Here is a 41777-nt window from a genome sequence, read left to right on the forward strand (position 1 = left end):
GTGAAGACGCTCTACGAACCCGACGATCTGCTCGCGGCCGCTCCGGCCGTCCTGACGAACATCCGGATCGGGTACGCCCGCGTCTCGACCAAGGGCCAGCTGCTCGACCGCCAGCTCGACAGTCTCACCGTCGCCGGGTGTCGCCGCATCTTCGCCGACAAGAAGTCGGGGAAGAACGCCGAGCGTCCCGAGCTCAAAGCCTGCCATGCCTTCCTGCAGGAAGGGGACACGCTCGTCGTGCCGTCACTCGACCGCTACGGCCGATCGCTGCAGGACCTGGTGAACATGGTCGCCGAGCTCCGCGCCCGGGGCATCGGATTCCAGAGCCTGCACGAGGCCCTCGACACCACGACGCCCGGCGGCCGCCTGATCTTCCACGTGTTTGCCGCGCTCGCCGAGTTCATCCGCGAGCTCATCGTGGCCGGCACCCACGAGGGCCTGGCCGCCGCGCGGGCCCGGGGCAAGACCGGAGGCCGCCCGACCGTGGTCAACGCCGAGCTGATCCGCGCCGCCCGCGACATGCTCCCCAACCCGGAGAACAGCGTCGCCAGCATCGCGCGCCTGCTCGGCGTCTCGGTCGGCACCCTCTACAACCACATCCCGGACCTGCAGGAGCTGCGGACCAGCCGCCTACCGCGCCAGATCGAACCCGCAGGCCGCTGACCTACTGCCGCAGTTCCTTGCGAGCCTGCAGCCCGTACTCCCACAACTCTGAGCCCTCCGGCCCGGTGCACTGCCAGCCGTCCGCGACGAACTGGCGGACCATCCGCTGCAGGAACTCCCCGCCGCGCGAGGTGCCGAGCGAGATGTGGAGCACGATGGTCGCGCTCGGCTCGTCGTAGCTGTCCCACCAGGCCGGGACCTCCCCGTCGCGCTCGGGGACCAGGTGGTGCTCGACGAACCGCACGACCAGCTGCTCGGGGCCGCGCAGGAGCACCGCCGACTCACGGTCGGCGACCCGCAGCGACGCGGCCATGACGCGCTCGCCCACCGCCGGCACCGCCGCGGCCCGGTAGCCCTCGGTCCGATCGACGGAGCCGAGGAAGCCCCGGGGAGGCTCACCGTCGATCACCTGCTCGTAGAACTCGACACGCACACCCAGATTGATCATGCGGCGATCCTGGCACAGCGGGCAGACCCGCAAGGGCAGTTGAGCAGTTCCCCCTCCTCGACCGCCCTCGGTCGAGGAGGACCTCGGCACCCCCGGGCCGAGGCGGCGAAGAGTGTCTTCGCCGATATCTTGCTCGGCTCGTCCGGGCTTGCGGGAAGCTCCCCTTCCCGCCCAACTTGCTCCCCCCGAGGTCGAGATCACGGCGAGTGCGAGACTTCGTCGGTGAGCACTTCCCGCCGCAGAACCCTGGGTACCGGACCCCGCCCCGCCGTCGACGAGCAGCCCCGTACGGACGGGCGCCGCACCGTCATTGAGCGCGCGGCCCCCGTCGAGGCCCCGGACAACCGTCTCCCCGGGGAGATTCCCGCCCCGGCACCCTCCGGCCGGCGCACGCTCGGCAGCGGCCCGAGCACCGCCAAGTCCTTCTAATTTCCGGCCCTCGGATGAGGGCCGATTTTTGAAACTCCACCAGGTCAGAGCCGGTAACAGTTGAGCGCCGTCGAGCCGACTGTTACCGCGCCGAGCGCTGCCGAGCTGGCCGTCGAGCGGCGGCCGCGGCCCGCCCGTGGGGGCGCCCAAGGTCCGTAAGCCTCCGTGGCCTGCAGCGTGCGCGGCCGCCCGTGCTTCGGGGTGTGAAAGGACGCAGCGGCGGAGGGAGGGGGGTTGGTGGCCGCCCGGTCGGCGGACGCCCCGGTCTCGTCGTGGCCCGGACCGTACCCCCGCCGTCACGGATGACGGGCGCGTGAGGCGAGCGCACCGCCGGCCGTGGCGGGCGGGGAGCAGCTGCTGCCGCGATGTGGACCGGCCGGTGTGGTCGCTCCGCGTCGGCCCGGGTCTCGTCGTGGCTGAGGAGCGTGTCGTCGGTGGTGGGCCGCGCTCTGTGGGGACCCACCGCCCAAGGCCGTCGAGTGGATCCGGTGGGACGCCCCGTCAGTCGATCACTCCCCCTCCAAACCATTCCATTTCATTGCGTCACAGGTAATGCATTGCATTGACATGATGCAATGCAATGCATTAGAATCGGGGTACCGAGATGGACGAGTCGAGGAGCACGCAATGGCCGCTCAGTCGCAGAACAGCAGCAGCGATGACTTCAACTTCTGGGAGGAAGTGATCGGCGACGACCTGGTGGTGGACGGGGTCGTCTACAGCAGCGAGACGTACGAGCCGGACGGCGAGGGTGGCGTCCAGAGGCGCGACCAGGGATGACACCCGGGGGCGGGGCCGGTTGAACGCCGGCCCCGCCCCCGGCCCAGTTCACCGACGACCACCCCCGTTGAGGAGACCGAGATGAGCAGCAGGACCCCGGCCACCCTGCCGCGCGGCCGCACGTACGTCACCGTGTGCCGCCCGTTCACCGCCAACGGGCGCACCGAGGCACGGCTCGCGTTCCCCGCCGCCCGAGGCTGGAGGGCGACCGAGCACAGGGCCTCGGCCGCCGAACTGGCCCGCTTGTTCGGCCTCGGGACCACGGCGCCGCGCCGACTGCTCGCTGACGGCACGCACACCGGGGCCGAGTCGACCCGACGCCTCGACGTCGCCGGCCCGGCACGGACGATGAGCCGCTACCTGGCCGCCCTGCCGCGGGTGATCGCAGGACTGGAGCACCTGGCCACCCGCGCCGCCAGGCGGTTCGGGGCGTGGCGCCGGTCCCTCATGACCGTGCTGTCTGGCGTTCTGGACGACCAGTCCCCCGCCGAGGTGAAGGCGAAGGCCCAGGTGTTCCGTTCGGCCGTCCTGGCCAGGCTGATCGGCTTCATGGCACAGGGCCCCAGCCCGGTCGCCGGTGATGACGCTCGGGCACCCCTCTGGGAGCGCGCGGACGCCGTGGCCGCTGAGGTCTGGGCACTGGCACCGGTCGATCCGTGGGACACCCCGGAGGTGGCACCGTCCGCCGCGCCCGTACAGTCCCAGGCCGCCGAGACCACCACCCCGCGCCCGGCGCCGGTCGCTACCGGCCGGACGGTAGCCCTCGTGGTCATCGACCAGCCGCCGCCGGCCGTGGCACTGGCAGCCTGATCCGGCGATTCGACGAACCGTCCACAACCGAAGGGACACCACCCGCATGAGCGAGCACCGGACCGTCTGGCACATCACCCGGGGCGAGGACCCGGGCGCGGTCGCCGCCGAGGACGAGGCCACCGCCCGCGCGTACGCCGAGGCCCGGTACCGGGAGGATGAGGACCCCGAGGACGAGCCCGCCGCCCTGCGCTGGAACGACGAGGGGGAGCTGCTCGACGAGACGCTCGACCCCAGTTACCCGTACACCGGCTGGACCGTTCGCGAGGAGCAGGTCCTCCGCGCCACCGACCTCCCCACCGCCCAGTAGGAGCACCGAAGATGACCGAGCAGCTGGCCGAGCAGGCCGTCGAGACCGACGCGGCGAAGGCGGCCGAGTGCGCGTACCCCGACTGCCACCGGCCGCCCGTCCCGAAGGACCCGACCGTCCGGGGCCAGGCGCCGAAGTACTGCGACGACCCCGACCACAACGCGATGTCCGCCTACCGGGCCAAGCGCCGGCCGAGCACCGCCGACCCCGCGGCCGCCCAGGCCGTCGAGGAGGCCACCGACCGCCCGGTGACCGGCGCCGCCGAGACCGCCGACATCGTGCGGAAGTCCGTGCTCACCGCCGTCAAGGCGCTGGAGGCCCAGCTCCCCCGGTACGTCGAACTCATGGAGCAGATCGCCGACCCGGAGGCCGCCGAGGCCCAGGTCGCCGCCGCCGAGACCCGCGCGGAGGCCCGGATCGCCGAGGCCGAGGAGAAGTTCGTCGCCGAGCGCGGCCGCCGCGAGACCGCCGAGAAGAAGGCCGCAGCCGCGAAGGACGAGAAGGACGCCGCCGAGGAGGCAGCGGACCAGGCGATCGGCGAACTGGAGGAGGCCAAGGCCCGGTTCGAGGCGGAGACCGCGCGGATCCGCGAAGAGGCGGACAAGGCCGTCGCCGCAGCCCAGAGCGAGGCCGAGGGCAAGGTCGCCCAGGCGGAGGCGCAGGCCGCCCGGTTCGTCGCGGCCGCCGAGGAGGCCGCGGGGAAGGCCCAGGCGGAGGCCCTGGCCAAGGTCGAGGCGATGGAGAAGACCGTCGAGGAGGAGAAGGCGAAGGCCGCGCAGGTCAAAGCCGACTCCGTCCAGGCCGTCGAGGACGCCAAGACCCAGGTACGGGAGGCCGAGGGCAAGGTCGAGAGCGCGCTGGCCGCCGCCCGCCAGGCCGCCGACGACGCCACGGCGAAGGTCGACGCCGCCGAGAAGCTGGCGACGGAACTGCAGCGAGCGCTCGACGCCGCACGGACCGAGGCCGGCGACCGCAGCGAGCGCGTCAAGGAGCTGGAGAAGAAGACGGACCAGCTGCAGGGGGAGCTCCGCACCACCGAGACCCGGGCGCGGGACGCCGAGGAGAAGGTCCGCGAGCTGCAGCGCGAGCAGCCCCGTCCGGCGAAGTAGATCCGGCCACCGCTTCGAAACCGGCCAAATCTGTCAACCCGGTTGACGTCCAATGTCGTTGGGCGTCAACCTGGTTGACATGACGACGTATGAGGCACCGCCCGTGACCGTTCGCGAGATCACCGAAGCCGACGTCCCCCCGATCCCCGACGTCCACGCCAACAAGGCGTGGATCGACAGCGAGGGCGCCGGCCCCCGCCCCGTGGGTGTCGACGCCGGGGGCTACCAGCACATCGTGCTCAACACCCGGACCGGCGAACTGTCCTTCCACTGCTCGGACTACCGCCTCGACAACAAGGAGAAGGGCTACTACCCCGGCGCGATGTTCTCCCCGAGGCACTGGCAGGTCGTCCCCGAGGTCCTGTACTGGACCATCGACAACGGGGTGGCCGAGCGCCAGTACCACGACGTCGCCGAGGGCAACGCGTTCGCCCACGAGGTCGCCCCGATCGCCCAGACCCTCCTCGACCACCTGGTCCCCGTCCCCGGCACCGAGGCCCTCGACTGGTCCGCCGTCGCCGGGTCCGCCGGCCTCGACATCGGCCGCGCGTGCCACCGCGACCGCAAGGGCCCCGAGGGCCGCCGCCCCTGGCTCGTCGAGCTCAGCGAGGCAGCCGGCCCCTTCCCCGAGCTGATCCGGCCCTCCCTGGCCACCGGCACCGACAAGGACCTCGACCGCACGGCGGAGGACCTGGCCCGCTGGGGCCTGCGACGTCAGGGCGGACACCAGGGCGACCTCTTCCCGGACCTGGCCGGGCACTTCCACATCAGCGACAAGGACGCCGCCCGCTACCACTCCGGGCTCATCGGCACCCGGGCCTACCTCTACCAGTACCGCCTCGACCAGAACGGCGGCCGCCCGCTGGTGACCATCGAGCAGTGGCTCACCGAGCACCCCGAGGCCGTCACGGCCGACACCACGAACGCCGAGCTCAACGAGGTCACCGGCACCGTCCGCGAGACCGTCGCCGCCGAAGGCGCCGTCCTGCTCGGCGACACGGCGCACCTCTCGCTCGTCACGTACGAGCACCGGACCGCCCTGCGCCAGGTGGTCCTCGACGAGCTGGCCTCCCTCGGCAAGGCCCGCGCCGACGCCGAGAAGACCGTCAAGGCCAGCCGCGCCGGGATCTACTCCCGCCTCTACAAGGCGTTCGCGTGGGAGGAAGGCCACCCCGAGATCACCGACGCCGAGCTGGGCAGGCTCGCCCAGATGTCCCGACAGGCCGTCAACAAGCTCCGCGACCCGCTCGACGAGACCACCACCGACGAGGAGACCACCAATGCGGCCTGACCCGATCACCGGCGAAGGATTCGACGCGCCGTCGCCCGAAGTCGCCTACATGGGCGCCCCCGACATGCTCCGGGAGTCCGGCGAGCTCATGCACATCTCCACCCGGCTCCAGGTCGAGGCCGCAGACGCCGCCGCCCACGGCCGATCGTACGAGCCCGACGAGAACCACGTCCGCCTCTACCTGCTCCGCCGCGCGGCCCTCTCCGACCGTCTCTCGCTCGCGCACCCCGAGGTCCCGGAGTTCCTCGACGACGCCGTCCAGCTCTCCCAGGAGCTCAAGAAGTTCGACCAGGAGCACAACACCCACATCGGACCGGTCGGCCCCGGCTCGATGGAGTGGGACCCCTCGGCCCGCCCGTACGTCCGCCAGGAATACGACCACTGGGGCTGGTGACCATGACGACCATCGACCCCACCGTGGAACAGCCGGCCACCCTCTTCGCGAGCGCGCTGCAGGAGCTGGCCGACACCTACCCCACCGACCCGCACGACACCGCTACCGTGACCGTCACGGTCACCGACCCGGTGACCGGCGAGCAGCACCAGGCGCACCTGCAGCCCGGCCAGCTCAGTTGGATGACCACACTGGTCATGGACGAGATGGCCACCTGCCGCAACGGGCACTCGGACGGCACCGGCCAGTGCGGGCACTGCGCCGGCACCGGCAAGTCCCCCGGCCGCTAGCCCGACGAACCCGACGACGAGGAGCTGGAGATGACGGAGCGGACGCCCGTGCCGTGGGCCGCCCTGGCCGCCGACCCCGCGACCGTCGAGCGCTACCGGGCCAAAGTCCACGACCGCGGCCCGGGTCAGTGCGCCTACTGGCTCGGCGCGATCAGCAGCTCCGGACACGGCAAGCTCCGCGCCGGGTCCCGGAAGGCGACGACCTCCCGTGTCGTCACCGTGCACGTCCTCGGCTACGTCATCGCCAACGGGGCGCAGGCCCTGGCCCCGGGTGCCGTGGTCCGCCACGTCTGCGACGAGTCGAGCTGTCAGCAGCCCGCCCACTGGGTGGCCGGCGAACGGCTCGACAACATCCGCGACTACTACGCCCGCAGCCACCGGGCCGGGCACGCCCTCGGCGACGTCCGTGGCCCGGACGGACGCGCCGTCGCCATCCGAGACGCCATCCTCACCGCCCAGGCGACCGGCGGTGACGTCGAGGCCGCCATCACCGCCGCGATAGCAGTGGGTAACCCCTCCGGCGCCTCCCAGGACGTCCTCTTCTGACCCCGCCCCGGTAACAGTTGACCCCGCCCCACACCGAGAAAAACCCATGCACATGGGCCAAGGAGACTCGTATGACCGACCCGAAGACGGACCCGGGCCGCGAGGGAACCCGGCTGATCGCCGTGCTGGAGAGGTGCTGGACCGCGATCCAGAAGCACCACCCGGACCTCCCCCCGGTGCTGTTCATCTCCGGAACCGGAGTCCCCCGGCGCCAGACGGAGAAGCCGAGCAAGTCGACCGACGCACCCAAGCGCCGGCACTTCGTCACCGCCGGGCACCACTGGGCCGACCGGTGGGCCGTGGCCGAGCAGGAGCAGCGCCTGGCGGAACTCTTCGTTGCGGGCGAGACCGTACGCGACGGAGGCGAGGAGGTCCTCACGACTCTGCTGCACGAGGCCGCCCATGCGCTGGGCCATGTTCGAAATATCCAGGACACCTCCAAGGGTGACCCCAGGTGGCACCGCAAGGAGTTCGCGCAGCTGGCCACGGAGATGGGACTGCAGCCGCCGAGGAAGTCCTCGAAACCGTTGGGTTTCTCCAATGCGGTGCTGACAGACGCGACCCGCAAGAAGTACGCGTCCGTCATCCGCCTGATCGACGGGGCCGCCCTACCGGGCCTCGGCGGAGCCGACCAGGAAGGCGCCGAGGAGGAGCCGCCGGCCCCGCCGGACAACCCCGGCTCGACCAACGGCAAGCGGGTCAAGGTGACGTGCGGGTGCCTCCCCGACCCCCGGGCGTTCCCGGTCACCCCGAAGGTCCTGGCGGAGGGTCCGATCATCTGCGGACTGTGTGAGCAGCCGTTCACCCTCCCCGGGGAGGAGGCCGCCGTCGAAGACGAGCCCGGCGCCGAAGCGGACCCCGACTCCCCCGGCGGGGAGCCCGCCGCCGTCCTCCCCGCACCCCGCCCCGCCGAGCCCGCCCAGGACGAGGAATCACCCATGCACATGGGTCCCTGACCCACCGTCCGGACCCCGCCGCGCCCGCCCGGCCCCGGGGTCCGCGGCCGGGCAATTCCTCCATGTGCATGTGGCACAGCCCACCGCCGGCGCCGCGAAGCGCGCCGCAGAATCCCCGCCGCCGAAAATCACTCGTGGTAACAGTCGAGGCCCGCCCCCAGCTTGGGGTCGGGCCTCTTGTTCGTCTGTGGCGAGCGTAGCGGCCCCCTGCCGCCCCGTCGAGCTCCCGTCCTTCATAGGCGCTCCGCGCCATCCTCCTCCGCGCTCCGCCCGGCCCCTTCACAGTGCCGACCTACCCCTACCGAACCTCAGAACCAACACCCACTTTCCACCGTCTCCAACCCTCCGCATCCATCCATCTCAACCTCACTACGAACCCCCTTTTCCTCCGCCAATCACCATGCTACAAACCTCACTACATAAACACACCTAGGCATTCTTAATTTGTCGGTGTCGCTGACGCTCGTGCTCGCGTAGAGTTGCCGTCGTGCTACGTATCACAGCGATCTCCGGAGGCGAGGCAGGGCTCAACTACCTGCTCTCCGGATCAGGCTGTGCCGGCGAGCACCAGGCCGACGCCGAGATGACCCTCGACGGTCCCGAGGGGTACTACGCCAAGGGCACGGAACACGGCACTCCGCTTGCCGTGTGGCTCGGCGAGGGCGTCTCCGAGTGGGGTGTCGAGGCAGGCGCGAACGCTACCGAGCGTGACATTCGCGCCGTCTTCGGGAAGCACGCCCACCCCGAGGAGTACCGGGCCGCGGTGTCCGAGGCGAAGCAGTTCATCGACGACAACGGCCTCACCGGAGACGTCGCCGAGAAGGTCATGGCAGACGCCGAGGCGTCCGCCCGCCGGGGCCGGAAGGCGTACGAGTTCCGCTCGATGGACGAGCGGGTCGAGGCCCGGCTGGAGAGCGAGCCGAACGCCGACCCGGAGCGCGTGGCGGAGATCCGGAGGGAAGAGCGGAACAAGGGCCAGCGCAACAGCGCCATGTACTTCGACCAGACGTACTCCGCGCAGAAGAGCGTCTCGACCTACCTCACCGGACTGGAGGCCGCCGGCCGTCACGAGGACGCCGCCAAGGTCCGCGCCGCTCACAACGAGGGCATCGCGGCCGCCATGAAGGTCTTCGAGGAGGAGGCCGGCTTCGGCCGGGTCGGCTACCACGGCAAGGCCAAGGGCGACCGCCCGTCGACCGGCCGGTACGTCGACAGCACCGGCTTCACCGCCGCGATCTTCACCCACGAGGTTTCCCGAGAGGGAGACCCCCAGCTCCACGCCCACGTGGCAGTTCTCAACAAAATCAAGGTCCTCGACGAGGAGGGCAACGAGCACTTCGTGACCCTCGACTCGAAGGCGATGCACAAGGCGCGCGAGGCCGCGGCCGCCGTCTACGAGCGGACCATGGAGCAGGCGATCGAGCGCGAGCTCCCGGTCGTGTTCGAAATGAGGCCGGACGGCAAGGCCCGCGAGATCAAGGGCTTCGAGCCGGAACTGCTCGAAGCCCTGTCAGAGCGGACGTTCCAGGTCGACCGGCGGTACGAGGAACTGCGCGAGCAGTACGTCCAGGACCACGGCCGTGAGCCGTCCGCGCTCGTGCGGACGCGGCTCCGCGAGGTCGCCACCCTCGACACCCGTGACCCGAAGCGGAATGAACACCAGAGCGCCGAGGCACGGATCGAGCGTGCTACCAGGATCGCCGAGGAGCAGGTCCCGGGCGGTCTCCTCGGCGCGCTGGAGCGTGCCGAGGAAGTGGGTTACCAGACGAAGATGGCGGAGGTCGACGCCCCCACGTTCGACCGCGAACAGGTCATCCGGGACTCGCTCGAAACCCTGCAGACCAAGCGCGCGACGTGGGACCGCAGCGAGCTGATCCAGCAGATCAACACCACGCTCGGTGACAGCCTCCCCCGCGACGTGCCGCTCGCGCCGCTCGCCAACTCGATGGCCACCGAGGCGCTCAAGTCTGGCCGCTACGGCGTAGTGCAGACCGCCGGCCTGACCATCATCGAGGAAGCGCCCTCCCGAATCCGGCAGAGCGACGGCCGGTCGGTGTTCTCCCCGAGCGCCCTGGCCAGCGAGAAGTTCTCGCTGGAGGAGCACCTCAGCGACGAGGGCCGCGTCGCCGCCCGCGCCCACCAGACCGGCGCCCCCGCCTTGTCCCCGCCCGTCCTCGACCAGGTCGTCAAGTCCTCCGGCGTCACCGCCGACCAGGCCGACGTCGTCCGCGGAGTCCTCGGCGACAGCAAGCGGATCAGCGTGGTCGAAGGCCCCGCCGGCGCCGGAAAGTCGTACGCGACCGGGGTCATCGCCGAGGCATGGCAGGAGCACACCGGAGGCCGCGTGATCGGCCTCGGCCCCAGCTCCGTCGCCGCCGAAGTCCTCGGCGAGGAGGGCATCGAGATCCGGGAGAACACCACCCGCTTCCTCGACGTGTACTCCAAGGGCCTCGGCAGCCGGGAGAACGTCGAGAAGTTCCGTCTGCGCGAGGGCGACCTGGTGGTCCTCGACGAGGCCGGCATGGCGTCCACCGACCACATCACCCGCGTCTCCGAGCTGTGCGAGGCCGCCGGGGCCAAGTTGGTGTTGATCGGTGACCAGCAGCAGCTGCAGTCCCCCGAAGCCGGTGGCCTCCTGCGCGCCATGGTGGAGGACGGCCCGCACTACAGCCTCAGCAACGTCCGCCGGTTCAAGGAGCCGGACGGCACGGTGCGCGAGTGGGAGGCGGAGGCGAGCCTGGCCGTACGCCGCGGCGACGTGCGCGCGCTGGAGGAGTACCGCCTGCAGGGCCGGTTCCAGGGCGGCACGCTGGAGGAGATGAAGACCGCCGTCATCCAGGCGTACGTCGCGGACGCCATCGCAGACCGCGAGTCCGTGGTCATGACCGCCACGAACGGCCGTGCCACCGAAGTCTCCCGGGAGATCCGCGCCGAACTCGTCCGGTACGGGCTCGTCGAGGAGACCGGTCTGCCGCTGGCCGACGACAACCGTGCGGGCGTCGGCGACCTGATCCAGACCAGGGAAAACGACTCCAAGCTCAAGGACTCCGAAGGCAGGCTCGTCCTGAACCGGCGGGTCTACCGGGTGACCGGCATCGGGGAGGACGGCCAGCTCACGGCCGCCCGCGTGGCTGGCCGCAACGAGGACGGCACCGAACGCCTGGCCGGAACCGTCACGATCCCCGGCTCGTACGTCGAGGAGCACGTATCGCTGGCCTACGCGGGCACGGTCAACGCCGTGCAGGGCCGCACGGTCGGATACGGCGGGTACCTGTTGGTCGAGGAGGGGATGTCCCGGCAGCAGGTGTATCCGGGCCTGACCCGCGCCCAGCGTTACAACCGGGCGTTCGCCGCGTGCCAGGTCCCCGGCAACGAGCACCGGCTCCAGGCTGTCGACCAGGACGCCATGTCGATGATCCAGGCCGCTGTCGAGCGTGATGGGGGTGAGCTGGCCGCGGTGCAGGAGCTCCGCGAGAGCCAGGACTGGGCCGAGTCGACCCCGGCGCTGGAGCCGCGCTGGAACGACTACGTCACCGAGCACAGCCGCAAGCAGTACGAGCCGATGCTCCAGCAGATGCTCAGCGAGGACCACTTCAAGAAGCTCAAGGCCGGCGACCCGAGCACGGTCTACCGCAAGCTGCGCGAGGCCGAGCTGGCCGGGCACGACGGCAAGCAGCTGCTGCGCGAGGCCATCCGCATGCGCCCGATGAGCTACCCCGTCCCCGAGAACGTTCCCGGACTGGTCAACTGGCGTGTCGATGTTGCCCTGACGGACCGCACGCCCGAGCGCGAGCCGGCTGGACCCAACTGGTCCGACCGGACCCCGGACATGCCCGGCCGGGAGGGTGAGGTCGCCCGCGAGCTGGCCGAGGCCATGGACGACCGCCGCGACGTGCTGGGCGAGCGCCTTACCGAGGCGCCCCCGGAGTGGGCCGTCCGCCACCTTGGCCCCGTCCCGGAGGAGATCCTCGACCGGGCCGAGTGGGCCCGCCGCGCGGGCACGGTCGAGGGCTACCGCGAGCTGTACGGCATCGACGCCCCGAACACGGCGATCGGCCGACTGCCGGCGAAGGGCGCCGTCGAGCAGCGCGCCGCGTGGGAAGCCGCCCACAGCGCACTGGGCCGCACGGAGAACGAGGAGAGCCTCGCGCGGACCAGCGACGCCGCCCTGCGCGAGATGGTCAACCGGTACGAGCGCGAGAAGTCTTGGGCCCCTACCTACATGGGCGAGGAGATGTCCGAGGCCCGTCTGGTGGTCCTGCACTACGGGGAGAGGGCGATCCTGGCCCAGGCCGACGCAGACCAGGCCACGGACGCCGCCGAGCGCGCCGAGCTGGAGGCACAGGCCCGCGGCTACGAGGACCTGGTGGCCAACCTGTCCGAGCGCGTCGAGACCATGGAGCAGATCGACAAGGCCCGCACCGCCTGGTACGAGGAGACAGCCCCGGCCCGCGAGGCCGCCGAGGCTGCCCGCGACGAGCTGGAGCGCCGGGGCGCCGACGACCAGGTCCACGTCGAGCAGTCCGCCGAGGAAGTCCTCGACGAGGACTTCGCCGCCGCGCCGGAGTACGACCTCGACCAGGTCGAGGAGATCGACTGGAGCGTGGAGGGCGAGACCCTCCACCAGGCGCCCGAGCAGGACGTCGAGGCCGAGCTCACGTACGCGGAACAGGAGGAGCTCGACCAGGCGGTGGCCGCGTTCGAGCGCCAGCACCGGGCCGCCGGCGCCGGAGACCCGGAGATCGACTGGAGCGTGGAGGGCGAGACCCTCGACCAGGCGCCCGAGGTCGCGTACGAGCAGGACGCCGTCGAGCCGCAGCTGGCCGAGGACGACGTCCAGCAGCGCGTCGAGGACGAGCTGGCCGCCCAGGCCGCCGTGGGCCGCGAGCCCTGGCAGGCCGAGGCCGAGCAGGCGCCCGAGGTGGACTGGGCCGTCGAGGGCGAGACCTGGCGGGTCGAGGCGCCGGAGCAGGACGCCGAGGCCGAACTGCAGCCGCAGGAAGCCGTCCAGGCCACCACGGCCAGGGAGGTCCCGGTCTTCACGTCCGGTCCGTGGCTGGACGCCGTGGTCGCCGACTTTGAACAGGAGCTGAGGGAGAGGACCCTGGCCGCCCGCGAGAGTGAGCCGGAGCACGACCTCGACCAGGCCCCGGAGCTCAACTGGGACGTCGAGGGCGAGACGTTCGAGGAGCGGGTGGAGGAGACGGTCCAGGCCGAGGCCGAACAGGACGTTGAGGTCGAGGTCGAGCAGACCGCCGAGGTCGAGGCCGAGCTGCAGCCGCAGGCCCCGGAGCAGGAGCAGGCGCCGGCAGTGTCGGCGCCCACCGTCGAGGACGAGTACCGCGCGATCTACGAGCAGCAGTCCGCGCAGCAGCTCACCGAAGGCGGTGAGGTCTCCCCCGAGGCCGGCACGCAGGCGACGCAGCCCGGGGCGGAGCAGCAAAACCAGCGCGAGGCTCAGCACCTGGTGTCCTCCGGGCACCAGCTCCCGGCCCAGCTGGCCGACCTGCAGGCTGACCTCGACAAGGCGTACGGCGCGCTCGCCGAGATCGCCTCCCGCCAGGCCGAACGCGACCAGTCGGCGCAGGCGGACGACGCGGCCCGTGCTGAGCAGGCCGAGGTCAGCCGCACCCGCGAGCCCGAGGTCGAGGTCGCGCCGCAGATCCAGCAGGATCAGGGCCCGATCATCAGCTACTGACAGGGCCCCGGGCCCCCTGTCCGGGTCCCAGCCCCGGACCGTACCCTCAACCGATCAGGAGGTGAGCCAGGTTGACCACACAGTGGACGCCGCCAGAGCTGCGCTCGCAGGACGAGCTCCAGGCGATGACCGCGTACGTGACCGAGCACGGATACGGCTCCACCAGTAAGACGTACGTCCGCGGCGTCATCACGGCGCTGAACTGGGTGACCGGGGAGACGGACGTTTCCCCCATCACCCGAAGGTCTCTCGGCCGACCGGTCACCGGGATGGATGCCAGCAGCGAGGGCGGCCGCGCGTACGACGCGCTGTACGCCACCAGCGACCCCGCCCTGTGGAAGGTCACGGTGGAAGAGGGCCAGGACTACACGCTCGCTGTCGAGCACACGCTTGCGTGGGCCAGGGGCGGCGACATGGGCCTGGCCGTGCCAGCGGATTGGCCCTGGCCCCAGTAGCACCGGCCGGCATGCCAGTAGAGACAGCACGAAGCCCCCAGCGCGTTCTCCGCGCTGGGGGCTTCCGTTGTGCTGCTACTTGGCCGCTACGGGCCCGGGAGCGGGCGGGGCCGCCCGGTTGGCGAGGTCCCAGCTGATGTACGCGGAGAGTCCCGCGTCGTCGTCGATCGCCTGCGGCCGTCCGGGCTGGGTCGCGTCGAGTTCCCAGGCGTCCGGCTGATGGCCCTTCTCGCACCGGGACAGCTCAGAGATCACGCGACGCTTGACGCCCGGTGCGTACCGGTCGTGCCAGTCCCCCGCGCGGTTCGGTTCGCCGTACGACGTCTCGTAGATCTTGATCCATTCCTGGCAGAGCCAGGACAGTTCCTTGACGGCGCCCCGGTGCCGGTACCAGCACGGCGGGATCCGCGAGGGCGTCATGGGGCCGCCGTTGCTCACGGAGCCGTAGCCGCCGCCGTTGTTGGTGGCGAACAGGTCCGCCGGCGGGCCGACCCAGCCGTACGCGTACTCCAGCTCGTTGCGGACCCAGTTGACCAGGATGTCCCAGGCGTCGGCAGCGTCCTTCTTGTCCATGCCGTTGAAGGACCAGTTCCAGACCTTGACGACCTCCTCGGCCGGTTTGGCCGCGATGGCCTCCAGGGCCTCGACGACCTCCTTCATCTTCTTGCCGAGGGCGTCCAGCTGGGTCTTCACCGGGCCGAGGCCCTGCAGCTCCGTCTGCAGGCCCGAGGTCCGCTCCTCCAGGTGGTCAATGGCCAGCTGGACGGGGCCGAGGTCGAGCCCGTCCAGTGCGGCCTGCATCGTGCCGTCGCGCTCGTCGAGCCGCTTCACGGCGTCCTCGACCCGGGCCAGGTCCTTGGCCAGGACGAACAGCTGTCCCCCGAGGCCGCTTTCCCCCGCGGCCATCAGCGGCGGCCCTTGACGAGGCGGTCGGAGTCGTCGTTGCGCGGGGCGGGCACCTTCGCGGCGCTGGCCGTGAGCTTCTTGACGTCGCGCCGCTTCCACAGCGGCTTGATGTGCGTGATGACGGGGCTGCAGCCCGCGAAGATGACCAAGCTCCGGCGCTTGCCGAGCTTGAAGATCTCCCCGGAGGTGATGACCTGCTTCTCCTCGGTGACCGTGCTCACCGAGGACTCCCCGTTGCGGGTGGTCGTCGTCTTGCGCTGCTTCTCGTAGGTGCCGCACATGTCGCTGATCTCCTTGCGGACCTGCGCGTCTCCGATGCCGCGCAGGAAGATCCGCACGTTGGCGTCGTCCCAGATCACCCTTCCGCGGCTTTCCCCCCAGACGTCGAACAGCTGGGAGCGGGACTGGATGACGATGACCAGGGTGATACCCCGGCCGCCCGAGTCCGGCATCCACTTGTCGACCGGCAGCGGGATGATGTTGGCGATCTCGTCGAGCGCCCACAGGCAGGGCGGGTCCATGCGGCCGCTGCCGTTCTTGTTGCCCAGGTCGATCGCCGTCTGCCGCAGGAAGTCGGCGAACATGACGAACAGCGGGGCCACGGCCGACCCGGGCTTGTCGGAGCCGATCATGTAGAGGGTCCCGCGGTTGAGCAGGAAGGTCTCCGCGTCGAAGTTCTCGCCGGGGCCGGGGAGCACGGTGGCCGCCACTTTCGGGTTCGACATCCAGGCCAGGGCGTTGGACAGGGTGGTGAAAATTCCGTCGCCGGTCCCCTGGACGACCTTCTGCCGCTGGACCAGGAGGTCCGCCCAGTCCCCGGCGCCGGCCGTGCTCAGGATGTTCACCGCCGTGTGGTCCTGGCGGTTCTGCGACCAGGTGTAGACGTCCATCATGGTCCGGCCGCCGAGGGCGGCCGCGTGCAGGAAACGGCTCAGCACCTCGTTGGCCGTGGACTTGAAGAACTCGTCCACCCCGCTGCCGGCCCCGCCGGAGCCGCGCGAGCCGTACAGCAGGTAGGCGGCACGCTGGATGGCGACCTCCCGCTGCTCGCAGCCCCGGATCGGGTCCCACCGGAACGTGTTGAGCTGCTTCTGGCCGCTCAGACCCAGCGGGTCCCAGACCCAGACGGGGCCCTGCATCTCGCGCAGGGACTTGGTCGCCAGGTGGTCGTGGACCTTGGAGGACGTGTGCACAACCGCGCCGTCCCACCGGTAGATCATGCTGTTGAGGATGATGGACTTGCCCTGCCGCGACGGGGCCAGGATCAGGTAGTTCTGCTCCGGGGTGCCCCAGATCCCGGACGGCCAGCCGCCTGAGCGCAGACTGCCCAGCGGCACCGCGTAGGCCGTCGTGGGCACCTTCTTGACCTTGCCGACGAGGCTGGGGCGGGTCTGCTCGACCATCGCCCTGGCGTTGCGGGCCGACATCTCCGCGCGGATCTCCCGCTTGCTCGCGAACCCGGGCTTGGGGGCGTACTGGCCCCACAGCCAGCCGCCACCGGCCACGAGCGCCGCGGCCGTGATGCCCGTGGCGATGCCGGCGGGCCCGGTCACGAACTCGTTGACGGTGTTGAGGAACGGGAGCGGCATGTCGTCGTTGGTCGGCAGGCCGGGGACCGGCGTGGCCGCCAGTTCCTGCGCCGTAATCTGCATGCGGGACATCATGGGATTTCTTCTCTCTCTGTCTCGAAGCCCCCGGGGATCAGCGCTGCCACGCCCCCCGGGGGCGTTGTCCGTCTGGGTCCGGTGACCAGTGCTGGGCACCGTACGCGCGGAGTAGGACAAGCCCCCGCTTGTTTTCTGCTGGGCGCCGCTCGGCAGGCGCGCGGTTCCCGGATTACGGCGACCAGGTGATCTCCGTGCTCATCACTCTGCAGGTCCGGGCCTGTGGATATTTTCCGCGCGCACCGACTGACGGAGGGTCAGACCGGCTGACGCTGGCCGTTGATCGAACGGGTCTGCGCGGCATCCTCGGCACGCTCGTGCCCGTCTGCTCGGTAGCTGTCCGACTCCTGCCGCGCGCTGCTCGGTTCCGCGTGGCGGCTTTCCGAGCGCTCGGTTTCGCCCTCCGCCTGCCGCGCACCGCCGTTGGCGACCATCGCGGCCCGGATCCGGCTGAACTCGATCAGCCAGTTGCGTGCGTTGCCCTCCGAGACGTCGTACGCCACCGACAGCTCCGTGGCGGTCGGGAGCTCCCGGCGCTCCCGCACGGCCGCGATGTACTCCTCCCAACCGGCCTGCTTCGCCCCGCTCCGGAAGGCCGGCGCACCGGCGAGGGCGACCGCCTCGGCCTCCCCGCCGAGCCGGTCGGCCAGCTGCGGCCGCAGCGTCTCCAGCAGGGCCTGCGCCTCGGCCGCCTCGGCCTGCGTGCGCCGGGCGGTCTCGTCCGCCAGGTGCTGCCTGTCCTCGGCCTGTCGCCGCAGCTCAGCCGCCTGATTCGCCGCCGCCGTGTGCTGCTCGGCGGCACGCTGGGCGTCACCCAGGACACCCCGCAGGCGCTCGACCTCCCCGGAGATCCGCTGGGCCTCACCGTTCAGGGAGCGGGTCGTGTCCTCCGCCGCCTTACGGTCGTTGAGGAGGCGCTGGAGCTCCGTCCGGAGCGACTCGACCTGACCGGCCGTCGCGTCCTTCGCGGACTGCTCGTCCACGATCAGCCGGCGCACCCGGTCGAGTTCCAGCGAGGCGTTGGAGAGCTTCTTCTGCTCCTCCTCGGCCCGCTCGATCAGCCGGTTCGCATTCTTCTCTTCTTCGGACATCTTGGATTCCGCGCGCTTCCGAGCGGCTTCCGAGCGTTCCCGTGCTTCTGCCGCGCGGTCCGCTTCGGCCTTGGCCTTCCGGGTCTCCTCGGCCGCCGCAGCCAGAGCCTCCCGGGCTTCCTCCCGCGCGGTTTCCGCAGCCGCCTTCTCCTCGACTGCCGCGCGCATGGCCTCTTCCGCGCGCTCCCGCGCATCCTCGGCAACCTGCCGAGCGGACTCGGCCGCGTCTGCCTTCGCTTCCAGTTCTGCCGCGCGCTCCGCCGCCTCGATCCTCCTCGCCGAGGGCAGGATCGCGACCTCCTCCATCAGCTGGGTGACTGCCTTGGTGTTGGAGGTGTCGACCATGGCGACGTCGTCGACGCGGGTCCAGCCGGCCAGCCCGCGGAGCACGGCGAGGGCCTGCGCGGAGTCGAGCGCGAAGTCGGCCCGCTCCATTGAGGCCGTGGCCTTGCGGCGCAGCGCGGTCAGCTCGTCCACGGCCTTGGCCAGGTCCCGGCGCCGGATCTCCCGCGTCTTCCCGTTCTCCAGCAGCTTCACGTGCTGCTCCAGCGCCTTGCGGAGCCGGAACAGGCGGGTCGCGGCCTTTTTGGCGAGGGTGGCACGGGCCACCTGCCCTGACGTCGAGTTCGGGTCCAGGCCCAGACCGGAGAACGCGGCCGCCCATCCCTTGGTCCACAGCAGCACCAGCAGCCGGAGCGGGCCGGCCTTGGACTCGTCCTCGACCTTCTCCGAGCCCATCATTCGGGCCCGCAGTTCGAGCTCGATGACCCAGGCCGCACCGATCGGCATGGCGCCCATGAAGGGGGCCGCCACCAGGTTGGGCGCGTGGATCACGTTGGCGGTCGCGCTCACCGCGACCAGCACCCAGGCCGTGGTGTGGATCGCGCGAAGCTGCGGAGTCCATCCGAGCTTGGGGTTGGCCCGCCGGTAGAGCTGGGAGAACAGCGCCAGCTCCATCACGTCGAACATCGCGACGAAGCCCACCGCGATGGGCTCAGGCAGCTGCGCGGTGAAGCGCGCGAACCCCCACAACCCGTAGATCGACACGGCCATGCCGCCGAGGGCGACGTACGCCTGGCGCCCCATGTTGCCCAGGCCGATGACTTCCGACTCGCGCCCCTCGGCCCTGGCCGTCACCAGGTCCGCCCGGCGCCGGTTGCGGGCCCGCTCGTTGGTCCGCCACACCGTACGGATCGCCAGGTAGGCCGTGCCGAGCAGAGCCAGGGCGACCGCGCCGGCGGTGACGCTCAGGGCCCAGGCCGGGGTGTCGGAGACAGCGCGGTCAAGGGTTGAGGACCAGTCAACAGCGAGCGTATTTCCGGCCGCTGACCAGGACGAATTGGATCCGGCCGTACTCTGGTTGAGACGCATTCAGACCTCCATATCTCTGCGTCGTGGCCTCGGCGGTGCCCAATTCACCGCTGGGGCCGTTTTTCGTTTTCAGGCGCTGTGTCGGTCGACGTACTCGTTGAGGGCCTTGTCGATCAGGTCCTGCATGCTGACGTCCTGCTCAGCACAGAAGACCCGCGCCTTCCTCCGCGTGGACTTGCGTACGCGAGCGGAGATGAGGACCAGGTCCTCAGGCGATGCGTCCTCTTTGGCCTGTTCATCCGGCACTTGGGTTCTCCCTGCAGGTGGATCCAGCGTTGTCTGGAGCACCATCTTTCCCTCCCTGTTGACATCGTGCCGCCCACCCTAATGTAAGCAAGCTGGAATGTCATCTCTCGGTACATGTTGACATGATGGCAGTGATGGGGCTTACTGGAATAGCGAGAGGGCCGGGGTTCCCGCCCCGACCCTCTCGGACCGGCCGGAGCTCGAACTCCAGCCAGTCACGGACACCCCTGCCGTTACCACCGAGAGGGATCTCCAGTGCGCAATCTTCCCAGGACGCCCCGCGTCCTGACCAGCCAGGTCAACACCGACACGACCCCCGCGCCCAACGGGCTCCGGGTGCTGGTCGTGGGCCGGGTCCTCCGCCCCGCCTGCAACAACTGCGACGGCTTCGAGTCCGTCAAGGTCGTCATCGGCGGCACGCTCCACACCATCGACCGCACCGCGTGCACCATCCCGGCCCCGACCGCCGGCCTCAACGACGTCATCGACGACATCGAGCGCGGGGACGAGCGCAAGGGCTACGAGACCGAGGACCTGTACGTCGCGGCCCAGGGGAGCGCCGCGTGAACGCCCAGGAGCAGGCCGCCGCCGACGCCCGCGAAGCGCAGGTCAAGGCCGCCGAGGAGCAGACCCGCAAGGCGCTGGAGGAGCTGCAGCGTCACGGCCAGGCCGCCGGAGCCGTCTCCCAGATCGGGGGCCGGGGATGAGCGCCCTCCCGATGCGCCCGACCGCCCACGAGCGCGATGGCCGCAGCGAGTTCTCCGTCCCCGCCGAGCTGGCCCGCGTGTCGCACGAGCTGCACGTCAGCGGCTACGGCGAGCAGGAGATCAGCCGCGCCCTGGCCGCCGACGAGCTCACCATCGAGCTGCTCCTGCCGCACCCGGGGGGCCCGCGATGAGGAACCCCCTACGTCCCCTGCTCGGTTGGTGGGGACAGGCCCTCGGCGCCACCGGAGTCGTCGAGGACGCGATCACCACCGTCCGCGACCGGCGCCTGGCGAAGGCCGCCAACGAGATGGTGGCCGCCTCCGAGCGGGTAGCCGCGCTCGCCACGGCCCGCAAGGGCTGCACCCACGCCCCGCAGTGCCCGCCGGCCTCCGCGCCGGACCGCACCGCGGCCGCCGAGGTCTGGTCGGACGACGCCTGCATCTACCTGTGCAACGGGCTCGTGCTGGCCGTCAAGGAGATCCAGGCCCCGGACTCCCCGTCCGGGCTCTACGCCACCGCCCCGGAGAGGGAGAGGACCCTGTGACCGACGTAGACCGCACCCAGACCGCCGCCCTGATCTCCCTGCTCGCGGCCCTCCTCGGCACGATCGCGGCCCTGCAGTACGGGCTCGACGCGCAGGGCGTCGCTCTGTCCGCCGGACTCGCCTACGGGGTCGCTCTGACCCTGGCGGCGCCGCTGCAGGCCCCGCTCGGCGCCGTCCTGGCCACCAGCATCAAGTTCACCGGGATCACCCTGGCGTTCGCCGTGTGGGTGGCCGTCACCGGAGTCCACGCCGGATGGCAGCTGCTGCGCGGCCACAGCCTCACCAGGGGGGTGTTCGCGTGACGACGCTCGCCGAACTCCTCGGAGAAGCCGAGGCCGGCCGCTGGAAGGAGAGCCGGGCCCGCGGACTGGTTCTGTGGCACCGCGTCGACCCGGGCGAGGCACTCGCCCTGGTCGAGGCAGCCGTCGCCGAACACGACCCGTCGATCCTGGCCGAGCTGGGCCAGGTCTGGACGCGCCGGCCCGAGGCCGCCGAGTCCGACCTCCCGCCCGTCCTGCACCTGACCCACTGGCTCGACCGCGACCACCTGGCCGTCGAGGACGGGGTGACCGGCACCGCCGTGATCCCCCTGGCCACCCTGCACGCGTACGAACTCGACTACTGGCACCGCCCGTGAGGCGGTACCGCCCCCGCCCGACCCCTCCACCCGCCGAGCAGATCCCCGGCCAGCTGCCGCTGTTCGACGAGGAGGAGAACGAGACCGGGCCCGCCACCACGGCGGGCCCGGCCCCGGGCGGACCGGCCACCCACTCCCCCGACACCCACACGCCCCGGACGGAGCCCTCCCCGTGACACCCCCCGACCCGCTCCCCGCCTGGTACAGCCAGCAACTGCCGCCCGCCCCGGCCCCGCAGGCCCAGCACACCGGGCTCAGTCTGCTGATCGCCTACTCCGGGCGCGTGGTCCCGATCATCACCACCTCGACGGCCCTGATCCTGGCCAGGCTCTGGCACGAGCAGGGCGCCGCCGAGAGCGCGGGCAACATGGCGCTGATGCTCGCACTCGCCGCCGGATCGTTCGCCGCCGCGTGCGTGTCCGCCTCCCACCGCAACGGGGACGCCGTCACCACCGCCGCCGCGTTCACCGCCAGCGGCGCGTTCGCCGTGATCGGCCCCGCCGCCTACACCGCCTCCCCGGCCCTGTCCCTGCTGCTCTGGCTCGTCGCCACCGTGCTCGTCTACGTCGTCTCCGCCCGGCACTGGCGTACGGCCAGACAGGACCGCGAGGCCCGCGACCACGAGCTCGTGCTCGCCCGCCTCGACAGCGCCACCACCGTGGCGACCGCCGTACTCGACAGGGACGCCAAGGCCCAGGCCCTGGCCTACGGGCTCACGCTCGCCCGCGCCGTCGAGCACCGCGCCCTGCTCGACCCCCTCACGTACGACCCGGCCGAGCTCACCAAGGCCGGTCTCCCCGAACTCCCCGGCAGCACCCGTGTCCGCGGGTGAGCCGCCGGCCCCGGTGACGTTCGGCCCGCACTGGACCGTCACCCCGAAGGCCGCCGCATCCCTGCTCGGTCTCACCGAGCGGCGGGTGCGGCACCTGATGGAGCACCACGACCTCGACGTCCACCACGAAGGGCAGTACCGGTTCATCGAGCTGGACAGCCTCTTCACGTACCGCCGCCGTCTGCCGCCCCGGCCCGCCAGTCCCAACAAGGAGAACCACCGTGACCGTTGACGACCCGTGGGCGTCCGACTGGACCCCGCCGCACGCCACCCCGGAACCGCCGCTCAGCGCCTACGAGCAGGCCCTGGCCGCCGCCGGATTCGGCCCCACCGACCGCGCCCGGTTCATCGCCGAGCACGGAACGAGCGCCGAGTACGCGGCGTGCGTGTGGGACGAGGAGCTCGTCCCCGCCGCCGAGGCCGCCGGCACCATTCCGCAGCGCACCGTCCCCGAGGCGGACATGGAGGAGACCGTCCGCCGCTGGTGCGGCCGCGCCGCCATCCGCCAGCTCGACGCCGACCGCCGCGCCCGCGGTGAGCGCGTCGGCCTGGCCGTCAACGCCGCCGAGGTGGACGAGATCCGGGCCAGGACCGAGCGACTCGTCCACTGGCACGCGGCCGCCCTGTCTGACCTGCTCCGCACCACCCCCCGGCCCCGGTGGGTCAAGGACAACCCGGCCGCCCAGGCCGCCGCCGCCGAGTACGAGCGCAAGGTGTTCGCGCTGCTCACCCGGGAGCCGCTCGTCGTCGTCCTGTGTGGCAGCACCAGGTTCATGGACGAGATGGCCGAGGCCAACTGGCAGGAGACCGCAGCCGGCCGCATCGTGCTCGCTCCCGGGTGCGACCTCAAGACGCCCCACCCCCTGTTGAACGGCCCGGCCGCCGTCGAGGCCCTCAAGCCCCTGCTCGACGAGCTCCACCGGGCCAAGATCCGCATGGCCGACGAGGTGCTCGTCGTCGGCGACTACATCGGCTCCAGCACCCGCGCGGAGATCGAATACTCCCACCAGCTGGGCAAGCCCATTCGCTACACCCACCCCGAGATCGAGGAGAACACCAAATGATGCTGCACGACACCGAGACGATCGCTCCCGTCACGATGGAGGGCCTCACGGGCCTGTCCGGCAGCGAAGTGGAGGCCGACGTCGAGCACTGGCACCGGACCATGCGGACCTGGCGCGAGGGCCACCCGAACGCGACCGAGGCCGAGTACCAGGAGGAAGGACTCCGGCTGCTCGCCCTGAACGACGTGCTGCGCCGCTACAACACCCTGCGGTACGGGCTCGTCGAGGAGCAGGTCGCGCGCCAGGCCCGCGACGAGGCCCTGCAGTTCGTCGAGAACCTCTGGCAGCGCCTCGGCGACCCGGACGCCGCCGGGAACTGGCTGCACCTCCACCAGGCGTACGTACGCGCCCTCGACGACGTCCGGATCACCGTCGACATGTGGCGCGAGCGGGCAGTGACCGCGCAGAAGGTCGTGTTCGTCACGGACGGCACCGGATACCGCGACCAGGCGTACCGGCAGATCCTCGCGGCCGGCCACCCGCCCGTCGAACCGCTCACCGGCAACCCGGCCACGGAGGCCGAGCAGCTGCTCGCCAACCACGACCAGGCCGCCGAGTACCGCGGCCAGCTGCTCGCCCAGACCCTCGATCTCGTCTCCCAGGCCGTCGCCCGCTGACAGCCGCGCACACACCGAAGCGCCCGTCCCGAACGTCAGGGACGGGCGCTTCGGCGTGCTGGAGGTCAGGATCCTTCGGGAGAAGGCGGCTTCATCGCCATCCGGATCCGGTGTTCGGTCCGGCTGAGGTACTGCAGGATCTCCCGCAGGGTCTCGTCCGCAGCCTCGAAATCGCCCTGCAAGGCCGTGGCGAGGAGGCCACCCCCTATCCCGTCGTACACGGCCTTCTGCTGCTGCAGGAAGCCGTGCAGGGCCGCCGTCGCCCGGGTCCCGTCCGTCTCGACGATCTCCGCGTCCACGATGCCGTCACCGCGCGCCGGCGCCGGGACCACCGGATCCGGAACGACGACGAACCCGCGGGCCTCGGCCGCAGCGTGGAGGGCCGCCGCCGTCCGCTTCTTCCCCGACTTCTCCACGTCGGATAGGACCAGCGCCGCCCGGGTCACTGCCCCGGGGTCATCACTGGCCGGCTCCATCAACGGAGCCAGCACCTTGGCCTGCGATGCGTTGAAGGGTTTGTCAGAAATTTCTGACAGTGGGGAGATCCGGAGCAGTCGCGCGGCGTCGTTGATCAGCTCGTACACGTAGCCGCGTGACCGGTGCAGACGGGCCTGCGCGTACTCCTCCAGGTTGTCGAACCCGGCTTCGAGGTAGAGGTCCTCCTCGACCAGGATGCGCAGGGCGACGCCGGTCTCGATGACGAACCGCATCTGCGACCGGGCCACGCTCAGGGACCGGGCCTCCTCGGACGCCATCAGCACGGACTCGATCGCCTGCAGCCGCGCGGCCCGGTCGACCGGCAGCGCGTCCGCGTCGATCGGCTCGGCGCCGAACGGACGGGGCTTGACCAGGTCCGTGACGAAGAAGTCGTCTTCATCCTCGGCGGGGTTGCTCAGTGCGGAGCCGACCTTCCTCACGCGGCCGCCTCCTGCCCGAACAGGACGCCGGCCAGCTGGTCGAAGTCCCGGGCCGCACTGTCCCTCGGAGAGAACAGCCGGACCGGCATCCTCTCGGCCACGGTCTCCTTCACCTTCACCGAGGGCCGCACGGGCGCCACGACAGCGTTGGGGAAGTCCTGCGCGAGCTGGAGGGCGGTGGCCCGCATCACGGCCGTCCGCGCCCACTCCGTAAGGACGATCGCCGTGACGTCGAGCTTCGGGTTGTACGAGTCCTGCACCGCGAGGATCGTGCGGTGAATGTCGCTGACCCCGAGCGTCTCCATCTCCCCCGCCTCGGTGGGGATGATGACCCCGTGCGCGGCCGCGAGCGCGGCCACCGTGATGGTGCCGAGCGTGGGGCCGCAGTCCAGCAGGTTCAGGTCGTAGGCGGGACCGTTCTGGATGCCCCGGGCGATCGTCAGCTCCCGGCCCACCAGATCCGAATCCTTCTCCACGCTCCCCAGCTTTGACCCGCTGGGGACGACGTACAGCCCCTTGAACCGGGTCGGGTAGGTGGCCTCTTCGAGCGTGCACGCCTTGTAGAACACGTGGGTCAGCGTCCGCCGGCGCTTCGGGTCGAGGCCCTCGGGATAGACCGGCTCGATCCAGGCCGACAGCCCGGCCTTCTGGGGGTCCACGCCGATCAGCCGGGTCCGCTTGCCCCTGGCCGCGGCTGCCGCCCCCAGCTCGACCGTGGTCGTCGTCTTGCCGACGCCGCCCTTCTGGTTCGCCACGGCGTAGACCCGGGAGGAGTCCATCGGCTGGAACGACGCCGGGACGCGCAGCTGCGCCCGCCACTTGGCCCACGGAGTGGACTCCTCCCAGCCGGTCACCAGCGGGTGGTGCCAGGAGTAGCCCGGGAGCGGGGGGATGCGTACCGACTGCGCGTCTGTGTCCATATCCCCGCACGGTAGCGGCTCGACGCAGCAGTGCGGCCCGCCTCCCCCGGAGACGGGCCGCATGGCGACTGTCATATCGTCAATCTGGACGAGGTAGCCCCCGCCGAGGACCACCCCGCCGCGCCGGAGCACCCGACCCACGCCCCTCTTCACGAGGAGGCCGGTCCGCCCGCTCGACGCGCACGGTCGGCGCCCCCGCGGGCTGCACGTCCAGGACGACGCGGAGCCCGCCCCCTCGGTGCGAGAGCCGGGTCGGCTCACCGGCCTGCAGCGCCGTGCACGCCCGCAGCAGCGGGAGCAGCACCTCCAGGACGTCCTCCCCCAGTTCGCGATCGTCCGTCATCAGCCGTAGCTGGACCATCAGCCCGCCTCCCCTTCTCCCGTGCCGGCCCCGGCGGACGCCAGGGCGTACTCCGACTCGTAGTCACGTCCCATCGACCGGAGCCGGTCGAGGACCGCATGGCAGTCCCCGGCCGCCCGATGCCCGCCATTCAGGGGCTGCCACCGGTTGTTGCCGTGGTACTCCGACCAGTCGCCCACCCAGTCCGAGTACGGGATCATCACGTCCTCGAACGTCATGACGCCCAGCCAGGCCGCAGCCTGTTCCCGGCCCCAGGCCAGGGCCCCCTCCTCCCCGCCATCCAGGGACTCCCGCAGCGCGCGGTCGCGGTAGTGCAGCGTCAGCTCGTGCCGCAGCCGTTCGACGTCGAAGGCCTTGTTGTAGATCAGGCAGCGCTTGCCGTCGAGCACGGTCGTCAGCTGCAACAGCGCGTCCGAGAACCGGGGCTTGCCCGCGAGGTCCGCGTCCGTGATCCCGTGGATCTCCGAGGAGTCCCTCGGCACCGGCTCGCCCGGGTCCAGGAGCGTGTCGAGGAGGACCTCCCCGCTCGACGAGACCACCGCGATCTCCAGGATCCGAGCCTCTTCGTGAAGTCCCGACGTTTCCGTGTCGAGCACGACCACGTCCGGGTCGACCAGCGCGGCCGCCGCCCACCGCTTCCGGTCCTCGGCTGCCCGCAGCTGCTCCTCCCGCCTCTTCTGCTCCTGGCGGTCCCACTCCGCGCGCTGCTCGGCCTGGCGCTGCTCCTCGGCCACCTCACACGGCGCGCACCTCCTCGGCCAGTGCGAGGCCCGGTACCACCCGGTCCGCCCCGTCCCCTGGCTCTTCTGGTAGGCCCGCGCCTCCTTCTTGGAGACCACCTTCACGGCGCAGCCGGCGCACACGGTCACCTTCTCGACCCACGCGACCGCCGCCGCCCGCTGCTCGGCGAGCTGCTCGGCCCGGCACTCGCCGCACCGGCCGTGCGCCGGCAGCGGACGCTCCCTCACGACCCTGCAGCCCCGACAGGTCCGGGCGTCCGTACGGCGCTGCTCCTCCTCGGCCCGGCGCCGGCACACCCCGCACCGCTCCCCGTGGACGATGTGGTCGCGGACCTGCTGGCACGTCGGACAGGTCCGCCGCGCCGCCATCCTGCGCTGGGTCGACGAGGGCAGTGGCCGCATCTTCTCGGCCCCGGCCGGGTCGTAGAGGGCGACGTCCCCGTACTTCCGGGTCCGGATGTACGCGAGTGGGGCCTGGCCCTGCGCCAGCTTGAGCCGCAGATCACCGAGTTGGGTCTGCGTTCGAAGGTACGGCGGTGCCTGGCCCCAGCCGTAGACCGGGACACCGTCGATGTGGCCCCGGGCCTGGCCCTTGGCCACCCGCTCCGGGTCCTGCTCCGTCCGGCTGGACGGGATCTGCTCCGTCACCGCCGCCGTGGTTGTGCTCACTCATGCCTCCCGAAAGAGCGTCGAGGGAATTGAAACCGTAGCAGCAATAAACCCCATTCCGCTATCGTTCAAACATTCCCAGCAAACGAGCGAATGGCGAAAATTGGCCGCTATTAACCGCGTGCGCGCGAAGGTAAATACTAAATGGAGATCCATTGATTTGAGCGGGCGCCGGGTCACTCGTCTGCCGCAGCGGGCCCATACCTGGCCAGTGCTTCGCGGACGATCCGCGGCACCGGATACAGCCGTACGGCGAGCTCGTCGCGCCGCGCCTTCTGCTCGGCGCTCAGCACGAGGCCGGCCCCGACCAGGCCGAGCTCCCGGAGCTCCCGCATCGGCTTCTCGGAGACCCGCCAGGACGCGGTACGGAGCCGCTTGACCAGGTCTGATGGGAGTCCGTAGTTGCGCTGGGCCATGGAGATGCCCATGCTCGGCCCCGGCCAGCGACCCGAGAGCGCGAGCTCCTCCTCCTCATCCGGAGTGAGCGCCCGCCACGGGCCAGCCAGGTCCGGCTCGTCCAGGCGCTGCCCGATGGCACGGGCCACCACGGTCTCCAGGCTTGGCCACTCCGCAGGCCGCATCCGCGCCACGATGATCCGCGCCTGACGCCGGGTGTTTCCCCGATTCTCCAGAGCGGCCAGAGTCGCCTTTTCCTCCATAACCTGCTGCTTTTTCAACAGGTCCAGACGCCCCGCCTGATAGGCGTAGATCATGACGGTCACCGAGGTCTTTTCCATAGAGGCAATCTTAATGGAGATCCATTGATCAGCGGCGGCATGTCCCATTTTTCCCCTTCTCTGGGCGGTGGTTCGCAGAGGGTCGGCAGCTCCTCGGCCCCTGGGGGGCCTGCGGTGCCCCGCCGGGGTGCCCGGTCGCCGCCGGCGGCCGCGGGTCCGTGGGTGTTCTTCAAGGCGGGTTACGTGGCTGATGCCGGGGGTGGTTGCTGTGGCCGCTGCAGCTGCTCGGCCGGGTGCGAGCGCGCTGGGGCGCGCTTTCGTGGGCTGAGGCCGAGGCAGCTTGGAGGAGGGTTCTGCGCGTTGTCGTCTGCGAGGCCGCCCTCGGCAGCATGGGCCAAACGTGCCAGTGCCGTCTGGCAGGGTTTGTCCTGACCTGGAACATGCTTGGGCTTGGAGGCCGCAATGCAGGATGAGGGAAAGCTGATCCTCTCGTACGTGATGGAGGGCAGTGATGACGCGGCGTGGGTGCTGCACCGCGTCGGTGATCACGACCACACGGCCGTGATGGTTGACGGGCCGGACGCCGATGCCGAGGACGAGGCCAAGGCGTGGGCGGCCGAGGAGCTGGAGAGCCTGGGCTACGACGTGGCCGGCCTTGCGTGGACGCCGCACCGCCCTCATCCGTCGGCATTGGTGGACTACTGGGTCGTGGGCCTCCCCGGCGACGAAGAGCAGTAGCCAGCCCGGCCGGGCATGGCAGAGCCCCCGCCAGGAGGAGGGACCCTGGCGGGGGCTCGACGTCCGCGATCACGGGTGCGCGGACGGTCTCGGGGAGGCGGCACGGACGTGCTGGGTGACGTCGTCGAGCCCTCGGTACAGGCCGATGACGAGCCGGCCCCGGTTCTGCGTGTGCGCGACGCTCGGCCGCTTCGGCGCCCGCACTTCCAGGCGCCGGTCGGCATCAGCGACCACGAGGTCCAGGCGCCGCCGCAGGGAGGTCCCCTCGGCGACCTCCTCGACGCGCTCTCGCAGTTGGTCGAGCACCACCCGGGCGTGCCCGGTCAGCTGCAGTGCCATCAGCTCCATGTCCGGCGGTTCCGGCGCCGGAACCTTCGCGCCCCACCGCAGCACCGCGGCCGCGAGGGCCAGCTGCGGCTCACGGTCGAGGGGGAGCCGGTCGAGCAGCCCCTCCGGGTCGTGCACTTCGGCGTGGTGGGAGGCAGTCATGGCCGGGTCCATTCCGGGAGTGAGCTCGATGACGAACTGGCCCCGCTGGAGCAGCCAGGAGCGCTCCGCATTCCAGTCCGCCCAGTGGTAGCCGATGTGGGCGAAGGAGGGCACGACCAGCCCCGTCACGCGCCCGAACGCCACGGACTCCCGGACCTGTGCCCAGCCGCCTCGCAGTTCCGTGTCGTCGCCCAGGCGCCCGGTGTCGAAGATCTCGCAGCCCTCCGGGACGTACCAGCCCCGGCCGGCCACGTACGCCCGCAGGTCGTCGAGGACCAGGTCCTCCGTTCCGGGCACCTCGATGACCGCGTACAGCGCCACCGCGGTTATGGGCGGGAGCGGATCCTCCCCGGTGACCGTGGCGGTGATGGAGTCGGTGCGCGTCGGGACCACAGTGGCCTCCCCGGAGACGGATCTGTCGTTACTCCCAGACAACTCCTCCTCGTACGGGTGAGGTCAGGCCGGAAGATGGGCAGTTTCCGTACGGGGACCGGACAGTTTTGCCATCGGCAGACGTACGGCACGACTAGCGTCACGGCGACGGCCCGCAGCTCCCCGGGAGACGGATGGACAGGCAGCGCAACCACCAGCTCGCACTCCTGATGAAGGAATTCGGCTTTACACACCGCAGCCTGGCCCGCGAGGTCAACACGATCACGGCCCGGATGTTCGGCGAGAGCCACCCCCGCAGCTGTACCGACCGGCACGTCAGGCGCTGGATCAGTGGAGAGGTCCGGTGGCCGTGGACTCGTTACCTTCACGCCTTAGAGCACATCTTCGGCCGTCCACCGGAGGCGATCGGATTCGTCCCGCGAGGGAAGAGCAGCACGAGCCTGGCCGCCCCGCCCCGATGGTCGGACGACACGAAGGAGGGAGCCGTGCACCGACGCAGGTTCATGGTCCTGCCCGCTGCGGCCACCGTCGTTCTCGCGCTGGGGATCGACTCGACCCCGCAGGCCGGACGCCTGTCGATGAGCGACGTCGAGCGCATCAACGCGAGCATCGGCCGCCTGGACGCGCACTTCTTCTCCATCGGCGGAGGCCCGCTCGTCGAGGTCTCCCGGGAGTTCATCGACCGCCTCAGGGTCGCGCTGGACGGCTGTACGTACGGGGACAGGGTCGAGAGGGCCCTGCACAGCGCGATCAGCAGCGTCTACGCGTCCGCCGGCTGGGCCGCCCACGACACGGGCGACAGCACCCAGGCCGCACAGCTGCACACCGCCTCCCTGCAAAGCGCGCTGCTCGCGGGTGACCCCGCGGCCGCAGCCCGAGCGTGGTCGAACTTGGCGTTGCAGGCCCGCACCGAAGGCCGGCATCGTGAGGCCGTCCAGATCACCCGGGCCGCGCTCGACAACCGCCGAGCCCGCCAGAATCCCCACATCGCCGCGCTGCTGCACGCCCGGCTCGCCATCGGCCAGGCCCGCACCGCCGACCGCAATGGGGCCGCCCGTTCCCTGCTCGCCGCCGAGCAGGCGTACGACCGCATCAGCCCCGGCACCCCGGCCCCGGCCTGGCTCGACTTCCTCTCGCCCGCCGAGCTCTCCGGACTCGCCGCCCTCACCCACCAGGCGCTGGGCCGGTACGACCACGCCGAGGCCGCCACCGCCCGCGCGCTGGAGATGCTCCCGGCCCCGATGCGCCGTCAGCGCACCCTGTATGGGGTCCAGCTGGCAGAGCTGCAGCTCGTCCAGGGCGAACGGGGCCAGGCGGCCGCCACCATCGACCGGCTGACCTCCGCAAGCCTCGACAGCCGGCGCATCACGGACCGCATCATCGCCGTCCAGCGCGCCCTCACCGCCTAGGAGCCCGCCGTGACCACCGGCATCGACATCCAGCACTACACCCACCACCAGGCCGCCGAACTCCGTCCGCTGCTGCTCGACGTGTACGCCGAGGTCTACGCGGAGGCCGCGGCCACCGACCCGTTCGCGTCCGTCGAACGGTTCGGCCAAGGCCTCGACGGCTGGAGCGGACGGCCGGGGTGGACGTGCGTGGTCGGTTACGACGAGGACCACCAGGCCGTGGGCTACGCCTACGGCGCCCCACTCCCGGCCCGCGCCCCGTGGTGGGGCGGACTCGTCACCGAGGTCCCCCCGGACGTCGTCGAGGAGACCGGGCACCGTACGTACGCGCTCAGCGAGCTGATGGTCCGCGTCCCGTGGCGGGGGACCGGCACCGCGAAGGCCCTGCACGACGCCCTGCTCGCCGGACGGCCGGAGGAGCGCGCCACGCTGCTCGTCGACCAGGACCACCCCAAGGTCCACCGGCTCTACTCGGAGTGGGGCTGGACCACGCTCGGCGACCTCCGCCCCCGGATCGAGGGTGCCCCCTTGTTCCACGCCATGCTGCTCCCCCTGTCCTGACCTGCCCGGACAGCTATCTCCCACGGGAGATGGGAGACCTGATTACCCCATGCGCATGGGTCATTGGGTGGAGGTTCAGACGAAGCGGCTCCGCCGGGCCCTCTCTCGGAGGGGGTGGGGGACCGTGGGGATCTTGAGGTGAGTGGGTGGTGGGGGTGGGGACGGGTCGCGGTGCGGCCCCCTCCTCGACCGGGCCCCGGAGGGCAGCACAGCCCGCGCCGGGGGGCAAGGCCAAGCCGCTACGCGGTCGGCTACGCCGAGCCTTGCCCCCCAACACGGCCTGTACGGGCGCAAGCGCGCCCGATCGAGGAGGGACCCACCCCGCTCACGGGGTCCCGTACGGCGAAGCACGCCGCCAGCCAAGGCCCGGACGCCCCCCTCGACGAGGGCTCGACGCATCCTCGCGAGGGTTCGATCACCCCAAATGCCCGACTCCTGCCCCGGAGTGGCCCGCCACCCGCCCGACTCCCCAGCCCTGGCCGACCGGTACGGCCCGCCGCCGGACAGGCCGGGAGAACCCGCAGGTCACGCCGGATTCGACGAGGGCTCGACGAGGGCTCGTCGTCTGGATCTAGGACCTAGGAACTAGGAGCAGTACCTACGGGGCCGCCGCCGGCGCCCGCGCCCGCCAGGTCCTCCGCCGAACTCAGCCGAAAGTGTCCGGGCCAGCGGCTACGGTGCGTCTGTGGCGATCAACGGGGCGGATACAGCACCCGGGACCGCGCTGCTCCTGGCGGCCGCTCCCGAAGGCAAGAGCAGGTTGATGGACGCGGGGAGCGTGATTCCCTCGCTCGCCGCCGTGCCGCCGAGCGCGTGGACCGGCACGGCCGCCGCCACCGTCATCGAGCTGGACAACCCCGCCGACCCGCAGGCCGTCCTGACCCGCGTACGGGCCGCGGCCGCCGCCGGGGGCATGCTCACCGTGCTGCTCGTCGGCCAGCTGCAGCTCGACAGCAAGCAGAAGGCCCTGCACCTGGCACTCGCGCGCACCACGCCAACGACGATGCGGTACACCGCGATCCCGTGGGCATGGCTCGTCCAGGAGCTGCAGCAGCGCCGCCCGGACACGACAACGCTCTTCGTCGACCTGGTGGCGGACGCAGGGGCCTGGCAGCAACTGCTCAACGAGCCGCTCGTCCTCCCGGTCACGGCCCGGGTCTACGGAGTCATCGCCCCGGCACCCGGGCGCCGGCGCACCGCCGAGCCCCGGTACACCCACCACCTGGCCCAGATCCTGCGCACCGGCTACCGGCCCGGCCCGGACCAGCTCCACCACGAGGCCGCCCGCCGCTCCGGCGCCGACAGCGCACTCGTACTCCGGCCCGAGCACCCCGCAACACCCGCCACAACGGCCCCTCTCGCGGCCCCACGCCCGGCCCCGGCACCTTTCCCGGCCCCCGCCCCCGCGCGCCCCGTGGCCGCCGCCCCCGCGCTCCCGGCCCCGTCGCCGGTCCCGGCCCCCGCGCCGCCCGCGGCCGCTGCTCCGGCAGCCGCGGTCCCCCGGCCCGCCCCGGCACCCGCGCCGCCCGTCCTGGCCGCCCCCGCCCCGGTGCCCGCGCCTCCGGCCCCGTTCCGGCCGGAGCACACCTACGCCGCACCAACTCCCCCCGCGGCCCAGGTACGGCCGCCCGCGCCCGTCGCCCCTCACCCGGCCCGGCCCACACCGCCGCCCGCAACCACCGTGGTCACCGCCAGGGTTCCGAACCCGACCCCGTCCCCGGCGCCGAGGCCGCCCGCCGGCCCTCCGGTACACGTACCCCCGGCCCTGGCCCCGGCGCCGCTCCCGGCGCCACCGCCGCCGCGCGAGCAGCGCACGGTCTCGCCCGTCTACGTGCCCAGCGTCGCGCAGGTCCCCGTCGAGGACGACCCGCACGCCCGGATCGCCGCCCTGGCACAGGCCGGACGCCACCAGGAGGCCGTCGCCCTGGCGGCCGCCGCCGAACAGCGCGCCGTCCAGACCCTCGGCGCCGACACGTTCGCCGCCGTCCACTGGGTCGAGGTCCGCGCCCACCTGGCCGCGGCCGCGCAGGACCCGGCCCAGTCCTGCGCGTTGTGGCTCCAGGCGGCCCAGACCCGGCTCGACACGCTCCAGCAGGCCCCCGACGCATTCGACGTCGAGGGCGCCGTCGACCGGGCACACCACCAGTGGGACCAGATCCGCGACGCCGCCGGCGCCCGCCGCCTGGCCCCGCAGCTCGTCGCGCAGCGCCGCAGGGTCCCCGGACGTCAACGCGCTGCCCTCGATGCCATCCAGCGGAAGCTCGAACGACTGCAGGCCATCTGACCTGCGCTATTTCCCCCACGGACATGCTTCAACGTTGAAGCATGTCCCCCCTGCACCGTTCGAGAAGGGCCTGTCCGCATCGGGACGTAGGGTCCAGACATGCCCCGCCACCAGCGCCACCCCATATCCCGCATGACGGGACGTCACACCAGAATCCCCACCCGCCACACGGGAATTCTCCCGAGACACGCGCAAATAGTTGAAACAACTGCCCCAGTTGCGGCTAAGATCGCTTGCATGGCAACAGCACGAGGCACGGCACACCCCAAGACCACCAATTTCAATGGTGGTCGGGAGATGCGTGCCACGGTCGTGCTCAAGGCTGGCGAGACATCCCGTGTCCACTACGAGGAACTCGTCAAGCACATGGGTGTCTCCGGAGCAGAAGTGCTCCGCGAGGCGCTCGCCGAGCTGCACCAGAAGCTGCTTCCCCAGCAGCAGGCGCAGCAGAAAGATCCCGAACATGCAGAAGACCCTGGCTTCCCAGCCAGGGCCTCTCGTGTTTAAGGGGGACCTCGAATCCCTCCCCAGGGAGAGGTCCCATCGCTTCACCGAACAGTTGATGCAGTTGCTGTAAACACCGGCTGACTTCGAATCAGCCACCCACCCACAACCAGGGACGAACGAGCGCCAACTCGATCGGCTCCCAGAAACGAGGAGGCCACCAAAGAACCCACAAAAGACCAGGTCAGAGCCGGTTTCCCGACGCTTTTTCAGGCCCTCCGCGAAGAGGTGGGTCCGGTTTTTTGTTGCCTTTAGACCCCAGAGGTGGTGTCCCCATCGTAGCGGACAGCTGCGGTGTCAGCCCAGTGCGCCCAAGTCCCGGTGTGTCAACGGAGTTGGTCGCTCACGGCGTGTCACGTACGGATGTAGAGCCCCAGGACGGCCCCGTGCTCGTCCTGCGCGCCCCCGTGCTCCGCCTCAGGACCTGGTACCGGATCGCCGAGATCCTGCAGTACCGCGGGATGCTCCCCGAGACGAAGTTTCGCCTGGCCAAGTTCCTGAACAACCAGCGGCTCGACCCGCAGACGGGCCGCGTAGAGGGCCAGTACGACACGGACCGGGTGGACGGGGGAGTCGCCCTGTCCGAGCGCTACGCCTGGCAGTTCAAGGTGGGCACGGATCGTTTCTGGGACGACCTCAAGGGCCTTAAGGCGTACGGCCTGGCCGAGCGGCTCGTCGCGCCGGCCCCGGGCCGCCTGGCGGTCTACGGCCTGTGTCTGCGCGCCGATGCTATCCCCTCCGACCTGCCCGAAGACCTCATGCGCGAGCTGCGTGTCTGGGACCTCCCCGAGGCCGAGGACGAGTTCGAGGACGCCGCCTACGGCCGTCTGACGGCCCGCCCGGCCCCGGCCGTCGAGCCCATGGTCGTGAGCGGGAAGGCGAGCCCCGAGACGCAGCAGCTCATCGACGAGCTGGCCGCCGCTCCCCGCTGGGAGCACCCGGCCGACAGCCCCGCCGCCGCCGTCGCCCAGACGATCCGCACCGAGTGGATGCGCTCCACCCGCGCCGCCGACGCCTGGCCCGGCTGGGAGCCCGTGGAGACCACCCCCGCGGCCCTGGTGGCCCCGGCCGCGCCGAAGCCGAGCCCGGCCCCCGACCTCCGGTGCATCGCCGTCGCCGACCGCGACCGCGCCGCCGAGATGACCGCCCGAGTCCACCGCCTGATGGCACTTGGGGTTAATGGCAAACCGTCCCCTCTATACGCGAAGGGCTTCTCACAACTAGTTGGTTTTTCACCTACCGGTAGTAGTGGGCTGATCTGGTCGGAAAGGATGGAAACAGCAGAAACGACGCCTTCGGCGGCAACTGGAAAGAGGACCGGCCAGGCGTTCGGAGATGACGTCAGCGACGTCGCCAGGAGCGTCATGCGCCGCGTGTGGCACTCCTGGCGGGCCCAACTCGGCCGTGGGGTGGTGTTTCTGCCTACCGGCACGCCGGAGGAACTCAGCCGGTCGGTCACGGGAGATTCCTGGTCTGACCTGCACCGCACGGTGACCATCGCTCTGCGCCGGTCGACCGAGTCGGAGCTCGTCGAGCTGCTCACCAGCAACGTCGTCCAGCGCGACAAGTGGGGGCGTGTCACGTTCCAGGCCGAGAGCATGGGCCGCCTGGCCGCGTGGCGTCTGTGGCGGCTCATCAACTCCCGGAAGAACGCCCACGGCTACGGCCGCCGCCGCGAGGTCAAGGTGGCCGCCCATGTCGAGGCGTGGGACGAGCTCAGCTCCGCCCAGGTATTCCGGATGCGGTCCCGCGCCGAGCAGGAGCGCCAGGAGGAGAACCGCCACGAGGCCGCCCGGGTCGAGCTGGCCCTGGCCGAGCGTGCCGACCGGCGCGAGCGCTGGGGCCTGCACCGGTTCGAGCAGCCCGAGGTCCGGACGGACTGGACCCGCGAGCCCGAGCACGTCCACCAGGAGCAGCAGGAGGAGCACCAGCGCCTGATGGAGCGGCCCACGTTCTCCTCGGCGGAGACCACCCACCGGGCCGCCCTGGCCAAGGCCCGTGCCGAGAAGGCCGCGCGCAAGGCCCGCAGGGCCCTCGGCCACGGGTGAGCACCAGGACCACGCCGGTACGGTGACCGAAAGGCCGGGGCCGTCCAGGTCCACCGGCACGAGGGAGGGGAGCAGGTCATGACGCTGGCCGTACTGATGAGCCCGGAGGTCGAGCAGGCCCTCGGCCCCCAGGTGGCGATCCAGGCCCGCGCCGTCACCGAGGGCAGGTGCATCGAGTGCAGCCGCTCCCTGGCCGGCACCGTCAACGTCGTGCTGGGGCAGAGCCAGACCATGGACGCGGGCAGCGTGTGGTTCGTCCACGCGGACTGTGCGCCGTCCCGGATCGTCCCGCTCAACGCGGAGGCCACCGCCGCGATCGTGCAGCCGGCGGACGGGTACAGCATGACGATCGCCGCCGCGATGGTGGACGGAGCTCCCGCGCTCGTCTCCCGGCTCGTCATGACCCCGGTCACCACCGCCGGGCCCGGGTCCGAGCCGCGCAGCATCTTCATGGAGTCGCTCTTCTCGGACGGGTTCTCCCTGATCACCCCGGCCGGGATGGACGCCCCCGTGCTCCCGGAGTGGATCGCCGTGTTCAAGCCCCACGGTCGGGACCTGCAGCTCGTCATCCTCACGCCCGAGGGCAGCATCTACTTCCAGGGGATCCTGGCCAAGCCGATGCCCGGCTGGGTCAAGGCCGTACTGGCCCAGCGCCAGGTGCTGCTCCTGGCCGGAGACATCCCCGGACGCCACGACGACGAGCCGGAGCAGGTGCGCGAGGCCCTGGCCGCCGCCGCCAGGAACGGTCAGCTGGCCGGCGCCCGCGTCGCGGCGGGCCGCCCCTCGGACTTCGGACTCGCCGAGTAGGCCGTCAGCCCCGCACGAAGCCCGCGACCATCGCGACCGCGAGGAACGCCAAGACGACCCGTAGGGTCCACTTCCGACCCAGCACCTTGAACAGCAGCACGACCATGTGGGCCCCCTGAATCGACGTCAGGGGGCCCATTGTCGAGCAGCCCGCGACCCGGTGGCAGGGCTTACCGCACGATCCGGCCGAGATGTTCCCCGCGGCCGCCGCCGGAATTGGCAACAGGCAACCCCACGAACCACGTGGCGCCCGAGCCCCGTTGGCCCGACCGTAGGGCCATGCCCCAGTTGCAGATCGTCAGCTTCGGCTACGGGCACTCCAAGCCCCGACCCAGCTGCGCCCTCATGTTCGACGCCCGCCACCTCACCGACCCGTACCTCGACCCCGCCCTGCGCGACCTCGACGCCCGCGACCCCCGCGTGCAACGGGCCGTGATGCGCACGCCCGGCGCCCCGGCCCTGCTCGGCGCGATCGTCACCGCCGCGTACCAGCTGCTCGCCCAGGCCGCCCCCGCCGACACCGTGACCATCGCGGTCGGATGCGGCGGAGGTCGCCACAGGGCCCCAGTACTGGCCTCCCAGGCCGCCGCGCACATGGACCACCTCGACGAGCTCCGCGTCCAGGCAGTCCACCGCGACCTCGACGAGCAGCTGCTCCCCGCCGGCACGGGCGACCGCGCGGCGTAGGGCAGACTCACGTGGTGCCCCGGCGGTGCTGGCTACGTCCGGCCGATGCTGCCCGCCGCCGGGGCCGTCCCCTATATAAGGGGAGCGGCCGCCCGGCGCCCGACCGGACGTGGCCGACGAAGGAGCCACCGTGACCCGCCAGACCGGCGTACTGATCTACCAGTTCGTTCGTGACCGCCTCGACGACCAGCGCGACGAGCAGCACCCCCACGGCCACCAGGCGTACGTGGACGCGTACGGCAAGGCCCACGACCTCGACAAGGACCACGCCAACGCAGTGGCCGCCGAGGACACCACCGAGGCTGAGCGGATCCTGCAGGAGCTGTACGGGATGGCCGACGAGTGGAAGCACCACCCCGACTACCCGCCGGCCCCCGCCGTTCCCCCGGTCGCCTGACCGTCCACCCGCTGCCAGCACGTCAGTCGTCGAGGTCGGTATCGTCCTGTCCCAGGTTGTCGACGTACTCCTCGTACAGGGTGTCGGCTTCGTCGAAGGTGTCGGTTTCGGCGACCTCCCGCGATGCGTTGTCGTCGTACGTCACGGCCCACTTCTCTTCGCCGGTGCCCGGCGCCAGGTAGCTGACCAGCCGCATCGTGTTGACCGGCAGTCCGCTGTAGCCCAGGCCCTGGTGCTCGTGGAGCACCGACGTCCGCCGCTGCTCTTCCAGCAGGTCGAGGACAGCGTCGGCGTAGTCGCGATCGACGTCCGAGGCGCGGTGGGCGGAGGTGATGGTGCGCATGCTGCGTGCCTTCTGCCAGGGGCGGCGCGGGGCCGCCCGGTCCGGGGTGAGCTCGCGACGCGGACGCCGTACCCGCGTGAGCGGGTGGAGCTCTGTCTCTGCGGCGGATCGCCACGGACTCCCGCATGGGCAGGGAAGGTCAGTTCCCTCACCCTAGCCCGGGATCACCCGAGCGGGAAATGCTCTCTGCTCCGTTCCTACCTGGCCCCCGATCCCCGAGAGCCGTACCGGGTTCGGGCGGTAGACGAGTAGCGTCGACACCAGCGACGAGGAGGTCACCGTGACCGCACAGCCCGACCACCAGGCCGCCCGGCCCGGCTTCACCCCGCCCATGAGCACGCTCGCCGAGCTCCGTACGGCACTGTCGACGTGGGGCTTCCCCGGGGACCGGGAGAAGTTCGAGGCGGAGCTGGACGCCGCCGACCTCGACGACCTCACCCAGGTTCGCGAGCTCACCCAGGCGTACCGGCACCGGGTCCTGCTCCGGTACGACGCCCAGGCGATGGCCGCGCTCGCCCGTCCGACCGCCGACGTCGAGGCCGAGCTCCGCCGCAAGCTCGAAGAGGCCGGCGCCCAGTGACCCACGCGTTCTACTCCGACAGCGCGGAGAAGATCCGGATCGAGCTCAGCCGGACCGAGCAGGCCGCCGTCGAGTCCGTACGCCGCGCGCTCGAAGTCGACCCGGAGCAGGGCCGGGGCCTCCCGGACGCCGACCCCTACTCGGAGTCGTACGTCGTCGAGCTGCTGCCCGAGCAGACCGGCGGCCGCGGAATCTCCGTGGTCTACCGCTACAGCCAGGACCTCGATGCCCTGCTCATCCTGTGGCTCATCGCCGGACCGTAGAACGGCACCGTACGTACGAAGGCCCCGCGAGTTGAGCGCGGGGCCTTCGCCATGTACGGACATCCTAGGTTCCCGCGACAACTCAGGTTGTCGGCATCTATGGTTGTCGTATGACGACGCGAGAACTCGCCGAGGCCGAGCGCGACCAGCTCCGCCAGGCCCTGCACAAGGCCCTGCAGCCGTTGCGCGACACCGTGTACGAGGAGATGAGGAAGGGCCGCCCGGACGAGGCGGAGGAGGTCCTGGACCTGGCCCGCCCGGAGGGCCCGCTCGCCCTGCTCGCCGCCTGCAAGTACGCGGACGAGGAGCTCGACGTGATGGCGGAGAGGCTCGCCCGTGCCGCCGGGGCCGCCGGGGCCAACTACGCCGAGCTGGGAGCCGCGTGGGGGATCTCCCGCCAGGCCGCCCGCAAGCGCTGGCCCGGCGCGGTGAGCGCCGTCAACGAGAGGGCGAACAAGGAACCCGTCCACTTCGAGGCGTTCGGCGGGGAGGCCCGGGTGGCCTTCCACCCCGAAGAAGGGGGCTGGTGGTGGATCGCCACCGCCGCCAACCGGCAGCACGCCGAAGCACCCGAGGACGCCTCTTACGACACCAGCGAGGAGGCCGCGGCCGCCGCCGGCGCGTTCCTCGCGGCGAACGCAATCGGGGCGGTGGCCGCGATCGAGGCGGCCGGGTAGACAGCTCCGACAGTCAGGCCCCGCCCACCCCGGCGGGGCCTGACCCGCTCCCAGCACAGGGGCCGGAAAGGGCCATCGGGCACCGGACGGGGCCGATAGCTTGGCCGCCATGACGACCACCCAGATTCCCCCGCGCGGCAGCGGCGCCTACCAGCAGACGATCTCCCAGGCCGCCGCCGCGTTCTACACCTCCCGTGACGGGGCCGACGACGGGCACGGCGCAGAGCTGCTCAAGCTCATCACCCTCGGGTACGGGGCGGAGGGAGTCTTCGACCTGTGCACCTACCTCACCCTCGTCGCCAACCAGCTGGCCAAGCCCGGACTGCGCGACGCCGCCGGCCGCGTCGACCTCGACCTGCTGCTCGAAGGGCCCGGCCATGTCGACGAGGAGGTTGCGGTGCTCGCCGCCCGCGTGGGCAAGAAGGTGACGGAGGAGGGCCGGTACATGGTCGAGGCGATCGGCAGGTTCCGCCCCGTGCTCCAGGAGGCCGTCAACCTCACCGAGCCCGACAAGACCCTTTGGAAAGCCGTGCGGGACAAGCTCACCTCCCACGGAGCCGCCCCCAGGGACGCGGCGGTCTGCGCGACGCTGGTGTTCTCCATGGTCGAGGCGATCGGCAGGATCGAGGCCGCCCAGCCGCGTGGATGAGCCGAGCCCAGACTGCGAACCTCGGCCCGGAGTTGTGTACACAATGGCTCCCGTGAACGAGCGTGGGATCCGCGAGGCGCGGGCACAGCTGGCCGACCTGGTGACCGCCGCAGCCCTCGGCAAAGGCACGGTCATCACCAAGCACGGCCGCCCCGTCGCGGCCCTGCTCCCGCCGGAGGCCGCCGAACTCTGGGAGCGCCACCAGCTCTACGTCGCCGAGCGGGACCGGCGCCAGGCCGCCGCCGACGAGCGCGACAGCCGGCGCGAGGCGTGGGAGAGCGAGACCGTCCACCCGGTCGCCGCCGTCATCCGCTACCAGGGCCACCCCGGCAGCGACGATCCGCTCTACCTGCCCGAGGCCGACCAGGTGCCCCGGCCCCGCCGCGAGCTCCGCGCCCTGGTCGAGCATCTGCGTCCCGACTACAAGTCGTGGATGTACGAGGCGTGGTACGAGGACGATCCGCGCCGGCCCAGCCCCGACAGCGCACGCTTCCGCAACACCGCCCGCCACCGGTACGACTGGTCGGACCAGGCGGGGAACAACGTGCTGCACCTCCTCGACGCCGAGGGGGCCACGCTGGCCCGCGCCGAGTACGACGGCCCGGTGTCGATCCCGGGTGACCCGGACGAGCCCGCCGCCACCTTCTGAGGGTCGCGGGCTACTTCGTGTTCGACGTCAAAAAACCATCGTTTGATGACGGGTGTCGGTCGGGGGTCCGAATCACCCCGACGCGCCGTCAAAAACCCCGTCAAAAACCCGAAGCTTCAACAACCCCCCGATGACCCTTTTCTGAGAGGATCGCCCG

49 protein-coding genes are annotated in these 41777 nt (G+C 71.2%); 38 read left to right on the forward strand and 11 right to left on the reverse strand.

Annotated elements, in window-relative coordinates; translation table 11 throughout:
• The gene (locus AC3IYI_RS43175; RefSeq protein WP_489412469.1) at positions 1–663 is read left to right on the forward strand and encodes a recombinase family protein; all 663 of its coding nucleotides are present in this window, start codon (positions 1–3) and stop codon (positions 661–663) included.
• Between the two features lies 1 nt (position 664).
• Here AC3IYI_RS43175 and AC3IYI_RS43180 read toward each other — a convergent pair whose 3' ends face one another.
• Positions 665–1111 (reverse strand): hypothetical protein, encoded by a 447-nt coding sequence (locus tag AC3IYI_RS43180; RefSeq protein WP_489412470.1) that lies wholly within the window; start codon positions 1109–1111, stop codon positions 665–667.
• Between the two features lie 222 nt (positions 1112–1333).
• On the opposite strand from AC3IYI_RS43180, the gene AC3IYI_RS43185 reads away from it, so the two are divergent.
• The 12 genes from AC3IYI_RS43185 to AC3IYI_RS43240 all read left to right on the forward strand — a co-directional run bounded on the left by AC3IYI_RS43185 (position 1334) and on the right by AC3IYI_RS43240 (position 14179).
• Positions 1334–1540, forward strand: coding sequence for a hypothetical protein (locus AC3IYI_RS43185; protein ID WP_489412471.1), 207 nt, complete (start codon positions 1334–1336; stop codon positions 1538–1540).
• A gap of 627 nt (positions 1541–2167) precedes the next feature.
• A complete protein-coding gene (locus AC3IYI_RS43190) occupies positions 2168–2320 on the forward strand; it encodes a hypothetical protein (RefSeq protein ID WP_489412472.1) in 153 nt (50 codons plus the stop codon).
• A gap of 81 nt (positions 2321–2401) precedes the next feature.
• Positions 2402–3130 (forward strand): hypothetical protein, encoded by a 729-nt coding sequence (locus tag AC3IYI_RS43195; protein WP_489412473.1) that lies wholly within the window; start codon positions 2402–2404, stop codon positions 3128–3130.
• Between the two features lie 46 nt (positions 3131–3176).
• Positions 3177–3440: a hypothetical protein gene (locus tag AC3IYI_RS43200; RefSeq protein WP_489412474.1), complete on the forward strand. Its 264-nt coding sequence runs from the start codon at positions 3177–3179 to the stop codon at positions 3438–3440.
• 11 nt (positions 3441–3451) lie between these two features.
• Complete coding sequence (locus AC3IYI_RS43205; protein WP_489412475.1) at positions 3452–4549, forward strand: hypothetical protein; 1098 nt, start codon at positions 3452–3454, stop codon at positions 4547–4549.
• A gap of 79 nt (positions 4550–4628) precedes the next feature.
• The gene (locus tag AC3IYI_RS43210; protein WP_489412476.1) at positions 4629–5840 is read left to right on the forward strand and encodes a hypothetical protein; all 1212 of its coding nucleotides are present in this window, start codon (positions 4629–4631) and stop codon (positions 5838–5840) included.
• Positions 5830–6234: a hypothetical protein gene (locus tag AC3IYI_RS43215; protein WP_489412477.1), complete on the forward strand. Its 405-nt coding sequence runs from the start codon at positions 5830–5832 to the stop codon at positions 6232–6234. The genes AC3IYI_RS43210 and AC3IYI_RS43215 overlap by 11 nt, the downstream gene beginning before the upstream one ends.
• A 2-nt stretch (positions 6235–6236) precedes the next feature.
• Positions 6237–6524 (forward strand): hypothetical protein, encoded by a 288-nt coding sequence (locus AC3IYI_RS43220; protein WP_489412478.1) that lies wholly within the window; start codon positions 6237–6239, stop codon positions 6522–6524.
• Positions 6525–6554: 30 nt separating this feature from the next.
• Positions 6555–7070, forward strand: coding sequence for a hypothetical protein (locus tag AC3IYI_RS43225; protein ID WP_489412479.1), 516 nt, complete (start codon positions 6555–6557; stop codon positions 7068–7070).
• A gap of 71 nt (positions 7071–7141) precedes the next feature.
• Positions 7142–8026 (forward strand): hypothetical protein, encoded by an 885-nt coding sequence (locus tag AC3IYI_RS43230; RefSeq protein WP_489412480.1) that lies wholly within the window; start codon positions 7142–7144, stop codon positions 8024–8026.
• 487 nt (positions 8027–8513) lie between these two features.
• A complete protein-coding gene (gene mobF, locus AC3IYI_RS43235; protein ID WP_489412481.1) occupies positions 8514–13724 on the forward strand; it encodes a MobF family relaxase in 5211 nt (1736 codons plus the stop codon).
• Between the two features lie 71 nt (positions 13725–13795).
• Positions 13796–14179 carry a hypothetical protein gene (locus AC3IYI_RS43240; protein ID WP_489412482.1) on the forward strand — a complete coding sequence of 128 codons (384 nt, stop codon included), beginning with the start codon at positions 13796–13798 and terminating at the stop codon, positions 14177–14179.
• A gap of 75 nt (positions 14180–14254) precedes the next feature.
• On the opposite strand, the gene AC3IYI_RS43245 is transcribed toward AC3IYI_RS43240, so the two are convergent.
• From AC3IYI_RS43245 to AC3IYI_RS43260, 4 genes are all read right to left on the reverse strand, one after another.
• A complete protein-coding gene (locus AC3IYI_RS43245; protein ID WP_489412483.1) occupies positions 14255–15085 on the reverse strand; it encodes a hypothetical protein in 831 nt (276 codons plus the stop codon).
• Positions 15085–16737 (reverse strand): type IV secretory system conjugative DNA transfer family protein, encoded by a 1653-nt coding sequence (locus AC3IYI_RS43250; protein ID WP_489412484.1) that lies wholly within the window; start codon positions 16735–16737, stop codon positions 15085–15087. Before AC3IYI_RS43250 ends, AC3IYI_RS43245 begins: the two co-directional genes overlap by 1 nt.
• 269 nt (positions 16738–17006) lie before the next feature.
• A complete protein-coding gene (locus tag AC3IYI_RS43255) occupies positions 17007–19211 on the reverse strand; it encodes a coiled-coil domain-containing protein (protein ID WP_489412485.1) in 2205 nt (734 codons plus the stop codon).
• A 69-nt stretch (positions 19212–19280) separates the two neighbouring features.
• Complete coding sequence (locus AC3IYI_RS43260; protein WP_489412486.1) at positions 19281–19457, reverse strand: hypothetical protein; 177 nt, start codon at positions 19455–19457, stop codon at positions 19281–19283.
• A 255-nt stretch (positions 19458–19712) separates the two neighbouring features.
• Between AC3IYI_RS43260 and AC3IYI_RS43265 the strand changes: the two genes are divergently transcribed.
• The 11 genes from AC3IYI_RS43265 to AC3IYI_RS43315 all read left to right on the forward strand — a co-directional run bounded on the left by AC3IYI_RS43265 (position 19713) and on the right by AC3IYI_RS43315 (position 23858).
• Positions 19713–20024: a hypothetical protein gene (locus tag AC3IYI_RS43265; RefSeq protein WP_489412487.1), complete on the forward strand. Its 312-nt coding sequence runs from the start codon at positions 19713–19715 to the stop codon at positions 20022–20024.
• Entirely contained in the window at positions 20021–20164 is a 144-nt protein-coding gene (locus AC3IYI_RS43270) for a hypothetical protein (protein WP_489412488.1), read from the forward strand. The genes AC3IYI_RS43265 and AC3IYI_RS43270 overlap by 4 nt, the downstream gene beginning before the upstream one ends.
• Positions 20161–20355 (forward strand): hypothetical protein, encoded by a 195-nt coding sequence (locus AC3IYI_RS43275; RefSeq protein WP_489412489.1) that lies wholly within the window; start codon positions 20161–20163, stop codon positions 20353–20355. Before AC3IYI_RS43270 ends, AC3IYI_RS43275 begins: the two co-directional genes overlap by 4 nt.
• Positions 20352–20708, forward strand: a complete 357-nt coding sequence (locus AC3IYI_RS43280) for a hypothetical protein (RefSeq protein ID WP_489412490.1) — start codon at positions 20352–20354, stop codon at positions 20706–20708. Before AC3IYI_RS43275 ends, AC3IYI_RS43280 begins: the two co-directional genes overlap by 4 nt.
• Complete coding sequence (locus tag AC3IYI_RS43285) at positions 20705–21010, forward strand: hypothetical protein (protein ID WP_489412491.1); 306 nt, start codon at positions 20705–20707, stop codon at positions 21008–21010. The genes AC3IYI_RS43280 and AC3IYI_RS43285 overlap by 4 nt, the downstream gene beginning before the upstream one ends.
• Positions 21007–21345 (forward strand): hypothetical protein, encoded by a 339-nt coding sequence (locus tag AC3IYI_RS43290; RefSeq protein WP_489412444.1) that lies wholly within the window; start codon positions 21007–21009, stop codon positions 21343–21345. The genes AC3IYI_RS43285 and AC3IYI_RS43290 overlap by 4 nt, the downstream gene beginning before the upstream one ends.
• Positions 21342–21521, forward strand: a complete 180-nt coding sequence (locus AC3IYI_RS43295; protein WP_489412445.1) for a hypothetical protein — start codon at positions 21342–21344, stop codon at positions 21519–21521. Before AC3IYI_RS43290 ends, AC3IYI_RS43295 begins: the two co-directional genes overlap by 4 nt.
• Positions 21518–22177 carry a hypothetical protein gene (locus AC3IYI_RS43300; RefSeq protein ID WP_489412446.1) on the forward strand — a complete coding sequence of 220 codons (660 nt, stop codon included), beginning with the start codon at positions 21518–21520 and terminating at the stop codon, positions 22175–22177. The genes AC3IYI_RS43295 and AC3IYI_RS43300 overlap by 4 nt, the downstream gene beginning before the upstream one ends.
• Complete coding sequence (locus AC3IYI_RS43305; protein ID WP_489412447.1) at positions 22164–22409, forward strand: hypothetical protein; 246 nt, start codon at positions 22164–22166, stop codon at positions 22407–22409. The genes AC3IYI_RS43300 and AC3IYI_RS43305 overlap by 14 nt, the downstream gene beginning before the upstream one ends.
• 481 nt (positions 22410–22890) lie before the next feature.
• Positions 22891–23241, forward strand: a complete 351-nt coding sequence (locus AC3IYI_RS43310) for a hypothetical protein (protein WP_489412492.1) — start codon at positions 22891–22893, stop codon at positions 23239–23241.
• Positions 23238–23858 (forward strand): hypothetical protein, encoded by a 621-nt coding sequence (locus AC3IYI_RS43315; protein WP_489412448.1) that lies wholly within the window; start codon positions 23238–23240, stop codon positions 23856–23858. The genes AC3IYI_RS43310 and AC3IYI_RS43315 overlap by 4 nt, the downstream gene beginning before the upstream one ends.
• A gap of 65 nt (positions 23859–23923) precedes the next feature.
• Here AC3IYI_RS43315 and AC3IYI_RS43320 read toward each other — a convergent pair whose 3' ends face one another.
• The 4 genes from AC3IYI_RS43320 to AC3IYI_RS43335 all read right to left on the reverse strand — a co-directional run bounded on the left by AC3IYI_RS43320 (position 23924) and on the right by AC3IYI_RS43335 (position 28202).
• Entirely contained in the window at positions 23924–24775 is an 852-nt protein-coding gene (locus tag AC3IYI_RS43320; RefSeq protein ID WP_489412449.1) for a hypothetical protein, read from the reverse strand.
• Entirely contained in the window at positions 24772–25695 is a 924-nt protein-coding gene (locus AC3IYI_RS43325) for a ParA family protein (protein WP_489412450.1), read from the reverse strand. The genes AC3IYI_RS43320 and AC3IYI_RS43325 overlap by 4 nt, the downstream gene beginning before the upstream one ends.
• Positions 25696–26055: 360 nt before the next feature.
• A complete protein-coding gene (locus AC3IYI_RS43330; RefSeq protein ID WP_489412451.1) occupies positions 26056–27465 on the reverse strand; it encodes an exonuclease domain-containing protein in 1410 nt (469 codons plus the stop codon).
• Positions 27466–27641: 176 nt separating this feature from the next.
• Entirely contained in the window at positions 27642–28202 is a 561-nt protein-coding gene (locus AC3IYI_RS43335; RefSeq protein WP_489412452.1) for a hypothetical protein, read from the reverse strand.
• 402 nt (positions 28203–28604) lie between these two features.
• On the opposite strand from AC3IYI_RS43335, the gene AC3IYI_RS43340 reads away from it, so the two are divergent.
• Positions 28605–28880 carry a hypothetical protein gene (locus AC3IYI_RS43340; RefSeq protein WP_489412453.1) on the forward strand — a complete coding sequence of 92 codons (276 nt, stop codon included), beginning with the start codon at positions 28605–28607 and terminating at the stop codon, positions 28878–28880.
• 69 nt (positions 28881–28949) lie between these two features.
• Here AC3IYI_RS43340 and AC3IYI_RS43345 read toward each other — a convergent pair whose 3' ends face one another.
• The gene (locus AC3IYI_RS43345; RefSeq protein ID WP_489412454.1) at positions 28950–29762 is read right to left on the reverse strand and encodes a hypothetical protein; all 813 of its coding nucleotides are present in this window, start codon (positions 29760–29762) and stop codon (positions 28950–28952) included.
• Between the two features lie 173 nt (positions 29763–29935).
• Here AC3IYI_RS43345 and AC3IYI_RS43350 point away from each other — a divergent pair, with 173 nt between their 5' ends.
• The 8 genes from AC3IYI_RS43350 (at position 29936) to AC3IYI_RS43385 (ending at position 38459) form a co-directional block, all read left to right on the forward strand.
• Positions 29936–31171 carry an NsdA family TPR-like regulatory protein gene (locus AC3IYI_RS43350; RefSeq protein WP_489412455.1) on the forward strand — a complete coding sequence of 412 codons (1236 nt, stop codon included), beginning with the start codon at positions 29936–29938 and terminating at the stop codon, positions 31169–31171.
• Between the two features lie 9 nt (positions 31172–31180).
• Complete coding sequence (locus tag AC3IYI_RS43355) at positions 31181–31732, forward strand: GNAT family N-acetyltransferase (protein ID WP_489412456.1); 552 nt, start codon at positions 31181–31183, stop codon at positions 31730–31732.
• Positions 31733–32417: 685 nt separating this feature from the next.
• Positions 32418–34016, forward strand: a complete 1599-nt coding sequence (locus AC3IYI_RS43360) for a hypothetical protein (RefSeq protein WP_489412457.1) — start codon at positions 32418–32420, stop codon at positions 34014–34016.
• Between the two features lie 237 nt (positions 34017–34253).
• Entirely contained in the window at positions 34254–34523 is a 270-nt protein-coding gene (locus AC3IYI_RS43365) for a hypothetical protein (protein WP_489412458.1), read from the forward strand.
• 347 nt (positions 34524–34870) lie between these two features.
• On the forward strand, positions 34871–36568 hold the full coding sequence (locus AC3IYI_RS43370) for a hypothetical protein (RefSeq protein ID WP_489412459.1): 1698 nt from the start codon (positions 34871–34873) through the stop codon (positions 36566–36568).
• A 78-nt stretch (positions 36569–36646) separates the two neighbouring features.
• Entirely contained in the window at positions 36647–37375 is a 729-nt protein-coding gene (locus AC3IYI_RS43375; protein ID WP_489412460.1) for a hypothetical protein, read from the forward strand.
• A gap of 279 nt (positions 37376–37654) precedes the next feature.
• Complete coding sequence (locus AC3IYI_RS43380; protein WP_489412461.1) at positions 37655–38062, forward strand: RapZ C-terminal domain-containing protein; 408 nt, start codon at positions 37655–37657, stop codon at positions 38060–38062.
• Positions 38063–38192: 130 nt separating this feature from the next.
• Positions 38193–38459, forward strand: coding sequence for a hypothetical protein (locus AC3IYI_RS43385; protein WP_489412462.1), 267 nt, complete (start codon positions 38193–38195; stop codon positions 38457–38459).
• A gap of 22 nt (positions 38460–38481) precedes the next feature.
• On the opposite strand, the gene AC3IYI_RS43390 is transcribed toward AC3IYI_RS43385, so the two are convergent.
• Complete coding sequence (locus AC3IYI_RS43390; RefSeq protein ID WP_489412463.1) at positions 38482–38802, reverse strand: hypothetical protein; 321 nt, start codon at positions 38800–38802, stop codon at positions 38482–38484.
• A gap of 280 nt (positions 38803–39082) precedes the next feature.
• Between AC3IYI_RS43390 and AC3IYI_RS43395 the strand changes: the two genes are divergently transcribed.
• The 5 genes from AC3IYI_RS43395 (at position 39083) to AC3IYI_RS43415 (ending at position 41620) form a co-directional block, all read left to right on the forward strand.
• The gene (locus AC3IYI_RS43395; RefSeq protein ID WP_489412464.1) at positions 39083–39382 is read left to right on the forward strand and encodes a hypothetical protein; all 300 of its coding nucleotides are present in this window, start codon (positions 39083–39085) and stop codon (positions 39380–39382) included.
• Entirely contained in the window at positions 39379–39645 is a 267-nt protein-coding gene (locus AC3IYI_RS43400) for a hypothetical protein (protein ID WP_489412465.1), read from the forward strand. The genes AC3IYI_RS43395 and AC3IYI_RS43400 overlap by 4 nt, the downstream gene beginning before the upstream one ends.
• Before the next feature lie 110 nt (positions 39646–39755).
• On the forward strand, positions 39756–40322 hold the full coding sequence (locus AC3IYI_RS43405; RefSeq protein ID WP_489412466.1) for a hypothetical protein: 567 nt from the start codon (positions 39756–39758) through the stop codon (positions 40320–40322).
• Between the two features lie 109 nt (positions 40323–40431).
• Positions 40432–40971 (forward strand): hypothetical protein, encoded by a 540-nt coding sequence (locus tag AC3IYI_RS43410; protein ID WP_489412467.1) that lies wholly within the window; start codon positions 40432–40434, stop codon positions 40969–40971.
• Between the two features lie 52 nt (positions 40972–41023).
• Positions 41024–41620: a type II toxin-antitoxin system Phd/YefM family antitoxin gene (locus AC3IYI_RS43415; protein ID WP_489412468.1), complete on the forward strand. Its 597-nt coding sequence runs from the start codon at positions 41024–41026 to the stop codon at positions 41618–41620.
• Positions 41621–41777: the final 157 nt, after the last annotated feature.

It is taken from the genome of Streptomyces sp. GL_148 (assembly GCF_057834205.1).

Coding starts and splice junctions, on each gene's coding strand:
- AC3IYI_RS43315 (WP_489412448.1), top strand. CDS start 23,238: ATGATGCTGCACGACACCGAGACGATCGCTCCCGTCACGATGGAGGGC.
- AC3IYI_RS43380 (WP_489412461.1), top strand. CDS start 37,655: ATGCCCCAGTTGCAGATCGTCAGCTTCGGCTACGGGCACTCCAAGCCC.
- AC3IYI_RS43390 (WP_489412463.1), bottom strand. CDS start 38,802: ATGCGCACCATCACCTCCGCCCACCGCGCCTCGGACGTCGATCGCGAC.
- AC3IYI_RS43205 (WP_489412475.1), top strand. CDS start 3,452: ATGACCGAGCAGCTGGCCGAGCAGGCCGTCGAGACCGACGCGGCGAAG.
- AC3IYI_RS43280 (WP_489412490.1), top strand. CDS start 20,352: ATGAGGAACCCCCTACGTCCCCTGCTCGGTTGGTGGGGACAGGCCCTC.
- AC3IYI_RS43275 (WP_489412489.1), top strand. CDS start 20,161: ATGAGCGCCCTCCCGATGCGCCCGACCGCCCACGAGCGCGATGGCCGC.
- AC3IYI_RS43325 (WP_489412450.1), bottom strand. CDS start 25,695: ATGGACACAGACGCGCAGTCGGTACGCATCCCCCCGCTCCCGGGCTAC.
- AC3IYI_RS43250 (WP_489412484.1), bottom strand. CDS start 16,737: ATGCAGATTACGGCGCAGGAACTGGCGGCCACGCCGGTCCCCGGCCTG.
- AC3IYI_RS43230 (WP_489412480.1), top strand. CDS start 7,142: ATGACCGACCCGAAGACGGACCCGGGCCGCGAGGGAACCCGGCTGATC.
- AC3IYI_RS43245 (WP_489412483.1), bottom strand. CDS start 15,085: ATGGCCGCGGGGGAAAGCGGCCTCGGGGGACAGCTGTTCGTCCTGGCC.
- AC3IYI_RS43365 (WP_489412458.1), top strand. CDS start 34,254: ATGGCAACAGCACGAGGCACGGCACACCCCAAGACCACCAATTTCAAT.
- AC3IYI_RS43190 (WP_489412472.1), top strand. CDS start 2,168: ATGGCCGCTCAGTCGCAGAACAGCAGCAGCGATGACTTCAACTTCTGG.
- AC3IYI_RS43220 (WP_489412478.1), top strand. CDS start 6,237: ATGACGACCATCGACCCCACCGTGGAACAGCCGGCCACCCTCTTCGCG.
- AC3IYI_RS43335 (WP_489412452.1), bottom strand. CDS start 28,202: ATGGAAAAGACCTCGGTGACCGTCATGATCTACGCCTATCAGGCGGGG.
- AC3IYI_RS43180 (WP_489412470.1), bottom strand. CDS start 1,111: ATGATCAATCTGGGTGTGCGTGTCGAGTTCTACGAGCAGGTGATCGAC.
- AC3IYI_RS43410 (WP_489412467.1), top strand. CDS start 40,432: ATGACGACCACCCAGATTCCCCCGCGCGGCAGCGGCGCCTACCAGCAG.
- AC3IYI_RS43200 (WP_489412474.1), top strand. CDS start 3,177: ATGAGCGAGCACCGGACCGTCTGGCACATCACCCGGGGCGAGGACCCG.
- AC3IYI_RS43255 (WP_489412485.1), bottom strand. CDS start 19,211: ATGCGTCTCAACCAGAGTACGGCCGGATCCAATTCGTCCTGGTCAGCG.
- AC3IYI_RS43210 (WP_489412476.1), top strand. CDS start 4,629: ATGACGACGTATGAGGCACCGCCCGTGACCGTTCGCGAGATCACCGAA.
- AC3IYI_RS43350 (WP_489412455.1), top strand. CDS start 29,936: ATGGACAGGCAGCGCAACCACCAGCTCGCACTCCTGATGAAGGAATTC.
- AC3IYI_RS43215 (WP_489412477.1), top strand. CDS start 5,830: ATGCGGCCTGACCCGATCACCGGCGAAGGATTCGACGCGCCGTCGCCC.
- AC3IYI_RS43405 (WP_489412466.1), top strand. CDS start 39,756: ATGACGACGCGAGAACTCGCCGAGGCCGAGCGCGACCAGCTCCGCCAG.
- AC3IYI_RS43340 (WP_489412453.1), top strand. CDS start 28,605: ATGCAGGATGAGGGAAAGCTGATCCTCTCGTACGTGATGGAGGGCAGT.
- AC3IYI_RS43375 (WP_489412460.1), top strand. CDS start 36,647: ATGACGCTGGCCGTACTGATGAGCCCGGAGGTCGAGCAGGCCCTCGGC.
- AC3IYI_RS43195 (WP_489412473.1), top strand. CDS start 2,402: ATGAGCAGCAGGACCCCGGCCACCCTGCCGCGCGGCCGCACGTACGTC.
- AC3IYI_RS43225 (WP_489412479.1), top strand. CDS start 6,555: ATGACGGAGCGGACGCCCGTGCCGTGGGCCGCCCTGGCCGCCGACCCC.